The sequence below is a fragment of the Oscillospiraceae bacterium genome, assembly GCA_015068645.1.
Lineage (GTDB): Bacteria > Bacillota > Clostridia > UMGS1840 > UMGS1840 > SIG452.
Genome location: SVKD01000001.1, coordinates 57,672 through 115,342, shown reverse-complemented (window position 1 = coordinate 115,342; position 57,671 = coordinate 57,672). Strand labels below are relative to the sequence as shown.

Sequence of the window (57,671 nt, the reverse complement as noted above, 5' to 3'; positions counted from 1 at the left end):
AAAAAGTACATTTAGGAGGACCGAAAAAGAATTATGAATATCACCTTACCGCATTTGACCGTGCGATGGAAGCAGGGATTGACGATGTTGGTGGCGGTGTATTATTTGGCTTATCCGACGATTGGCGTTATGAAATTTTAGGTTTGATGCTTCATAATAAACATTTAGAAGATACGTTTGGTGTTGGTTTCCATACGATTTCTGTTCCCAGAATGTGTCCGGCAGAAGGAAACGATTTATCAGGATTTTATCCCATAGATGATGAAACTTTCTTGCGGATTGTTTCCATTATTCGTTTGGCGGTTCCGTTCACGGGAATTATTATTTCTACCCGTGAAAACTCCAAAATGAGAAAAGAACTCATTCGCCTTGGTGTATCTCAGATGAGTGGAGGTTCTTCTGTGGATGTTGGCGGTTACAGTAAAGGAAATCACAGCAAAGGCTCTCAATTTGTGACCTCTGATGACAGAAGTGCTCAGGATATTATTCGCTGGATTATGGAAGAAGGCATGGTTCCAAGCTTTTGTACCGCTTGTTACCGAAAAGGACGAACAGGGGATCGTTTTATGGAGCTTGCCAAAACAGGGAATATCAAAAATGTATGTTTACCCAATGGGTTGATGACCTTAAAAGAATACGCTCTGGATTACGGTGACAAAAGCTTTCAAAAGCTTGCGAATGAAGTTATCCAAAAACATATTCCGACAATTGAAAATGATAAAGTGAGAGTGCTGGTAATTGAAAACCTCAAGAAATTAGAACAAGGCAAACGAGATTTATTCCTCTAAAAAGGAGTGATTGTATGTTAAAACAGGAAACACCTTTGGCAAACCGTAAGCATATCGGTATTTTTGGCAATACCAATGCAGGAAAATCCACGCTGTTTAATCAGATCATCGGTCAGGAACTTGCAATCGTGTCAGAAGAGCAGGGAACAACCACAGATCCTGTCATAAAAGGGATGGAATTAATTTCTTATGGTCCTATTGCATTAATTGACACGGCTGGACTTGGCGATGTTTCTGTGCTCGGTGATAAACGAATAGAGAAAACCAAGCAGATGCTTGACAGATGTGATTACATCATTTATGCAGTGGATAGTCAGAATGCATTGGGAAAAGATATTATAATTCCTACAAATTTATTCGGTAAAATCCCTTATACTATTGTGTTTACCAAAACAGATTTATTGAGTGGATTCGAGGTGGAGTCTTTAAAAAACAAGTTTCCGAATGCTCAATTTGCAAATTACAAAGATGAAAAATCTATCCAGAGGTTAAAACATTTTTTAACCGAAGAACTGCGAAAAATCGGTGATGAAGATGATAATCAATTAATCGGTTTAGTATCATCAGGTGATTTTGTTGTAATGGTTGTACCGATTGATTCGGCGGCGCCGAAAGGAAGATTGATTCTTCCTCAGGTTGCTTTTTTGAGAAATTGCCTTGATTTAGGCGTTACTTGTACCGTTACGAAAGAAGAAACATTAAAAGAAACAATTTCTAATTTACCTAGGGTAGATTTGGTTGTAACTGATTCTCAAGTTTTTAAATCTGTGGCTGAAATGGTTCCGAAAACAATTCCGTTAACTTCTTTTTCGATGTTGTTAGCACGTCAGAAGGGTGATTTGAAGATAATGCTTTCTGCTTGTGATATTATCCCCAATTTACAAGACGGTGATAAGATTTTAATGCTGGAAGCATGTACTCATAACCATACCCATGAAGATATTGGTCGGGTGAAAATTCCTGCTTTGTTGCAAAAGTTTACAGGTGTTTCATTGGAATTTGAATACTATGTGGGATACGATTTTCCGTCAGATTTATCACCATACAAATTGGCAATTCATTGCGGCGGATGTATGATTACGAAAAAAACAGTTTTAACTCGTTTGGAAAAATGTAAGAATGCAGGACTTCCTATTACCAATTACGGCGTTGTTTTAGCTTATTTAAGCGGAATTTCCGACCGTTGCAGCGAGGTGTTTTTTAGTGAATAAAACATTGATTGATAAACTTTATCGGGAACAGTCACTTTCCAAAGAAGAACTTCTCATCTTAATTCAAATGACTGACGAGGATGATTTTTCTTATCTTTGCCAAAAATCAAATCAAAAGAAAGAAGAAATTTTTGGAAAATCTGTATATATCCGAGGGTTAATCGAATTCACCAATTATTGTAAAAATGATTGTTACTACTGCGGAATTCGTTGTTCCAATAAAAAAGCAGAACGATACCGCTTATCTGTGGATGATATTTTGTTGTCGTGTGAAGCAGGGGATAAACTTGGGATTCAGACCTATGTGTTGCAGGGTGGGGAAGACCCATGTTATACCGATGAGAAACTGATAGGAATTGTCACAAAAATTAAAGAAAAATATCCCAAAAAAGCAATTACATTATCCGTGGGAGAACGTTCGTTGGAAAGTTATCAAAAATTAAAAAATGCGGGTGTTGATCGGTATTTGCTTCGTCATGAGACTGCAAGCGACGAACATTACAAAAAACTGCATCCCAAAAACCTAACATTGATAAATCGCATAAACTGTTTAAAAACATTAAAGAAACTAAATTTTCAAACCGGTGCAGGATTTATGGTTGGCTCTCCGTATCAAACTGATGAACATCTTGTTAACGATTTGCTTTTTCTAAAAGGATTGCAACCAGAAATGGTTGGAATTGGTCCATTTATTCATCATAATGATACACCGTTTGCCGATTATTCGGATGGGACAGTACGAAAAACCATTCAGCTGGTTGCTCTGACACGTCTTCTTTTGCCTAAAGCTTTGTTGCCGTCTACAACTGCGTTAGCTTCCTTAGATCAAGAAGGTCGGAAAACAGCTCTTCTTTCCGGCGCAAATGTGGTTATGCCCAATTTGACGCCTATTGGGAAACGTAAAAATTATTTGCTATATCAAAATAAAATCGCCATTGGAGAAGAAACTGCGGAAAGTTTCGATCAACTCAAAACGGAAATTGAATCGATAGGTTTGATTGTTGATTTGTCCCGTGGTGATTATCCTATGATTTTGTAATATTTATAAAAATAACGATGTACATTTTAAAAGAATGCATCGTTATTTTTTTATGGTTATGTTTAGAGAGCTACTCTCATAAAATAATTATTGAATTCCATGACAGGAGAAATATTATGTTCATTTGTATTACAAAAGGGAAACAGTTACTCATCTGTTTTTTAATTCTGACTGTATTGATAACCGGAATTTGTACTTACGCTTCAGTAAAAGCAAGTACCGAATCTAAAGAGATATCAGTTCCGATTTTGATGTATCACAGTGTTCTGAAAGATCCTGACAGAAGCGGAGAATATGTTGTAACGCCGTCTACATTGGAATATGATATGATATATCTTCGTAATAATGGGTACGAAACGGTTTTGGTAAAAGATTTAATAGCATATGTTTATGAAGATGCACCATTACCGGAAAAACCGATTGTGTTAACATTTGATGATGGACACTATAACAATATGGTTTATTTGTTACCACTTTTAGAAAAATATCAGATGAAGGCAGTCATTTCTGTTGTAGGAAGTTATACGGAACAATTTTCCAAAGCTGACGGACATAATCCGAATTATTCTTATCTTACTTGGGGTGATATCAAAAATTTGGAAGATAGCGGACGGATTGAAATTGCTAATCACACTTATGATCTTCACGAAAAAGAGGGACGAAAGGGCTGCAATATTTTAGAAGGAGAAGCGATAGCGGAATACAGAAATAATTTAAAAAGTGATTTGGTGAAGTTGCAATCTGCATTAAAGGAGAAATCCGGTATTCAACCGTCGGTTACCTTTACTTATCCGTTTGGATATATTTGTCCCGAATCTCAAAAGACATTAGAAGAAACAGGTTTTTTTGCAAGTTTATCCTGTTATGAAAGGATCAATCAAATTTCAAAGAATAAAGGGTGCTTGTATATGTTAGGGCGTTATAACCGTCCGGAAGGGATTTCGACTGAAGAATTTATGAAAAAAATTAAACTTCCATAGAAAGGATGACAAAAATGGCTGAGAAAGGATCTCTTATTGTGTTTGTGTACACAGCGAGGATGGCAATTCCCATCAAAAATGCCCGCGTATCCTTATTAGAAAGCGGAACACAAAATCTTATCGGTTTTCGTTCCACAAATGAGGAAGGACTTACCACAGCATTCGAACTGGAAACTCCTGACGTTGATTTGTCATTATCACCGGGAAAGGTAGGGGACAGTGCTCCGTTTTCTGTTGTGGATATTTTAATCACACATCCAATGTATCAAAAAATTCTGATAAAAAACGTGCAGATTTTTCCTAATCGAGAATCCATTCAAAATGTGAATATGATTCCGCTGGACGAATTTCAAAATCCTAAAACAGCAGAAACCATTTATCCTATCCCGCCACAGAATTTATAAAGGAGGAATCTTTTATGGCAATTACTGTTACACCTTTTATTCCGCAGTATATTACGGTTCATTTGGGACCGCCGGATTCCAACGCGGAAAATGTGACTGTCACCTTTCCTGATTATATCAAAAATGTTGCTTCCTCTGAAATTTATCCCACATGGGATGAATCGGCAATCCGAGCAAACATTTATGCTCAGATATCTTTTGCTTTAAACCGTGTTTATACCGAGTATTACCGTAGTCGTGGCTATAATTTTGATATTACAAATTCCACGGCAATTGACCAAAAATTTATCAAAGGAAGAAATATCTTTGATAATATAGATCGTATTGTGAATGAAATTTTTAATGATTATATCCGTGAAATCGGAGTTGCCGAACCTTTGGCTGCAAAATATTGCAACGGTACCACAGTTACTTGCGAAGGACTTTCCCAGTGGGGAAGCGAAAATTTAGCACAGCAAGGTTATTCCACATTAGATATTTTATATTATTACTACGGATACAATATTGAGTTGGTGAATGATGCACCAATTCGAGAATTCCGAGAATCTTATCCTGGTACACCAATCAGAAGAGGCGATAGCGGTCCATATGTAAAGGTTATTCAAAGAGAATTAAATCAAATATCCCAAAACTATCCTCTGATTCCGAAAATCAATCCTGTGGATGGAATTTTCGGGGAAAATACGGAAGAGGCTGTTCGCACCTTTCAGCAAATTTTTAATTTAACTGCTGATGGGGTTGTAGGAAAAGCAACTTGGTATCGACTGGTTTACCTATATACAGGAATTTTAAGATTAAATGAATTGGATTCTGAAGGACAGAGGTTGTTTGGATTGAACTTGCAGTATCCCGATGCCATTTCTGAAGGGAACACTGGAGAAAAGGTAACAATATTACAATATTTTTTATCTATTTTTGCGGGATTTGATCCCAATATTCCTTTTGTGGAAATTGACGGAAATTTCGGCCCTGAAACAAAAAATGCAGTTATTGCTTTTCAAAAGGAATACGGGTTAGAGCAAGATGGAATTGTGGGAGAAAAAACCTGGGATAAAATGTATGCAGTGTTCAAGGGAATTGTAGACACTGTTTTCCTGGACGAAGAAGTTTTCGGAATTAAAACTGAACCATACGATGGAACTGTTTTGGAATTTGGATCTACGGGATCAGCAGTCACCACGTTGCAACAGTATTTGAATATTATTTCGTTATCGTATCCTGAGATTAATTCTGTAACACCGACAGGAAATTTCGGGCCTCAGACACGTCAAGCTGTTATCAGTTATCAGAGAGAATTTGGTCTTCCCACTACCGGAAGAGTGGATGAAGAAACCTGGAATTCTATTGCAGGAACTTACCGAACAGAGGTATCAGCTTTAACATCACGTCCAACTCAGTACCCTGGAAAAGAACTGCGTTTAAATGATCGTGATCCCAATTAGAAAGGAGTTTTATTATTTGAATACATCCGTGAACGATTTTTCTCCGTTTTTAGGGCAACCCATACGAAGTGCACAAACCTTTTTAAGAGAAATCGGAAACAAATATGAAGAAATGCCAACCGTGATTCCTGATGGAATTTTTGGAGAGCAAACCGAAGCTTCCGTAAAATGGTTTCAGAATTTCAGAGGACTTCCCGTCACGGGCGTTATCGATAAACAAACATGGGATACTCTGTTGGAGGATTATCTGATTCTGCTTGCTGAACGAGAACCGCCTGTTTGTGTGAATATCTTACCAAAAGATTTTGATGTTATTTTGCCAAACGAAGAAAACCGCTATCTTCATTCCATTCAGTCAATTATGAAAAATTTATCAAAAGAATTTGATACCGTCCCTGATTTGGATGTTACAGGAATCCATGACGAAGCTTCAGTGAATTCTGTTAGATCATTGCAAAAAATATTAGGAAAAGAAGAAACCGGTAATATTGATAAAAACTTCTGGAATGATTTGGTATCGATTTATGAAGCACATTTATTGGAATCAGAATCATTACCGATAATAACGGAAGCCGTTTCCTAAAATTTCCTCTGAATCTGTGACAATGATAAAAGCATTTGGTTCAGAAGCTCGAATCATTGTTTTAAATTGTGCCGCCTGTTTTGGCTTTGTAACACACATTAAAACTTTTTTTGTTTCTCCTGAATACGCTCCGACAGCTGATATCACTGTTACACCACGATTGACAGATGTTAGCAGTTCTTGTTCAATTTTTGAAGACTCTGTTACTACCGCTAAAATTAATTTAGCGCAGTTTAACTTGCTGATAATTGTGTCAATTACTGTAGTTGAAATTACTAACGAAAGAATTCCGTAAAATGCTAAATTCAAGTTACCGATTGTAATCATGGAGAAGCCAATAATCATTAAATCCAGAATCGTCATCAGTATCCCGATCGAAAGATGGGGATACTTTTTTTGTGACATTCTGGATAAAATGTCCACGCCACCCGTTGTCCCCCCTTGAGAAAAAGCCAGTCCGATTCCAATGCCAAGCAGTACTCCGCCAAACACCGATGCAATAAAAATATCATTGGTGAGAGGTGGGAGTTTCTCTGTAAAACTTAAAAACAGAGGGATTAGAAGAATGGCAACCATAGAATCCATTACAAAAGCTTTTCCTAAAGATTTTAATGCAAAGAATAGTATCACCAGATCTAAAATACCAACGGTTATTCCGGTTGAAATGCCAAATAAATAATAAAAAATAGTTGCAATTCCGCTAAGACCGCCAGAAACAATTTTAAATGGTAACATAAATAAATTAATTGATATTGCGAAAATCAAAGATCCTAATGCAATGATAGAATATTTCTTTAAAATTTTCAAAAAATCACCGTTTATATTGTTTGACGAAAATAAAAAAATATGCATTTTCCGTAAGTTTAGGAAAATGCATATTTAAAATTATTTCATCAATTTGCAAATTTCATTAGAAAAGGCTACAGGGTCTTCAATCGGTAAGCCTTCAATAAGCAATGCTTGTTGATACAGCAGATTGGTATAACTTTTTAATTTATCCTCATCTTCTGCATAGGAAGTTTTTAAGACATCAAAGATAGGATGATTGGGATTTAATTCCAGAATTTTATTTGCTTTCATTCCTTCGCCGTTTGGCATCTGTCGTAACACTTTTTCCATTTCGATAGAAAGCCCACCGTCCGAAGACAAGCAAACTGGATGGGATTTTAAACGGTTAGAAATCTTTACTTCTTGAATTGATTCTCCTAAAATTTCTTTCATTTTTTGGAATAAATCTTTATGTTCCTCGTTCGTTTCGTTGGAAGATTCTTCGGTTTGTTCGTCCAGTCCTAAATCACCAGAAGAAACAGATTTGAATTCTTTTTCCTGGTAATTCATCAACATCTGAAGAGCAAATTCATCCACTTCGTCGGTACAGTAAAGAATTTCATAACCTTTGTCTTTTACTAATTCGGTTTGCGGTAATTTGGAAACTCGGTCAATGGATTCACCGCAAACATAATAAATATATTTCTGGTCAGAAGCCATTTTGGATACATACTCCTCTAATGTAACCAATTTTTCCTCTTTGGACGAATAGAATAATAATAAATCTTTTAAAATATCTTTATGTGCCCCAAAATCACTGTATACTCCGAATTTTAATGTTTTCCCGAATTGTGCAAAAAATTCTTCATAGGTTTCTCTGTTGTTTTTTAATAAAGACAGCAGTTCGGATTTAATTTTATCTCTGATTTTTTTCGCAATAAACTGAAGTTGTCTGTCCTGCTGCAAAAGTTCTCTGGAAATATTTAGCGAAAGGTCAGGGGAATCTACTAATCCTTGTACGAAGCTAAAATAATCCGGTAATAAATCGGCGCATTTATTCATAATTAAAACGCCGTTGGAGTATAGTTCTAACCCTTTTTCAAATTCTTTGGTGTAAAAATCATAGGGTACTCGTTTGGGGATATATAAAATCGTGTTATAGCTTGCCACGCCGTCTACGGATGCATGAATATATTTCAGCGGTTTTTCAAATCCATAATGCTTGTCTAAATAAAAACGTTCATAATCCTCTTGGGTTAATTCGTTTTTATTTTTTCTCCAGATGGGAACCATACTGTTCACGGTTTCTTCTTCGGTATATTCTTCGTATTCATTTTCGGTTCCGTCTTTTAATTTGCTTTTATTTACATCCATTTTGATGGGATATTTAATAAAGTCGGAATATTTTTTCACCAGGTGTTGCAAACTGTATGCATCAAGATATTCATCATAGTTTACATCCTCCGTGTTTTCCTTCACAGTCAGAATAATTTCGGTGCCTTGTGTTGTTTTATCGCAAATGTCAATGGTATAACCGTCAGCGCCGGAAGATTCCCAACAGTATGCTTCTTCTGCACCAAAAGCTTTGCTTCTTACAGTAACACGGTCGGCTACCATAAATGCAGAATAAAAACCAACACCAAATTGACCAATGATATCCACACCGTCTTTGGCTTCGTTTTCTCTTTTAAAAGCCAAAGAACCGGATTTTGCGATAGTTCCGAGATTATTTTCCAATTCTTCTTTACTCATACCAATACCTGTATCGGTGATGGTAAGGGTTCGTGTTTCTTTATTGGTATCAATGCGAATGTAGTAATCCTCTTTTTGGAAAAGGAGAGAATCATCCGAAAGGGTTTTGTAATACATTTTGTCAATTGCGTCGCTGGCGTTGGAAATAAGTTCCCGTAAAAAGATTTCCTGATTGGTATAAATAGAATGAATCATTAAATCTAACAAACGCTTAGATTCTGCTTTAAACTGTTTTTTTGCCATGGTAATCCTTCTTTCTGAAAGTATCTTGCTGATTTTAGCACTCTTATTGCAAGAGTGCTAAAATATTATAACAAAGGCTTTGTTTTTTGTCAAGTCCACATCTGAAAAATTCATAAAAAATTCATAAAAAGTTAGGGAAAACAATTGATTTTTTACTGATACTATGGTATAATTAACAAATATATGATGGGTTTTTGTTTTCTCGAATTAAATTTGAGTCAGGAGCCTGGTTTATGAAATCATATGATAAGAATCCCACAAAGGAACAAATATCTCAAAAATATAAAAAAAGAAAACTGTTGATATTTTTCATTTTTAGTTTGATAACTTTATTTTTACTTTCATTTTCAACCACAACATTTATTTTGATGAACTCTTATCGCTTGACTTTTGCCGGAGACTCTCTTTCAGCTTTACAACAAAAAATCGGAACCTTAAGAGAAGAAATTTCCCGTAAAGATAACGAAATTGAACAACTGAAACTTCAGATTGCCAATATTGAGGGAGAAGCTTCTTTTGTCAATCAGATGCAAAATCATCCATTGAATTAAAAGAGCAAATGATTTTCACCTTACGGAGAACTGGATATGAAACGTATTATTCCAATTTTACTGTGTATTTTCCTTCTTACAGGATGCAAAACTCAAGAAACTGTGATTCAAGGATTTTCCATGGATGCATCTTACCGGATTAAAGCAGAAGGCATTTCTGAAAATCAGGAAAATAAAATAAAAGATTATCTTCATCAGATTGATTCTATTATGAATGCATATCGGGAAGATTCTTTGATTTCAAAATTAAACAGTACAAAAACATTTACTGTATCCAATGCTAAGGATACTATACTTTTTGATTTGCTCCAAAAAATTTTACCACATTGTAATGATACATTTGATATTTCTATTCGTCCGGTTTCTAAATTATGGGATTTTAAATCTGAAAATCCAATGTTACCCGATGAAGCACAATTATCAGAAAATTTGAAGTCTGTGGGTTATCAGAATATTGTGATATCTGATGACGATATCCAATTAAAAAACAATGCTGAGATAGAGTTTGGTGCTGTTGCGAAAGGATATGTTTGTGATCAGGTTGCTAAAATGCTCTCTGATAAGAATGCATTGATTGATATAGGCGGAACCGTAAAAACCGTCGGGAAAGAGATTACTGCAGGAGTAAAATCTCCTGATTATGACGGATTGTTATGTTCTTTTGCCTTACCCAACGGAAGCGCAGTTTCTACTTCCGGTTCTTATGAAAGAAATTTTATATTAAATGACCAATTATACCATCATATTTTAGATCCTAAAACAGGGTATCCGGTAGAAACCAATTTGGTAAGCGTGACTGTAATTTGTGATTCTGCACTGGAAGCGGATATTTTATCCACAACCTTGTTTTTAGAAAATTCATTCAGGATTCCGGAATCCGCAGAAGTAATTTATGTTACAAAAGATCATTCGGTTTATGTATCATCCGGAATTTCTGATTTTAAACTTTTAAATGATACTTATCAGAAAGCGGAATTTATCAAGGAGTGATTTTATGATATACGATATCGCGATTATTGGCGCAGGTCCTGCCGGAATGACTGCTGCACTCTACGGAATGCGTGCAGGCATGAATGTTTTGCTTTTGGAAAAAGCTTTCCCTGGTGGACAGATGGTTTCTTCGAATTACGTTGAAAACTATCCCGGCTTTGTTGGGATTTCCGGCGCGGAGCTTGCAATGAATATGAAAAAGCAACTGGTTGACATCACTTATAAAACCACAGAAATTCTTTCTATCGATCTTTCAGAAGATATTAAAATAATCCGTTCCAAAAAAGAAGAATTTTCTGCAAAAAACATTGTAATTGCAACAGGTGCAAATCCTAAAAAATTAGGATTTCCCAATGAAGAACGGTTGACGGGTAGGGGAGTATCCTATTGTGCAACCTGTGATGGTGCTTTTTACCGTGGTAAAACCGCAACGGTTATTGGTGGCGGTAACACCGCATTAGATGACGCTCTGTATCTTGCTAATTTCTGTGAACGGGTAAATTTAGTGCATAGAAGAAGTGAATTCCGTGGGGACGCAACCACGGTGGAAAAGGTCAAAGCTAATGAAAAAATTCATTTATATACCGAATATATCCCCACAGAATTTGTGGGAGAAGATGCATTGGCCGAAATCATTCTTCAGAAAACAAATACCAATGAAAATATTTCATTATCCACAGACGGTGTATTTATTGCAATCGGTTATCAGCCGAATGTATCATTTTTACCGGAAGGTATTTTAAAAAGTGACACCAATGAAATTATTACCGATAAAGATTTAATGACAAATATTGAAAATGTGTATGCGATTGGTGATGTCAGAAGAAAAGAACTCCGACAAATTGTTACGGCTTGCAGTGACGGTGCCGAAGTAATTTCTGCCATCCGCAGAAAGGCAAATGTATGATTATAATAAACGCTAAAATATACACCATGGAATCCGAGTCACCGATTGAAAATGGATATATCCGTTTTGATAATACCATTTTGGAAATTGGTTCTATGGCAGATTATAAACAAACCAATGAAGAAATATACGATGTTGCCGGAAAATATGTGTTTCCCGGTTTCATTGATGCTCACACCCATCTTGGAATGTTCGAAGATTCTATGGGATTTGAAGGGGATGACGGTAACGAAGAATCTGATCCGATTACCCCTCATTTAAGAGCAATCGACGCAATAAATCCCAATGACCGATACTTTACAGAGGCAAAACTTGCCGGTATCACCACTGTTGCCAGTGGTCCCGGAAGTGCCAATCCCATTAGCGGTCAGTTTTGTGCGATGAAAACCCACGGCACTGTCATTGACGATATGATTATCAAAGCACCGGTCGCTATGAAGTTTTCCTTTGGTGAAAATCCAAAGACGGTGTATCATGGAAAAAACCAGCAACCCATTACTCGTATGGCAACTGCTGCATTGATTCGTGAAACCCTAAAAAAGGCGCAGGAATATGCAGAAAATATAAATCTTGCCAAAGAAAATCCCGATGATTACGACAAGCCTGATTATGATGCAAAACTGGAAAGTCTGCTGCCGGTCTTAACCGGCGAATTACCGGTTAAAGCACATGCACATCGAGCAGATGATATTGCAACCGCACTTCGTATTGCAAAAGAATTCAATCTGAATATGACAATTGAGCACGCCACCGAAGGGCATTTACTTCCCGAAAAATTACAAGATGTATCTTGTCAGCTCGGTCCCACTTTATCGGATAGATCCAAACCGGAACTGAAAAATATGACCTTCGATACATACCATATCTTAGCAGAGCAGGGAACCCCGGTTTCGGTGATTACCGACCATCCCGTGATTCCTATCAATTATTTGCCTTTATGTGCTGCTCTGGCAGTAAAACACGGAATGAATGAAACGGATGCATTAAAAGCAATTACCATAAATCCTGCAAAAGCATTAGGAATCGATGGTAAAGTTGGTTCCTTAAAAATCGGAAAAGATGCCGATATCGTAATTTTTGATCAATTCCCGTTAGATTTGATGGCGAAAGCAGAAGCCGTGTTCATTAACGGTAACAGAATATCTCAGTAAGAAATAAAAAAAGGAGAATAAACCATGAACGAAAACAAAGAAAAATTTTATGTAACAACAGCTATTGCATATACTTCCAGAAAGCCTCACATCGGGAATACTTACGAAATTGTATTGACCGATGCCATTGCACGTTATAAACGTCAGATGGGTTATGACGTATTCTTTTTAACCGGTACTGATGAACACGGTCAAAAAATTGAAGACTGTGCCAAAGAAGCAGGTATTACCCCAAAGGAATATGTAGATAATGTGGCAGGGGAAATCAAAGAAATTTGGAATCTGATGAATTCAAGCTATGATAAATTCATCCGAACTACTGATGATTTTCACGAAAAAACTGTTCAGAAAATTTTCAAACAGTTGTATGACCAAGGAGATATCTATAAAGGGGAATACGAAGGTTTATATTGCGTGCCCTGTGAATCTTTCTTTACCGAAAGTCAGTTGGTAGACGGCAAATGTCCTGATTGCGGCAGAGAAGTAAAACCTACCAAAGAAGAAGCCTATTTCTTTAAAATGTCTAAATATCAGGACAAATTAATGGAATATATTGAAACTCATCCTGATTTCATTCAGCCTGAATCCCGTAAAAAAGAAATGGTAAACAATTTCTTGAAACCCGGTCTGCAGGATTTATGTGTATCCAGAACTTCTTTCAAGTGGGGTATCCCTGTTGAATTCGATCCCAATCACGTTATTTATGTTTGGATTGATGCTTTAACTAACTACATTACCGCATTAGGTTACGATCAGGAAGATGATACGCTGTATCAGAAATACTGGCCAGCTGATGTTCACGTTATTGGAAAAGATATTCTTCGTTTCCATACCATTTACTGGCCCATTATGTTAATGGCGTTAGGACAGCCCTTGCCGAAACAAATTTTCGGTCATCCCTGGCTGTTATCCGGTAATGATAAAATGTCCAAATCCAAAGGTAACGTAATGTATGCAGACGATTTGGTTCGTCATTTTACTGTTGACGGTATGAGATATTATCTCTTATCTGAAATGCCCTACGGAAACGACGGTACCATTACTTACGAAAATATTATCACCAAATTCAATTCCGATTTGGCAAATACTTTAGGAAATTTGGTAAACCGCAGTATTGCTATGGTGAATAAGTATTTTGGTTCTGTACCCACTCCCAGCGAAGAAACTGACTTGGATAAAGATTTAAAATCCTGCATTGAAAACACCATCACTGCGTACCGCAAAAAAATGGATGAATATAAAACCGCAGATGCATTGGATGCTATTTTCGAACTCATTCGCAGATGCAATAAATACATTGATGAAACTACTCCCTGGGTATTGGCAAAAGATGATGAGGGTAAAGAACGCCTAAAAACTGTATTGTATAATCTTCTGGAAAGCATCCGTATCATTTCAGTGATTTTAACTCCCTTCATGCCCGATACCGCAAAGGAAATTCAGCGTCAGATTGCTTGTACCGATGAATCCGTAGAATTTGGTAAAACTGTTTCCGAAATTACTTTAGAAAATCCCACTCCCATCTTTATGCGAATCGACGAAGAAAAGAAATTAAAGGAAATCGAAGAAGAAATTGCAGCTACCATTCCCGATGATACCATTCCCATGGCTCCTGAAATCGAATTTGACGATTTTACCAAATTGGATTTAAGAATCGCAACTGTATTAGAATGCGAAGAAGTAAAAAAATCCGATAAATTATTGCTGTTCAAATTAAAGGTTGGTTCCCAGGTAAAAACCGTGGTTTCCGGTATCAAAAAGCACTATAAACCCGAAGATTTAATCGGCAAACAGGTTGTGATGGTATATAATTTAAAACCTGTAAAATTAAAAGGCATTCTTTCTGAAGGTATGATTCTTTGTGCAGAAGACGGAGATATTCTGCAGTTATTAAAACCCTTTGAAGAAATCAAAGACGGCTCCAAAATTTATTAAAAACGATCATCTGGATATTGAAGGAGAATAATCATGAGAACAAAAAGTTTAAGTTTCCTCCTTGCAATTTGTATGATACTAGCTTTATTTGCAGGATGTACCGCTCCTAATACCAGTCCCACCGGAACCGTAGAAGAAAGCATTCCTGAGTTTTCCAAAGAAGAAATTTATAATGAGTTTTTAGAAGCGGATAAAATGTATTACAACTGGTTTGAACAACCCATATATTATGATGTGCCTGAAGATTATGATCATTATAATTGGCCGCCTTGTCCTATTAAGCATGATACTATCAAAACTCCGGAAGATCTGGAGCAGGAAATGCGAAAACATTTTAATGACAGAATGGTTTCCGTTTTTATGCAACGGCTGAATCCGAAAATGAAAGATGAAAAAATGTACGTGAATTTCGGATACAATATGGGGGATAGTGGAGAAATAATATCTCATAAATTTATACAAAATTCTCCAGCGGAATTTATATTGACTATAACGGTAGATTATTCAGCAAGCTCTGGTGAGAATGTAGATTATCAGATTCTTTGCGAATACCATGACAGAAACTGGGTGTTTTCAAATTACATAGAGGATATTGACGAATATAATGAAATTGTGAATTCCGAATATGCTGACGACTATGGAATTTACTATTTTTCTGAATGTGTAGGACCATACGCTAATGCACCATATCCCACAAAGGAAGAAGCAATGGAAATCGCGAAAGAGTTTTGGGATTGGGAACCATATAGGGAAAATGGTGAACTGGTAACACAGAAATCTACAACGATTACGCCTGGTCAGGATAAAAATGAATCTTTTTACACAATGTATTTACGGTGGTGGGTCGATGATCATTGGTCTACTATTGATTACCTCTATATCAATAAAATCACCGGTAAATGTACCCAGGAAAATGTAGATACTCTGGATTGGTCTGACGATGTCTATTCTGTAGATGATAAGAGCGACACCGAAACGCCGGATATCCCATTCAATGAAACTCACGACGTAGAGAAAACAGATAAACCGAACGATATTACAATTCCGGAAGAATCAAAAAAAGAATTGGACGAAATTCCTGTAGTAGAGTATTATGAAGTTACACGAAAAGATTCTGAAGTTGGAACAGTCGATACTTCTGAAGGTTTTGATGGTTCTGAAACGACTGTATTTCTTCCTGTTTCTGCTGAAATGGAACCTTATCAGGAAAACATCACTGCTTATTATCTGGAAGAGGATGGTACTTTAACAGACTTAGAATCACAGTTAGTAAGTATTGATGATACAAGTTATCTGGAAGTGAAAACAAACCGTGAAGGGATTCATCTGATTGCAGGGAATCACAACCGTGACAAGGCACTTGTCAAAATATTGCTGGTGGTTGTAGTCATTCTTCTGTTGGCGATTCTGGCAATTATCCTTTGGATCATGAATGCACAGAAAAAGCAAAAGAAAAGAGTGATGCAGATGTTAAATGACCACCCAAATCAGTTAAGAGATTTTCAAGGATAATTACACTGCTAAATTGAAAAAATTAGCTGTATACTAAAAAGTACAGAGGAGCACCTCTGTACTTTTTTACTTCTTGTCTTTTTTATTTCTCACCTTCGGAGGTCCGAAATTAAAAACTTCCTGATAGGATTCATATTCACCTTCATTTAACGGCGGTCGTGGTGTAATGCCAGTACATTCGGTAGAGGTAGAAGCGTCCATCAAATCGAAATCAAAAGATGCCTTTTGTTTGTTCTTTTTTCCCATTTTTTAAATTCCTTTTTTCTTTTTAGTATGAATCAAAGCTACATATTTTATGAATTTTTTAATCAAAAACTTGCTTTTTTTAATAGAATATTATATAATAAATTTGTATGAAAAATCTACACCATACTAAATAGAAAAAAAGGAGAATGATAACATGGCCCGATTTACTTTGCCTCGTGATTTATATCACGGTAAAGGTGCTTTGGAAGCACTGAAAAACCTGAAAGGTACCCGTGCGATGGTTTGTGTTGGCGGCGGTTCTATGAAACGTTTCGGTTTTCTGGATAAGGTATGTGACTACCTGAAAGAAGCGGGAATGGAAGTGGAAGTATTTGAAGGAATTGAACCTGATCCGTCTGTTGACACTGTAATGCGCGGTGCCGAAGCTATGGCTAAATTCCAGCCTGACTGGATCGTTGCAATTGGTGGAGGTTCTCCCATCGATGCTGCAAAAGCAATGTGGATTAAATACGAATATCCCGAAATTACTTTTGAACAAATGTGTGTAGTATTCGGTATTCCCGAACTGCGTAAAAAAGCACGTTTCTGCGCAATTCCGTCCACCTCCGGTACTGCAACTGAAGTGACTGCATTCTCTGTAATTACTGACTATGAGAAGGGTATCAAATATCCTTTAGCAGACTTTGAAATTACCCCGGATATCGCAATTGTGGATCCAGACCTGGCAGAAACAATGCCTCAGAAACTGACTGCTCATACCGGTATGGATGCAATGACTCACGCAATTGAAGCTTATGTTTCCACCGCAAACAGCGAATTTACCGATCCCCTGGCTATTTTTGCAATTAAAATGATTCAGGATGATCTGGTTGATTCCTACAACGGAGATATGACCAAACGTGCATCTATGCATAACGCCCAGTGTTTGGCGGGGATGGCGTTTTCCAACGCACTTTTAGGTATTGTGCATTCTATGGCACATAAAACAGGTGCAATCTTTGAGGATTTAGGCGCACATATTATTCACGGTGCTGCCAATGCAATGTATCTGCCCAAAGTAATTGCTTTTAACGCAAAAGATGAAACTGCAAAAAAACGTTATGGCGTAATTGCTGATTTTATGGGATTAGAAGGTGCAACCGATGATGAAAAAGTTGCAAACCTGATTAAATATCTGCGTGGCATGAATGATGCTTTGAACATTCCCCAGTGTATTAAAAACTATGGTGCAGACAGCTATCCCTGTGAACATGGATTCGTGTCGGAAGAAGTGTTCTTGGAAAGACTTCCCAGTATCGCAAAAAATGCAGTTGCAGACGCTTGCACCGGCTCAAATCCCAGAAAAATTTCTGTGGAAGAAATGGAAAAGCTGCTGAAATGTTGTTACTACGATACAGAAGTGGATTTCTAATGTAACAATCTTAAGAAGAAAGTTGTCTTTTTGTGACAACTTTCTTCTTTTTACACAAATAGAAATATTTTTTGAATTCTCAAAGTAACTTTTGTTCTATCTTATCGTATCATTTATAATGTAAGGTTCATATTCCATCAATATGATTCTTTAGTAGAATGGAAACTTAGACAAAAAATCACAAATACGCAGATGATTTAATAGTTAAAAAAATACAACTGTCGATTTGAACAGCAGTTGTATTTTTTTATATTTTTATATTGAAAATAATAGACTTCACACTGTTATCACGGATAAAATACACAAAAATGACGTTTTCTTTTTTTAGCATAGAACAGTATATATATTTTACAATAAAAAGACATTTTTTATCTTGAATTGACTGTTTGGGTCATTTATGATATAATAAGAATATCTGAATGCAAAGGAGAATTTATTATGAAAAAAGTATTTTCTTTGATTCTTTCAATAACACTGATTTTCTCTTCATTGGTAGTTTATGCAAATACCGGCAGTCAGTATCACTGTAGTGACTGGGCTACAAAATTCCTCAGAAAAGCAAATGTTTTAAATATTTTACGTGATGAAATTCCTGAAAATTTCTCAGAAGAAATTTCTCGGCAGGATGTTTGCGAATTGGTTGTAAAAACTTATCTTTCTGTTGGAAAATCAATGCCAAGCGAAATGGAGGAGCCATTTACCGATACTGATGATTTCTATGTGAAAAAAGCATTTGTGCTCGGTTTTGTAAACGGTGTTTCTGAAACGACCTTTGCTCCCGATATGCCATTAACCAGAGAACAAATGGCAACCATCATAGACCGTTTATTATTGGAACTTTCTGTAGTGGGAAGTGTCAATGAGGAAGTACATATTCAAGATGTTGATGATTTTTATCAAATTTCTGATTGGGCATTACCCGGCATGGAATATATGTACGGTGCAGGAATTATCCAAGGGGATAACAACAATCTGTTCCCAAAAGAAAATTTAACTGAAGAAGAAGCAATTACAATGCTTGTTCGCGCGTGTCATTTTATTGGTCATTATGTAAAACTGTACGAAGATACCACTGTTGATATTTTAGCTGAACTTGATATTGTTGACAAAGAAAAGATTACCAGTAATGACAGCTTATCAGTTTTTGATTTCTTTGTTATGATAGAGAAAATGAGAGGAAAATATTCTGATAATGCAACTGACATTTCTGATTGGTATGTGGGTGATACGCTAGCTTCTTTAGATGATCTTGAAGACAATACAAAGATGCTGTTACTCAGTCTATGTTATAACGGAAGAAATCAGATATTAGATTATAACGCAATTCCCAATTTACAATTAGATAAAAAAATAACAAATGCGGAAGCGTTGTTTTATATTTTACGGATGGTAGGGGATACCTATAGCTGTACAGACAGCACTTTTAATGGTTATGAAAATGATATATCAATTGAAAAAATATATGATGGTGCATATCAGAAAGGGTTAATTTCCTCTGATAGCACAGAAAATGCAGATTATCCGATTACCTATCAGCAATTATGCAAAATTCTACATAAAGCCTTATTTACAGAATTTTCTTCCGGTGGCTATGCCGGTGATTATATTGTTCGTTTATATGATGAATTGGTAAAAGAAAGTACATCCGAAGAAGAAAACGAATCCGAAATCAAAATCCAACAAGTTGAAATTCCTATTGCGGTAAAGATTCACGATGACTTATCTGTAAGCTGGACTTTACCGGAAGAATATCAGTTTATTTTAGAAAGTAAATATAATACCCGAATTGGAAATACTGTTTACGGTTCTTTTAAAACAGAACTTTCCTCAACTGATATGATTGAGTTTCTAAGCAGTGAGGAATTTTTTGGAAAATCAGCAATCCGTTGCACCTATACCAAATATGGAGCTGATACCGAATACTATTCCGATATTGATATATCAAATATCAAGTTTGTAGTAGAAGGGGAAGCCTTAATCCCAGATAAATATATCAGAGCAAATAGCAATACATGGATTGCGAAAGAACTGACTCTTTCTGATTCTCAGTTTTTTGAGGAAGGCTGTTATTATTTGATGACAGGCTACGAAAAAACTTATCGGAAAGAGGAGTATAATTGTGTTGATTACAAGTGCTTCGAAGCAGAAACCACATCTTCTGTGTATGTTGCTCCTAATAATTATAACTTTGGCGTATCCTACTTAGATGAAATTCATATTCAAAGAATCAAAGTAACAGGAAACAGTAAAGACGGATTTGTGCTGTATGTCACTCCCGAAGCAAATAAGGTGTTTGAAATCTGGCCATCAGAATAAATAACAAGTGTTTCTATATTAAATTAACTTTGTATAAATTTTATTTAATACAAAAAAACATTGGAGGATGATACAAATGGAAAAACTTTTTAAGCTCAAAGAGCATGGCACTGATATCAAAACTGAAATTATTGCCGGAATTACCACCTTTTTAGCAATGTCTTACATTTTAGCAGTGAATCCCGGTATGTTGGGAATTATTCCGGACGGTCCCGGTCCCGCTGCTATCTTTATGGCAACAGCAATTTCTGCAGCAATTGCAACTATTTGTATGGCTTTTTTTGCAAATTACCCCGTGGCTTTGGCATCCGGGATGGGATTGAACGCATTTTTCACATACACAGTTTGTCTTGGAATGGGATATTCCTACAAAGTGGCATTAACGGCCATTTTAATTGAAGGTTTCGTCTTTATGATTCTTTCCGTATTCAAATTCAGAGAAACCTTGGTAAACAAAATTCCGAAAAATTTAAAACTTGGCATCACAGCCGGTATTGGCTTATTTATCACAATTATTGCTTTAATCAATGCAGGTATTGTTGTAAACAATGATTCTACATTAGTAGGTTTAGGAAATTTAGGTTCCCCTCAGGTTGTTTTAGCAGTTGTAGGATTAATCATCATTGGAGCATTGCACCACTATAAATTAAAAGGCGATATTTTAATTGGTATCTTGGCAACATGGGTATTGGGAATCATTGCAGAATTAATCGGTTGGTATGTGGTTGATATTGAAGCAGGGGTATACTCTCTGATACCTTCGCTTTCTTGGGAATCCATCAAATCCAATTTTGCTGCTCCTGCGTTGTTCCAATTTGATTTTGCTTTTATTGCGCAGAACTTTATGTCCTTTGCTGTAGTAATGTTTACCTTTCTTTATACTGATATTTTTGATACCGTTGGTACTTTAATTGGTGTGGCACAAAAAGGGGACTTATTAGCACAAGATGGTTCACTTCCGAAAGCAGGTGGTGCTTTAATGGCGGATGCTGTTGGTACTGTTGCAGGGGCATGTCTTGGTACATCAACTGTTACCAGTTATGTGGAATCTTCTGCCGGTGTTGCTGCAGGCGGCAGAACCGGATTAACTGCGTTAACCACCGGGATCTTATTCTTAATCGCAATTCCTTTTGCTCCTATTTTCTTAGCAATTCCCGGATTCGCTACTGCTCCTGCTATGATTTTCGTTGGCCTTTTGATGCTCTCAAGTGTGACACAAATGGATTTTGAAAGTGATGTTGCAGATGCGATTGGCGGATTTCTGGCAATTGTAATGATGCCTTTTGCATATTCTATTGCAACCGGTATTATGTTCGCTGTTGTATCCTGGGTTATTTTAAAAATCTTAACCGGAAAAGCGAAAGATATTTCACCGATTATGTGGATTTCACTTGTTTTGTTTGCAATTTACATTTACACAACAATTGCATAAATCTGATTATAAAAAAATCCTGTAATTGTTAAATTACAGGATTTTTTATATTAATGTGTTTTTTGTGATATTTTGTTGATTTTTTTTTGAAAGAATGTTATAATCATAAAATGAAAACAAATTCTATAGGAGATATCATGATGATATATGATTTTATCAACCTAAAAAATAATCTGGAAAAAAAGGGGTATTTTGTTTCTGTATTTGATACAAAAGAAGATGCCAAAAAATACTTAAATGCTAACATTGACGGAAAAACCGTTGGAGTTGGCGGTTCTGTGACACTTCGTGAAATGGATCTGCTGGAAGCATTATCTACACACAACACAGTATATTGTCACGATAAAAAGCCGGAAAACCTGTCAGTTATGGAAACCAGAACCTTGGCAAGTCGGGCAGAAGTTTATATTAGTTCAGCCAACGCAATTTCCGAGCAGGGAGATATCATCAATATTGACGGAACAGGAAACCGTGTGGCTGCAACAACATATGGTCCCAATAAAGTTTATTTGGTAATCGGTTCCAATAAAGTTGCTCCTAATTTTGAAGCAGCGTTATTTCGAGCAAGAAACATATCAGCACCCTTAAACGCAAAACGGTTAAACCGTAACACACCATGTGCCAAAAATGCCGATAAGTGCTACAATTGTAATAGCCCTGAACGAATTTGCAGAGCTCTTTCTGTTTTTTGGACAAAACCAAGCGGTGCTGAATACGAAGTTGTTTTAGTGAAAGAATCATTGGGGTATTAACATGAAACTTGGAAAATACAGACATTTTAAAGGCAACGAATACGAAGCGCTCTATATTGCGAAACATAGTGAAACCTTAGAAGAAATGGTAGTTTACCGTGCTTTATACGGTGAATTTGGCATTTGGGTACGTCCGTTATCCATGTGGGAAGAAACTGTTATCCACGAGGGCAGGGAAGTAAAGCGTTTTACCTATATCGGAGAAGAGTAAGGAGTAAAAATGAATATTCAAAGAATCAATGAACTTGCAAAAAAATCCCGCGAAGTCGGTTTAACCGAAGAAGAAAAACTGGAACAGAAAAAACTGCGTGACGAATATATCGCAGCATTTCGCGGCAATTTAAAACAAACCTTAGACCAGACTTATATTATGGATGAACAAGGTAATAAAGTAAAACTGGGGAAAAAACAATAATTCCAGAAAGGCATTGTAACTGTTATGACCAAAAAAACTTTTATTATCCTTCTTAGTATTTTATACAGTTTTTTGATATGCGGAAGTGTTTCAGCTTCTTCTGCATCTGTTTGTAATACCGTATCCTATTGCTTTGATTATGCGGAAGAACCGAAAAATGCAGTAATGAAAATCCGATTGATATTACAGGGAGAAAAAGGTTCTCAAAATTCCTATGAACTGGATGCATATAAAGCGATTTATGAATTTGGGACAAACAAACTGTTGGATGTACAATATGAAACGCTTTTATTAGATAAACCCTTTCAATCTTCTCAGGAACATCGGCTTTCTGTGATTTTAGATCTTAATGATGTGGATGAAAAATTAGTGAAAACCAAAGTGATGTTATTTGATCGAAATAATGAGTTGAAGCCTATGGCTGTAACATCCGGTCGTACTAACGCATGGTCTTCACTTATAAATATTCCTGACTATTATTACGAAGAAGCACAAAGAGTTACCCAAAATATTTATAATTTATACGAAGAAAAAAGTGATCATAAGTTTTTGGGATTGGGGGTAATGTCCGATTCACATATCGGATTTGGGATTTCTGAAGAAGCAATGCTAAAAGAAAGTTTGTCACATGGGATTTATGCGTTAAATTCAGTGGGTCATGATATTGGTTGTGATTTTATAGTGCATTTAGGTGACACGACTTGGAAAAATAACATTGATTCTTACGATAGTTACTCCGGAAGTGTCTATACCACTGAGGCTTTTCAATTTGTTGCAAACTATCACAATTTCGGTATGCAACTGATTGGTAATCACGATCAAACCAATGATCATATCAGACAATGGACTGCAATCGGACAGTATAATCAATTTGATGAAACGGGTTTGAATCCAAAACGTTCCTATGGTTATACTGATCTTCCTGATAAAAAGGTAAGAGTGATTGCTTTAAATACTTGTGATTATCTGAATGGAACTGGTAGCTATGGAATTTCCTACGAACAACGTGACTTTTTAATGAAATCTCTTGATTTGTCTCAGAAAGAAGATGCTTCGGAATGGAAAATTCTGATTTTATCCCATATTCCTTTGGATTTTTACTATAAAAGTGCTAAATTTAACGATTATGACGTTACTAAAGATATTATAGGTATCTTAAAAGCATATGAAGAAGGTGGTTCTTATACCATTCAAGTTAATCCCCAATGGAAAACTATTCATGATGATACCATTTCCCAAAAGACGCTCACTTACAATTACGCTGGCCAAAATCAAGCGAAAATTATCGGAAATATTCATGGGCACTTACATAACGATTGCTATGGCACATTAGCTTATACCAATATGGAAGGGGAGCGATTTACTACCGATATTGTAAGAGTGTCTACTCCTAATACTGCTTTTTACGGAGCAAAAGCTACAGCATATCCAAATAACGGTGATTATGTTGCCAAAGAAATCAAAAAAGTAGCAAATACAGCAAAAGATACGTCGGTTACATTTTATATAATTGATTTAACTGATAATATTATTTATTCGTTTGCGTATGGTGCCGGTAACGATAGAGTTATTTCATATTAGAATCATTATTTATAAAAAAACTACCCTTAATCTGGGTAGTTTTTTTATATTGATGCTGGGGAAGTATTCGTGTTTTCTAAAAAGCTTTCTAAATACCTATCCAAAGAATTCAATAATTTACTCAACAAAATAAAAATTTTGTTTAAATTAGGGCGGTGTTTTACAGAAAAATTAAAAAGAAATCTCATATAAAGCTATTTTATTGTATTTACAATGGTTTTGATAGCTTTTATAATAACCTTTTGTTTGTCATTTACAAGCAAACAATTCTATTAAATCATTTTCATCAATTTTAGTTGTATCACCATTTCTCGAAAATTTTCAATATAATCCTATATCATACAAATATTTTCTGTGCGTGAGAATCGAATAGAAAAATTTTATATGATACCGAATAGACGCTTTGTATTTTCATTGGTTTCTCTGATAACCTGTTCTACAGGAATATTTCGAAGTTCTGCAATATGTTGTGCAGTATAGTTTAAATTGGACGAATCATTTCGGGTTCCTCGCACAGGCTCCGGCGACAGATACGGACAATCCGTTTCAATTAAATATTTATCTGCAGGAATCCATTTGGCAACTTCTTTTACATTTTTTGCATTCTTATAGGTTACAGTTCCTGAAAACGAAATATAATATCCAATCTTTACCAATTCCTTAGCAATTTCCAGACTTCCTGAATAACAATGAAACACACCATTGGTTTGGCATTTTTTTACAATTTCCAATGTATCAGCCATAGCATCTCTGGTATGAATTGCCACTGGGATTTGTAAATTTCTGGCAATTTCCATTTGTCGAATGAATACTTCTTTTTGTTGCTCTTTATCAATGTTATCATAATGATAGTCCAGTCCGATTTCACCCCAACATACCACCTTAGGGTCTTTGGTCAGTTCAATCAGCTCGGTTAGAGCATCTTCAGAACAATCTGCAGCATCACTGGGATGAAAACCAACTGCAGCATAACAAAAATCGTAAGTATTTGAAAATTGTACAGCACGTTTACTAGATTCTAAATTGTATCCTACATTGATAATTTTTTCCACGTTTTTCTGTTTTAAACCTAGTAATAATTCTTCACGGTCAATATCAAAACGTTCATCATCATAGTGACTGTGGCTATCAATAATCATGCAGTCTCCCCTGCCCTTTCTTATAAAATTTTAATGATTATGGCAAATTACAGCCAAAATCGGCGGATCATTTGGTTTGTTGGAATAATGATGAATAATTACATTATAATTGTGCTTATCTAACGTCTCCAAATAAGAAAGTACACTGTCCCGTTCTTCGTATCCGCTGTCACCGCCATGATAGATACTGACTGCAATAATCCCCTCTTTATTCAGGTGTTTCAAAGCTGTTTGAATGGCAATAATTGTTGTATCAGGCTTGGTATGAAGTGCATGGTCTCCTTTTGGCAGATATCCTAAATTAAATACAAATGCATCAGCCATTTTGCAACCAAGGTATTTTTCCATATTTTCATGTCCGTCTTGAAATAATTGAACTCGGTTGGATAGGGATACATTTTCTAATCGAATTTTTGTGTTTTCGATTGCATCCTTTTGGATATCAAAGCCATAAACAAGACCGTTTTCTCCGACAATTTCTGCCAAAAAAAGAGTATCGCCGCCATTTCCGCAGGTAGCATCCACAACAAATGAACCTTCTTTTAAAAATTGTTTTAAATAAAAATGTGATAGTTCAACAGCGTTTTTTAGCATATTCATTTACAATCCTTACACAAAATCAAATAAGCTCATCTGAGGAGAATCGGGTAATCCTTTGGTGCAACCCATCTGGTCCATTTGTTCCAAAATAGTTTTGGATATTTTAGTACGATCCAACAAATCTTCTTTTGTAAAGAAATCTCCTTGTTTTCTCGCTTCTACAATAGTTTCTGCTGCCGTTTCTCCCAGTCCTTTAATTGCGGTAAACGGTAAACGCAATGCATTTTCTTCAATTAAAAATTTCGAAGAATCTGAACGGTATAAATCAACAGGCAAAAACTTAAAACCACGTTTCTGCATTTCATTACACATTTCCAAAATAGTCAGGATATTCTTTTCTTTGGCATTGGCATCCGGACCAATTGCTTCATATTCTTTGATTTTTGGAATTACTTTATCGCCAACCATAATGTCAGCATCAAAATCATCAGCCCTTACGGTAAAATAAGTAGCATAATAAGCTAATGGATGATGAACTTTATAATATGCAATTCTGAAAGCCATGGTTACATAAGCAACTGCATGAGCCTTCGGGAACATATACTTAATTTTCTTACAACTGTCAATATACCATTCAGGAACATCATGTTCACGCATAATTGCTTCCCATTCATCATTCAACCCTTTTCCTTTACGAACGCTTTCCATAATGGTAAATGCCGTTTTGGGCGGTAAATTTTTATAAATCAGATAGGTCATAATATCGTCACGGGTACAAATTGCTTCTTTTAAGGTTGTAGTGCCTGAATTAATTAAATCCTGAGCATTATTCAGCCATACATCTGTACCGTGAGAAAGCCCTGATATTCGAACCAGTTCTGAAAATGTGGTAGGTTTGGTATCCACTAACATCTGTCGGACAAATTTTGTACCAAATTCAGGTACACCAAAAGTACCAACCGTGGAGTTGATATCTTCGGCAGTTACACCTAAGGCGTCGGTTCCGGTAAACAACGACATGGTATCCTTGTCTTCCAGCGGAATGCTCTGTGGATCTAATCCTGTTAAATCTTTTAACATACGAATCATTGTCGGATCATCGTGTCCTAACAAGTCAAGCTTCAGCAGACAATCGTGTAAGTAGGTGTAAGCAAAGTGTGTGGTGACAATATCGCTGTTTGCATCATCTGCAGGATGTGCAATAGGACAGAATTCAAACACTTCATTTTCTTTTGGTACAATCATAACCCCACCGGGATGTTGTCCAGTTGTTTTCTTAACACCTTCACATCCTTTGGCAAGACGTCTCATTTCTGCAGAATGAACAGAAAGATTCTTTTCTTCTACATATTTTCTTACATATCCCATCGCATTTTTCTCTGCAATGGTAGAAATAGTTCCGGCACGGAACACATGGCCTTCGCCAAAAATTTCTTCGCAATATTTATGGATAATGGGCTGATAATCTCCTGAAAAATTCAAGTCAATATCAGGTTCTTTATCACCGTTAAAACCTAAGAAGGTTTCAAAAGGAATATCGTGACCGTCCTGTTTTAAGCGTCTTCCGCAATGAGGACAGTTTTTTTCCGGCATATCGTAACCTGAATTGTATTCGCCGTTCGTAAAAAATTCAGAGTATTTACAATCAGGATTTTCGCAGATATAATGTGCACAAAGTGCATTTACCTCAGTTATTCCTGATAAAAATGCAACAAACGATGAACCGACAGATCCTCGGGAACCGACCAAATATCCGTCCTGTAAAGATTTTTTTACCAATTTCTGCGCAATAATATACATTACTGAGAAACCATTTGTGATAATGGAATTTAATTCCTTATCCATTCGCTCACGTACCAACTGCGGTAAATCATCTCCGTAAATTTCTTTGGCTCTATCATAAGTCATTTGACGAAGTTCATCTTCGGATCCGGGAATGACGGGCGGGTGCTTTTCTTTGGGAATCGGAATAATCTCATCATCGCACCAATCAGCAATTAAATTGGGATTGTTAATTACAATCTCCTTTTTTGTTTCTTCATCCAGATACCAAAATTCCTCCAGCATTTCTTCGGTGGTTCTTAGGTATAAGGGAGCCTGTTTATCTGCATCCTTAAAACCGTGGCCATACATTAAAATTTTTCGATAAGCACTGTCTTCGGGATTTAAGAAATGAACGTCTCCGGTTGCCACAACAGGCTTCTCAAATTTTTTACCAAGTTCAATAATTTCTTTATTAAAACGAATTAAATCGGCTTGGGTGTGTTGGCCGTTGTCAACCATGAATTCATTATTTCCCAATGGTTGTACTTCCAAAAAATCATAAAAATTAGCAATTTTTTCAATATTTGCTTTTGAAGCACCACCACGGATTGCCTGATACAATTCTCCTGCTTCACATGCACTGCCGTAAATTAATCCTTCGTGCATAATTTGCAGTTCACTTTTTAACATACGCGGTCTTTTCTTATAATGAAGTAAGTTGGAATTTGTTACCAATTTATAAAGATTTAATAATCCTGTTTTATTTTTCACCAAAATGATACCGTGATACGGACGTAAATTTTCGGTGTTTTTTGTGAGCTTTGTATTCATTCCCCAAAGAGTTTCAATCCCTGCTTCTTTTACTTTTTCTAACAGAACAAGGAATATGCCATAAAGCGCTTCTGCATCATTTACAGCTCGGTGATGCCCTTCTAATCTGACATTGGTTTCCTTTGCTAAAGTATCTAGCTTATGGTTTCTTAAATCAGGAAATACTCTTCGAGCCAGATCCAAAGTATCTAAGTAACCGTTTTTCACAGGGATGCTTAACCGTTCACAAACAGCATAAATAAAGCTCATATCAAAATTTGCGTTATGAGCTACTAATACTGCATCCCCAACAAATTCCATAAATTTTGGAATTATTACCGTCTCATCCGGTTTATCAATCAGCATATCATCGGTAATTCCGGTTAATTGAGAAATTTCAGGAGTTAATTGTTTTCTCGGGTTTACAAATTCGGAGAAACGATCTACCACTTCCCCGTTTTTCATTTTCACCGCACCGATTTCGGTAATTCGTTCGGTTTCAGGAGAAAGTCCTGTAGTTTCTAAATCGAAAATAACATATTCGGTATCCAGGGACTTTTCATCTCCCTGATAAATTTCTGCTAAATCATCCAGTAAATAACATTCCACACCGAATAATAATTTAATATCTAATTTTTTCTTTTTAACATGCAAATAAGCTTCCGGATAAGCCTGAAGAACGCCGTGGTCTGTAATTGCGATGGCTTTATGTCCCCATTTTGCTGCAGCATCAATTAGTGCTTCCACATCTGAAACACCATCAACAGCAGACATTTTCGTGTGAAGATGAAGTTCTACACGTTTTTCTTCGGCATAATCCATACGAACTTCTTTCTCTTCCAGCATAATATCATAAGGATTAATCACAAAATCCCGCAAATACTTATCATACATTGTTTCACCGCGGATTTTTAAATATGATCCAACTTTTACCCTATCTGTAAATCCTGCATATTCTTCTTTGGTAAACAATTTTTTTATGGTAACAGATGATGTCCCGTCGGTTACATCCATATTGAGAGCCATAAAGCCATTTCTGGTTTCCCTGTCTTCCATATGAAAAACTTCTGCCATAATAATAACCCGACCGGTTTCAGAATTGAGCGAGGCTATTGATACAACATTCCCTTTAATTTCTTTCCCCATTACAATAGGGCTTTTTTTCTTTTCAGAAAGTTCTTTCAGCGTTTCTTCCATTTCGGTAGCAATCGTTTCACGAATACTTTCTGCACGCTTTTCAATGTACTCCTCAGGTTGCGCAAGAGAAACTTCAATGCCGTCGCGAAAAATGACGTCAATTTCTATCGAAAATTCTTCCAAAATCATTTTTTTGATTTCTTCTCCCACGCCGTTATGCAAAAGCAATTCAGCTCCGGTCCCCGCTAATTGAATTTCAAGAACTCCGTTGTGAAAAGTTGCAGACGAATTCTCTATGAACTGTTTGACACCGGGTATTTTCAAAGAAATGTAGGTTAAAATTTCCGAATAGTAGGCAGACGAAAACAAATCTTCCGGATAACGGACAAATAATTTGATAACAGATAACCCATAAGCTTCTCGAATACTTTTAGCAATATTAAAAATCAATTGTTTTGAAATAATCTGAGGGAAAAATACGATGGTTTCAATTTTCTTTTGTTCCTGATAAACTGTAAAATCCTGAAGTTTTCCTTCGGATAATAACTCTTTATATTTGATTACTTCCGGTGCTTGACCAAAAATTTCTACTAAATTCATAATTCCTCTCCAACCACATTTCGTTACCTTTTCAGTATAACACATTTCTTAGTAAAGTGCAATATTTTTTGAGGAAATTCATAAAAGAATGTATCGTACTTCGAACATAAAAAAACAGAGTAAATCGTTTTCATCGATTTACTCTGTTTCATTGATTATTTTATGTTTTCAAAGTGTTCTATTTCGTTTAATTTATAAGCTAATGTCATTAAACTATCAGATAGATGTACATTTACTAAAGCAACATTTGACGGAACCTCTACATCTAAATAGGAAAAATTCCAGATTCCTTTGACTCCCGCTTCTACGATATCATCAATCAGTTCTTTAACTGATGTTGCAGGAAGAGTCAGCATGGCAATTTTAATTTCATATTCCTGAATAAATGATGTTAAGCGATGAACAGGTTGAACGACTAAGCCGTTAATTTCGGTTCCGATTACATCGGGATTATTATCAAAAATGGCTTTGATTTTAAAACCTCGACGTTCAAAATTAGTGTAATTTGCAACAGCATGACCTAAGTTCCCTGCTCCGACTAAAACACAGGAAAGTTCTTGCCCCAAACCCAGTATATTACCAATTTCGGCATGAAGCACTTCAACATTATATCCGTATCCTTGCTGACCAAAACCGCCAAAATTATTCAAATCCTGACGAACCTGAGATGCGGTAATATGCATTCTTTGGGCTAACTCATTAGAGGAAATACGGTCAATATTACCTTCTAAAAGCTGAGATAAATGCCTGTAATATCTTGGAAGTCGTTTGATAACGGCTTCAGAAACTTTTTTTCTCTGTGTCATGTATTCATTCTACTTTCTATGTAAAAATCACATTTTTGCCACAGTATCCATAACATACTGAGAGAATTCAGCGCTAGTTGCACCGTCAGAACGACCGGTGATTACCACTTTCTTTTCAGTATACATACAGATATCTAATGCCTTTTCCAATTTGTTTGCTGCATCGGTGTAGCCGATATGAGACAAAAGCATTACACAAGCACGGAAAATAGAACAGGGATCTGCATAAATATCCCTGCCTTCTTTCACCATACGAGGTGCAGAACCATGGATAGCTTCAAACATTGCATACTGTTTCCCTAAATTGGAAGAACCAGCGGTTCCAACCCCGCCTTGGAATTCGGCAGCTTCATCTGTGATAATATCACCATATAAGTTGGGAAGAATCATAACCTGAAAGTCTTTTCTTCTCTTTTCGTCAACAAGCTTTGCTGTCATAATATCAATATACCAGTCATCCACTTCAATTCCCGGATAATCTTTTGCAATCTCGTTGCAGATTCTTAAGAATTTACCGTCGGTTGTTTTGATAACATTTGCTTTTGTAACGATAGAAACTCTAGTTTTCCCATTAGCTTTTGCATAGTCAAAAGCTGCTTTTGCAATTCTTCTTGTTCCTTCTGTTGTTGTCACACAAAAATCAATTGCCAAATCCTCATCAATCTCAATGCCGTCAGATCCAACTGCATAAGAACCTTCTGTGTTTTCTCTGAAGAAAGTCCAATCAATTCCCTGTTCCGGAACTTTTACAGGACGAACGTTAGCAAATAAATCCAGTTCTTTTCTCATTGCAACGTTTGCACTTTCTACATTCGGCCACGGATCACCTTTTCTGGGAGTGGTGGTAGGTCCTTTTAAGATAACATCACAGGATTTTAATTCTGCTAAAGTGTCATCAGGAATTGCTTTATTTAATTCTGCACGGCGTTCAATTGTTAAACCGTCAATTACTTTAAATTGAACCTTTCCTTTTTCAACTTCATCTTTTAATAAAAATTCTAAGATTTTATGACCTTCTCCGGTAATTCTGGGGCCAATACCGTCACCACCACAAACACCGATTATAATTTTATCAAGCTTGGTAAAATCTTTAAAATCTCCTGCATTATTAATTCTTTCAACTCTTGCTAACTGTTTTTCTAAAATCTTTTCGAATTTTTCTTTTGCAATCTGAATTTTATCCATTTTGTTTACTCCTTTTTTTATTTTAAGTTATGCATGATTTTTGGTGAAATTCAACAATCCACCGTCAATCAACATTTCGCGGTCTCTTTCGGAAAATTCCTGAATCAACGGAATTTCTTTGTTTTTTGTTTTGTTAAATAATACAATCGCAGTATCGTTTGCAATTGCAGATTTGATATCTTTTAATTCTAATTCATCATTTAAATCAATGCAATCGTAATCAGCTTCATTTTGGAATGTGAGCGGAACAATCCCTGCATTGATTAAGTTTGCTTTATGAATTCTTGCAAAGGATTTGGTGATAACCGCTTTTACTCCTAAGTACAACGGTGCTAATGCAGCATGTTCTCTGGAAGAACCCTGACCGTAATTCGCACCACCGATAATGATGGATTTTTTCATTTCTAATGCTCTGTCGTGAAATCCTTCATCACATACTGCAAAACAGAATTTGGAAATCGCAGGAATATTAGAACGTAAAGGCAAAATTTTTGCACCTGCAGGCATAATATGGTCAGTGGTGATATTGTCTCCCACTTTTAAACTTACTCCTGCAATAATACTGTCTTCCAACGGTTCAGATGTGGGGAAGGGTTTAATGTTAGGCCCTCTTAATACTTCCACGGAATCCATGTCTGCTTCTGCTACAGGAGGAACAATCATATTATCATTGATAGTAAATACTTCAGGCAATTTGAAATCAGGCATGTCGCCGATTTCTCTGGGGTCAGTCAGGTAACCGTTGATTGCAGAAATCGCAGCCATTTCGGGAGAAACCAAATAAATCTGACCGTCTTTTGTACCGGATCTTCCTTCAAAGTTACGGTTAAAGGTTCTTAAAGAAATTCCTTTGGAGTTGGGAGACTGTCCCATACCAATACAAGGACCGCAAGCACTTTCTAAAATTCTTGCACCTGCATCAATTAAAATGGATAACGCACCATTTTCTGCCAGCATATTTAATACCTGTTTGGAACCGGGTGCAATTGCTAAGGAAACATCAGGATGCACGGTTTTTCCTTTTAAGATATGAGCAACTTTCATCATATCCAGTAAGGAGGAATTCGTGCAAGAGCCGATGCAAACCTGGTCAATTTTCATATTACCGATTTCTTCCACGGATTTAATATTATCAGGAGAATGCGGACAAGCAGCCAGCGGTTTTAATTCAGATAAATTGATAGTGATCACTTTATCGTAAACCGCATCTTCGTCTGCTGCTAACGGAGTGTAATCTTCTTCTCTTTTTTGAGCTTTCAAGAATGCCTTGGTGATTTCATCAGACGGAAAAATAGAAGTGGTTGCACCTAGTTCTGCTCCCATATTGGTGATGGTAGCACGTTCCGGAACGGAAAGTGTTTTCACACCTTCTCCGGCATATTCAATAATTTTACCGACGCCGCCTTTTACGGAAAGAATTCTTAATACTTCTAAAATAACGTCTTTTGCACTTACCCAAGGGCTTAATTTTCCGGTTAATTCCACTTTCACAATTTCAGGACAAACAATATGATATGCACCACCGCCCATGGCAACAGCAACGTCCATACCGCCTGCACCAATTGCAATCATACCGATACCGCCACCGGTGGGTGTGTGAGAGTCGGAACCAATTAAGGTTTTACCGGGAATGCCAAAGCGTTCCAAATGAACCTGATGACAAATACCGTTACCGGGACGGGAGAAATAAATGCCGTGTTTTTTACAGATACTTCCGATGAAACGGTGGTCGTCGGCGTTTTCAAAACCTGATTGCAGTGTATTATGATCAATGTATGCAACTGATTTCTCAGTCTTTACACGTTTTACGCCCATAGCTTCAAATTCTAAGTAAGCCATAGTACCAGTTGCATCCTGAGTTAAGGTCTGGTCAATACGAATGGCAATTGCGCTTCCTCGTTTCAATTCACCTTCAACCAGATGCTCTTTTAATATTTTTTCTGCAAGTGTGTAACCCATAATAATCACCGCACCTACCTGTAAAAAAACAGATAGCCTTTCTATTAAATTCTAAAAATACACATAATGGTATATTTTATCATAAAAAGAAATGAAATGCAAGGCTTTAGTTAAAAAAATAACAATTTTTTAGTGCTTTTTTTAAAAATAAGAATCACGAAGAAATATAAACGTTAATCATTTCAAAAAACACAAAAAAAGGCTTACTATTTATTCATAGTAAGCCTTAAAATACAAGAAAGAGGTTTTATTTCACAATATATTTTTTAGTCAGGTCCTGAGCTTCAGCTTCTTCACCACTAATCATAATTGTGAATTTAATGTTAAACTGATTAGACAGTTTTTCTAAGTAAGGAATCACTAAATCAGCGTCTTTTACAGAAGATTTCATAATGGTTGTTAAGCTATCAATAAAGATGTGAGTTACATCAAAGTTCATAGAAATCAAACCACATAAGAAACCATATAATTCCCCTGCTCCGTTAATTTCAAAATCAGATGCATTGATTAATCTTGCATCACGGGAAATGCTTAAATTATAGCGATCGTCTTTTACGATACAAACCACGTTACCGTGCTCGTTTTCAACCGCTTCAGCTACCCAAGAGATTAAGGTTTTGGATTTGCCGGTTCCTTTGGGGCCAATTAACACTTTAATCATAATGAAAATCCTCATCGTTTTAAGGTTTCCCTTAAAAACCCTTTCTTCAGTTATTTATGCCGGATACAGCTGATTATTTATTCTATCAGCAATATCTGAAGGAAAAACAATATAAAATTATTTTTCCTAAAATAAGTATATCATAATCAATAAAAAAATGCAAGTGTTTTTTCGCAATATTTTTCGTTACTTTTTTGTTACATTTACAAAGAATTTATTCTGGCTTCCAGTTCCGCTTTCATATCCTGATAACCATCTTTGCCCAAAAGCGCAAACATATTTTTCTTATACACTTCTACACCGGGCTGATCAAACGGATTTACACCGAGCATATAACCGGAAATTGCGCAGGCTTTTTCGAAGAAATAGAATAAATAACCAAGGTTGTATTCGTCTTTTTTCTCCATGGAAATTACGATGTTGGGAACACCGCCGTCATAATGTGCCATCAAGGTTCCCAAGAACGCTTTTTTATTGACATAATCAACAGTTTTACCTGCTAAGAAGTTGAGTCCGTCCACATTGTCGGGGTCTTCAGAAATCGTAATGTCAGTGGTGGGATTTTTTACTGTAATAATCGTTTCAAACAGATTTCTTAAGCCTTCCTGCACATACTGACCTAAAGAATGTAAGTCGGTAGAGAAATTCATAGAAGTGGGTAAAATGCCCTTCTGTTCTTTTCCTTCGCTTTCCCCAAATAATTGTTTGTACCACTCGGAGAACATCACCATAGCAGGTTCATATGAGACTAAAGTTTCCACATTTTTTCCTTTGCGGTATAACAAATTACGGGTAACTGCGTATTTTAAACAATCGTTTTCGCTGATATTGGTGCACTTATAATCGTTCATTGCATCATAAGCACCTTGCATCAAAGCATCCAAGTCAGCACCTGCGCAAGCGATAGGAAGAAGACCAACAGCAGTTAATACAGAAAATCTTCCGCCTACTACGTCAGGCACAACAAAAGTTTCGTACCCTTCTTCTCTTGCTAAATTGAGAAGAGTTCCCTTATTGGCGTCAGTAGTAACGTAAATTCGTTCTTTTGCTCCTTCTTTGCCATATTTTTTCTCCATCAGGTCTTTAAACAGACGGAATGCCAAAGCAGGTTCGGTGGTAGTACCGGATTTGGAAATGACGTTAATGGAGAAATCTTTTTCTTCCATCAACTGTAACAAATCGCTGTGATACTCGGAACTAATAGTATTTCCTGCAAAGAAAATCTGCGGAAACTCTTTGGTTTTTACATTATATAAAGGACCGTTTAAAAACTCAATTGCTGCTCTTGCGCCAAGATAAGACCCGCCGATGCCGATGGTAATCAACGCATCAGACTGTTCTTTGATTTTTTTTGCAGCTGCTTTAATGCGGGAAAATTCTTCTTTATCGTAAGTTGCGGGTAAATCCAGCCATCCCAAAAAATCATTTCCAGGACCGGTTTTTGCATGCAATAAATCAATTGCTGCTTTCGCCTGATAAGAAATTTTATCAAACTCGGTGGCATCCACAAAACCTTTTGTTTTGGAAAAATCAACTGTTAATTTGCTCATGGTAGTAAAATCCTTTTCATTTGTTTTATGTATTCAAGTTAAAAACTTAATAAGAACTGCATCCTAACGTATCGTCATTATAAATCCAGTCACGAACGTGAACCGTGGTAAATTCATCTTTAGTGTTTCTGACAATCACCCACTCAATCCCGGCATTGATAATAAGACGCTTGCACATCGCACAGGGGTTGGCGTTTTTCACATAACTACCGTCAGCCATTTCTTTACCTACCAGATAAAGCGTGGCACCAATCATATCGGAACGTTTTGCACTGATGATACAGTTAGCTTCAGCGTGAACAGAACGGCAAAGTTCATACCGTTCCCCTCTGGGAACATTTAGGTTTTCTCTGACACAGCTTCCTAAATCTGCACAGTTTTTTCTGCCTCTGGGAGCACCGGTATATCCTGTGGAAATAATTTCGTCATTCTTCACAATAATGGCACCAAAATTACGTCTTAAACATGTACCTCTTGTTACAACTGCTTCCGCAATATCAAGATAATAATTCTGTTTGTCTTTACGCTCCATAGATATACCTCCTTAAAATTTTATTTGACACATATTATACTATAAAAAAATTCCTTTGGCAAGATAATTTTTAAATTTATTTCAATTTTTTGTATTCTTTTTCGGCGTGGAATAACAAGCATTCTTTTTCGTTAGAAATTTCACCATCTATCACCAAATCAAGGATCTTTTTTAAAATTTCTCCAATTTGTTTTCCACTGGGAATACCCAGAGCAATCAAATCATTTCCCGATATGGCTAAATCTTTTAATAAAAAACAAGCATCTGCTTCCAAAACCTTGAAAAACACCATTTTAATTTCCTGAATTTTTGTCAGTTTTTCATCAGAATGAATGGTAGATTTTGCATCTGCTTCTTTTACAAAAAGCAAACGTTTAAACTGTTCCTGTCCGATTTTATTGAGCCACCGTTTTACTGATTTTTCTGTAGGTTCTATTTGTGCATCATGATATTTTACCAATTCTGTTACCACCTCAACGGTGTTCCCATCAAATCTCATTTGTTTTAAGATGTTGCAGGTAATCTCTGCACCCACCGAGGAGTGAGAATAAAAGTGCCCTGCCCCATTTTCGTCTTGAAAGAATGTTTTTGGCTTTCCGATATCGTGAAACAACACTGCCAGACGAACCAAGATATCTTTTTCTGATAAAGCAACACTCTTTATCGTGTGCGTATATACATCATACATATGATGAGGACTTTTTTGATGAAAATCAAACATCGGTGAAAGTTCGGGAATTATTTGCCCGAAAATATCACGATAATCTAAAAGAATATTTTCTGCATATTCCCCCAACAGTAATTTTTTTAATTCCACAATAATACGTTCGGGTGCAATTTTTAAAAGGAATTCTTTCGTTTGAAACATTGCTTTTTTGGTTTCGGGAGCAATTGAAAAGCCGTAGGTTGCAGCAAATCGAAGTCCTCTCATAATCCGAAGAGCATCCTCTGTAAACCGTATTTTGCTATTGCCTACACATCGCAGTTTCTTGTTTTGTAAATCCTCCTGTCCTCCGAATAAATCAACAAGACCTTCTTTCGGATGATATGCCATCGCATTGACCGTAAAATCGCGGCGGGCAAGGTCCTCTTTGATATCTGATACAAATGTTACTAGTTCAGGATGACGACAATCTATGTAGTTTCCGTCTGTGCGGAATGTGGTAGTTTCATAGGATTGATGATTGAGACGAACCGTTAAAGTTCCATGTTTTAATCCGGTTTCAATGATGTGATACCCCGAAAAGCATTCTTTCATCTGTTCAGGTAAAGCAGATGTGCAAATATCCCAATCTCCGGGTTTTAGTCCTAAAAGGCAATCACGAACACAACCGCCTACCACGTAGGCGGAATGTCCGGCATTTTTTAATTGTTCTAATAAAGATAAAACCTCTGTTGGAATATTTATCATATCATAAACTCCTAAGGCAAAATTAAAAAAGAGAAATTTGCTTGATAAAAATTACGGAAGGGTATGCCCTGCTGCACGGTAAATCTGATACCATTGGTCACGGGATAATACAACATCCGCACCTTTGCAGATTTCTTCCAAACGAGACGGATTCATAGTACCCGCAATTAACTGCATATTAGCAGGATGACGAAGAATCCAGGAAGCTGCAACACCGGTTTTGGTGATACCGTATTCTTCTGCGATTTCAGCTAACTTTTTATTTAATTCAGGAAAATCTTCGTTATCAATATAACTTCCACCGAAAAATCCGTGCTGAAAGGGCGACCACGCCTGAATGGTAATGTTTTTGATGCGACTATATTCTAAAAATGAACCATCGTGCATCACGGATTCTGCGTTTTTCATATTCACATTCATGCCCGAAGTTACCAAACCTGCTTCGGTGACCGAAAACTGAAGCTGATTGATGATAAGTGGTTGTTTGACGGCAGTTTTTAGCAGTTCCATCTGCATCATATTTTGATTGGAAACACCAAAATATTTTACCTTTCCGGAAGTTTCCAGCTGATTGAAAGCCTCTGCCACTTCTTCAGGCTCCATTAAGGTATCGGGACGGTGTAACAGTAATACATCTAAGCAATCCACACCAAGACGGGAAAGAATTCCATCTACCGACTTTAAGATATGTTCTTTGGAAAAATCAAACTGACCGTCGTGAATGGAACATTTGCTCTGAATCCAGATTTTTTCACGAACACCGGGGTTTCTTTTTAAATATTCTCCGAAAAAGCGTTCCGACTTCCCCACACCATAAATATCCGCATGGTCAAAGAAATTAACGCCATATTCTAATGCAGTATCCATAATTGCATCCACACGCTTTTCATCTAAGTCACTCATTCTCATGCACCCAAGCGATACCGCCGATGCATTGATTTGATTTCCAATAGTAATATTTTTCATATTTGTACTCCTTTTATAGTTGTTTTATTTAGACTCGTATCACGTCAAGACAAAAAATTATTTCTATTGTTCATTACAATTTTTTCGTTCAATTCTGATACATAATATTTTGTTTTTTCATTAAAGGATAGCTGATAAGTTCGTATCCCTCCAAATTCTCTTTATACATATCTACGGCACAAATCTGAGCGTTATCATAAGTGGTATAGTAATAAATACCGCGGTCAATGTTGCAACAAGAACTGTAATGAGTAATTTCATATACATCTTTTGCCAGCTCCACGCATCCACGTGGCATTTCCACCGATTTTAAAATATGAAAAAACTGACTGACACTTTCTTCTTCGGAATCGCTTGATACAGAATTTAATTTCACAAAAGAAGCTTTCACAAATCGGGACATAGAAGATGCATCACCCGGCAATCCTATCGCTCCCATTCCGCGGGAATATTTTTCCAGTTCTAAGTTTTCGTCATTTGTAAAGGAATTTTTTGGTGTTCCTTTGGTAAGCTGCATATAATTATTTAAGTTAAATAACTGATAATCAAATGTGGGATTATTGGTGAGTATTCCAACGGGATTCTCATAAATTTTGATACCTGATTTTACGGATTCCAAAGTGATGGAACGTTCTTTGTCAGAAATTAACCAATGAAGCGGTGATAATGGAAGTTCATCGCTAAAATTTTCATCGAGAAGATTGATTGTTCGGATAAGCTTTTCAGCGTCGACCACAGTTGCACATTGTCCTAACAACCAGGGGATCAGTTCGAAAGGAGTCACATTGTCTTTACCGTCACAATATGGTTTATAACCTGCATTTTCAGGAAAATTCAATCCTGCAATACAGAGACCTTTCTCATTGATGGCATCATAGTACAACGGATAATTTTTGGAAACATACGCCATACCGATAATAGCATAATGACTTAGTATTTTTCCCATTTTCCGAAAATGGAACGCGTAATTTCTAGGGGTAACGGTAACTGTTTCCTGATAAGAATATTCCAAATCTAAATTCCTGCCAAAATAATGGTCTTTTGTTTTGTAGGTAACAGCGGTACACATATCCGATACGCTCCTCATTACAGAATTAGTTTTAGTATCGACAGACAACTATAATTCTATTATTATTTTATCATAATAACTCCCTAATGTCAAACAATGAAACAAAAAAGCAGATTCTTCTTTTTTCGGGAAAAATCTGCTTTTTTGATCACGGTTTACGGATAAACAAGTTTAAAACAAGTGCCACAAATGTCAGAGCAAGAAGCATAATAAAAGGCATAATGTATGCACCGGATGCTTCCAAAACAGTGTTGGATGCCGTGGCGATAAAAGAACCAACCATAACGGTAAAAGTCATAATTGCCATATTGTTTGGAAAATGCTTCATACCATAAAAGGAAGAAGTGCACGCGGCAGTAATGGTGGGACAGGCACCGTATGAAATCCCTGTCAGACAAAGACCAATGATACAAAGCCACAGATTACCGGAAGACACCGCAAACAAAGTAACTGCGGCAGCGCCAATCGTTAAAATATTTGCGCAAAGCATTGTTTTTCTGCGACCAATCACATCAAAGATTGCACCTGTAAGGATTCGTCCGATTCCGTTGCATACAGACAACACTCCTACCAAGGAAACTGCTAAGGATTCAGGAGCTTGAACGGAAAGTGCTAAGTCTTTTGCAAAACTAATTACAGAACTACCCACTGCAGCCAAGAAAGAAATGGTAATAAATGCCATCCAAAAAGACGGTCTTTTTAGCATCTGCAAAGAGGTGTATTCCTGTTTTTCAAATGTTTCGGCTTGTGTGTTTTTATTAGCTTTTGGTGTGGGTAAAATGGTATCGGCAGAAGGTTTTTTCAGTAACAGTCCCGCCAAAGTTAAAATAATAAAAATGGAAACCCCTAATGCCACATAAGTCATACGCCAACCAACGGTACTTTTAAACATTGCATCTGCCACATTCCCTAATACCAATGCAGATGCTCCAAATCCCATCATCAGACAACCGGAGCAAAGTCCCTTTTTGTCAGGAAACCAGACGCTCACTGTGGCAATCGAAACGTTATAGGCAATTCCGATGCCAAGACCTGCCAACACACCATAGGTAAGATATAACATCACAACTGACACGTTCTGCAAAGCAGCAGTCAGGAAAAATCCTGCAGCAGACAAAACTCCTGCCGTAATCAGGGCAACTCTGTGTCCCGCCCGTTCTGAAAGTCGTGCACCAAGCAAACCGCCAACGCAGAAAAAGGTCATTGCCAGAGTAAAGCAAAGAGCAAGATCGGATGGACCCCATCCGAATTCTGTGGATAAGGGCGATTTTAAAATAGACCAGGCGTATAGCACTCCTGCAAACAGCATAGCAACCACACCAACAATCATATAAAACCAGCGAAGGTAGAGATTTTGTTCTTTTTTCATTGTTTTGTTCATAAAATTTTCCTTTTCATAAAATTTTGTACTTAGATATTATAGTATATATTTTTTTAAAAATCAAGTGTGTTGGAAGAAATATCAAAAAGATTTAAAAAGCCATCGTATTCTGATTTGTCATCTGATTTTTTGATTTATAAGTTCTTTTTCCCAAGTTTTGTTATGGAACCTAATAACATTCCTACCGATGATACTACTAAATACCAGACAGAATGTACCAGTGCTGATTCGTTATAATAAAGAAAAACTGAAGGAATAAATATTATTGCCGTTACGAAGGGATAGAAAAATCGAATCTGATGGGTGGAAACACAACCAATCACCAAAGAAAGCAAAAATGTGGCTGAAATAATAAAAAGTACCATTTCGATTGCATTGGTGGGACCTAAAAATAACGGGAAAATATAAAATAAAAATAATTGAAATCCTAATATAATCATTTCAAATATAAATTTTTTCAATTTGATTTTAGCCTCCTTCCGCATATTCTTGACATCCCCTCATATTAAATCAGAATCAAAATTGATCTGTTACTGTCTAAGATATGATTATTTTACCACAGTGCAGTTTCAAAGTCAAATATTGTGATAAAAAACGCAGATTTTATGAAAAAATCTGCGTTTTTTTGTTTTTATTAGTCACCGAAACAAGTACCGATAGCTTTCGCAGCTTGTACCAGTTCCCCGTTGGGGTCTACGGCTTTATTAGCACCGATAACATCTTCTAAGGAAGCGTAAGTCATCTGGTTGTCTTTTAAACAAACCATATTGCCGAATTTTCCTGCCATTGCAAGTTCCACGGCAGCCACACCGTAACGGGTGGACAGAATTCTATCTGCAGAGGATGGTGTTCCGCCTCTCTGAATATGTCCCAAAATGGTAGCACGAGCTTCCAAACCAACCATCTGTTCCAAGTCTTCTGCAACTTTTTGTGCAACACCGCCCAGACGAACCGGGTCAGGACTGTTTTCAATTACTTTTTGAATCACCACTTCACCGGTAATGGATTTTGCTCCTTCTGCAACTGCCACAACGGAAAATTCTTTTCCTTGGGCAATACGTTTTTTGATATGTTCTGCCACTTTATTGATATCGTAGGGAATTTCGGGGATTAAGATAACGTCTGCACCCCCTGCAACCCCTGAGGATAATCCTAAGAAACCTGCGTATCTTCCCATAATTTCTACAGTGATAATTCTGTGGTGAGATTCTGCAGTGGTATGAATTCTGTCAATCGCATCGGTTGCAACGCCCACAGCGGTATCAAAACCAAAAGTGGTATCAGTGGAAGATAAATCGTTATCAATGGTTTTTGGAACACCGATTACAGGAACGCCTAATCTTGCGAAATCACGTCCGCTGGTTAGTGTGCCGTCGCCACCGATAATAATCATGGCATCAATGTTATTCTTTTTGATATTTTCAACACCCACAGAAGAAACGTCTTTTTTCACCATGTTTCCGTTTTCATCGGGTACTAAGTAATCAAATAAATTATCTTTATTGGAGCTGAATAAAATAGTACCTCCACGGTGCAAAATCCCCGAGGTGTTTTCCAATGTCAGTTCCAAAGTCTGATTTTCATACAAACCTTTATAACCGTTCTTAAAGCCGACAACGCTCATACCGTACTTCTCAATAGCTGTCTTTACTACTGCGCGAATGACCGGATTTAAGCCGGGACAGTCTCCGCCGCCCGTTAAAATTCCAATACGTTTCATAGGAACTCCTTTTAGTGCCGTATCAGTTTAAGATACATATTTTATTTTTTAACCTCTTTATTTTACATTATTTTTCGGAAAAAATCAATAGTTTTTGATAAAATATTAAAGGATGTCCTGTTTGATGACTTTTCTATCAATATTCTGTCTGTATTTTCTTGACAATAAAGTGAAAATCGGATAAAATAAAAGGTAAGATTATTGTAAGGAGCCCGAGATTATGAACATCATCCAAATGTTATCCCAAGAATTTTCCATTCAGGAAAAATACATACAGAATATTGTTAATTTGATTGACGAAAAAAATACCATTCCTTTTATTGCCCGTTACCGAAAAGAATTAACTAATTCCTGCGATGACCAGGTATTGCGTGACATTTTTGACAGACTTACTTATCTTCGAAATTTAGAAGAAAGAAAGCAGGAAATTATCAATTCCATCACCGAGCAGGAAAAAATGACCGACGAAATCTTAAAAGATATCGAAGCGGCTACAACTCTGGCAAGACTGGAGGATATTTACCGTCCGTTCAAACAGAAAAAGAAAACACGTGCTTCTATGGCGAAAGAAAAAGGACTTACTCCGCTGTATGAACGTATGATTGCGCAAGAAGATAAAACCGGAGACGTTTTGGAAATTGCCAAAGAATTTGTAACAGAATCGGTAGAAACTCCGGAAGATGCTTTGCAGGGTGCTATGGATATTTTAGCAGAGGACGTGAGTGATAATCCTGCTTGCCGTGATAAAATTCGTAAAATTTACAATAAATCCGGACTTATCAGCACTGTTGCAAAAGAAGAAGATGCAGAATCGGTTTATCAGATGTACTATGAATATTCCGAACCCGTGCATAAAATTCCCTCTCACCGCATTCTTGCCATTAACCGCGGTGAAAAAGAAGATATGCTGAAAGTATCTGTAGTAATTGATGAAGAAAGCTGTCTGAAAGTATTGGAAGACGAATATTTAAAATATGAATGCATTTGGACAAGCTATGTAAAAGATGCCATTGCAGATGCTTATAAACGTCTGATACACCCCTCTTTAGAACGTGAAGTGCGTTCTCTGTTAACCGATATGGCATCCGAGCAGGCAATTAAGATTTTCGGTCTCAATTTAAAAGCACTGCTCATGCAACCGCCAATTAAAGGAAAAGTGGTGTTAGCGGTGGACCCTGCATACCGTACCGGCTGCAAAATTGCTGTCTGTGACCAAACAGGAAAAGTGCTGGATACCACGGTGATCTATCCCACTCCACCCCAAAATAAAATTGCAGAAGCAAAAATCACATTAAAGAAACTGATTGAAAAACATCAAGTTGAAATTATTTCTATCGGAAATGGTACTGCTTCCAAAGAATCCGAATTATTTATTGCAGAACTGATTTCTGAAATTGAGCGTCCTCTATCCTATATGGTGGTATCCGAAGCAGGAGCTTCCGTGTACTCTGCATCCAAATTAGGTGCTCAGGAATTCCCTGAATTTGATGTTTCCTTAAGAAGTGCGGTATCTATCGGCAGACGTCTGCAGGATCCGTTATCCGAACTGGTAAAAATTGACCCCAAAGCAATCGGCGTAGGGCAGTATCAGCATGATATGCCGCAAAAACGACTATCTGAGGCGTTGCTTGGCGTCGTAGAGGACTGCGTAAATAAAGTTGGTGTAGACTTAAATACTGCTTCCCCGTCCTTATTGGAATATGTGGCAGGACTTAGTGCATCCGTCGCAGGAAACATTGTAAAATACCGTGAGGAAAACGGAGCTTTCAATTCCCGCTCTCAGCTTTTGAAGGTTCCCAAACTCGGTCCGAAAGCATACACCCAGTGTGCAGGTTTCTTACGAATCCCTGACGGCAAAAATGTGCTGGATAATACAGGCGTGCATCCCGAAACCTACGATGCCTGCAAAGAAATTTTAAGCCGTTTTTCTTACGACTTAACCGATGTGGCAAAAGGAAATATGGGAGAGCTCTCCGTTAAGATTGATGGCTATGTTGCAAAAACATTGGCAGAAGAATTAAACATTGGTCTTCCGACCCTAAAGGATATTGTAAAAGAACTGGCAAAACCCGGACGCGATATCCGTGACGAATTACCGCCTCCCCTTCTTCGTAAAGATATCCTGGATATCAAGGATTTGAAGGAAGGAATGGAAGTAACCGGTACCGTTCGTAACGTGGTTGACTTCGGTGCATTTATTGATTTAGGTGTGCATCACGACGGATTGGTACATATTTCTCAGATTTCCGATAAATTTATTCGTCATCCTTCGGAAATGTTATCAGTCGGTCAGGTAGTTACCGCAACAGTACTCTCGGTAGATTTATCCAAAAACAGAATTGCGCTTACTTTAAAAAAGAAACCCCAATAACGGAAAGGAAATTTATTTTATATGAATCCTTATCAGTCTTATTCTTCTTTAACTCTTGCCTATGTAGGAGATGCAATTTATGAAGTGTTTATCCGCACTAAATTAACCGAAAATGGTGACAAAAAAGTAAATCGTTTACATAAAGAGGCGAAAAACTTTGTCAGCGCAAAGGCACAAAGTCAGATTGTAGAAGTGTTACTAAATAGCCTTACTGATGATGAAACCGATATTTTTAAACGAGGCCGAAATACCAAAGTAAACACCAAAGCGAAAAATGCCGATTTTAAAGAATATCATAATGCGACGGGCTTAGAAGCATTATTCGGTTATTTATATCTTTCTAAAGATCAGACGCGTTTAAACGAGCTGATGGAACAATCTTATCAAATTGCAAGAGAACTAATAGGAGAAGCATAATGGAAAAGGAATACACACTGCTTGTTTTTAATAACGGCACTCTGGTTTATGCACAAAGTCCTACCCGTTGCTTATTTGATACTGCTCTCCCTGCCTTGTCGGGAAAACGGATGGAAGAAATCTTGATCAAAGAATCGATTGAGCAACTCTCAAAATTGGAACCTAATAAAAAATCTACAGTCAATCTATGCTGTAAATCCACAGGTTCCTTATTCTCTGCAAGAGTGTCCAGAATAAAATTCCAGAAAACAGAAACCATTTTAATCTATACCAATGAAAACCTTAATCATACCAATTCAGATGTGTTGCCCCTTCGCAAAGAATCAATAATGGAAACCATATTACAAGAAGACAATCAGGCGATTTACGAGCTGATTGATGAAATGAAAACCACCAGAAATTTAACACAAATTAAACGATTAAAAAAAGCTTTTTCAGAGTTGTACCGAAAAATTGACGATTGTGTGGCACAAATTGTGCAAAGTGACCCCAAAGAAAAATATCATCATGAATCATTTAATTTTTCTTTGGTAGTACGAAGCTATTTAGAAGAATATGAAGCGAAATATCCTGATAATATCTGGATTACTTATCACGAATTCAAATCAGCTTTTGTACTGGGTAGCCGTGAAAAGTTGATTGATTTACTGGATATATTCTTCCAACCCTTTCAAGCAAACAACAATACCAAAATTATTGTCCGATTGATACAAGCAAATGATACAGCCACCGCAGAGTTTACAGTGCTTTCCACCGATGACAAAGCAGAATTCTCCCGAGAGCTGACCGATTTTTCCAAAGACCGAAAGAAATTACTTGCCAAACACGCAGGTTGTGAAGTGAAAACCTATTATCTGCCAAATTATGGTTATAAAATGACTATATCTTATGATAGCTATTCCGGTTATAAATTATATGAACCGGATGAATACACAGAAAGGATTGCACCTTATGAGAAAGATGCTCAGTTACTTGCGACGAGCGATTGACGATTATCATATGATCGCAGAAAACGACGTAATTGCCGTTGGAATATCAGGTGGAAAAGACTCTATTGTTTTATTTCAGGCGATGATTCAGTTAAAACGGTTTTATCCCGTACCCTTTCAGCTGATGGGAATCACTGTGGATTTAGGTTTTGATATTCCCTTAGAAACTGCTGAAATCCAAAAGCTAGCAGAAAAACACGGTATCCACTATCACGTCATCAAAACACAAATCAAAGAAATTGTGTTTGATATCAGAAAAGAAGAAAATCCATGTTCCTTATGCGCCAAGCTTCGAAAAGGAGCACTTATGGATTATGCAAAACAGTTAGGATGCAACAAAGTGGCATTAGGGCATCACTATGACGATGTGGTGGAAACCTTTTTTATGAAGCTCTTTTATGAAGGGAATATCGGTTGCTTCTCCCCTGTTACCTACTTAAGCAGACGGGATATCACTCAGATAAGACCGTTAATTTTTGCTCCCGAAGCAGAAATCAAATCCACCGCAGAACGACTGGAATTGCCTGTGTTTAAAAATCCCTGCCCCAATGACGGGGAAAGCAAACGTCAGGAAATTAAGGATTTGATTTATGATTTGCGAAAAGATTATCCTGATTTAAAAGAGAAAGTATTTGGTGGTTTATGCCGTGCAAAACTATCCGGTTTTACGGATGAAAGAACGCCCCGAAAAAAATCGAAATAATCTAAAAAAAGAGAACAAAAAACCCTCTCACGATTCTTATTAGAAAACATAGAATGGTAAGGGGGATTTTTTATATTGAAAAAAAGAAGGAATCAAAATGAAAACTTCTCAATATCTTGCAGTATTTAAGTCCTTATCTTATGCAGGACAAATTCGAAACCGATTCTGGTCAGCAAACAAACCCGAAATAATCAAAACACCAAAAAATCTCTTAGGCGGCTGTTCTTACGCCCTTTCATTTTCTGAAGAACAGTTAAAAGAAATTCTGCATTTAACAAAAAACAGAAAACAAGGTTTTTTGGGGATTTACCGTCTGAAACCAAACGGTCGATATGAGGAATTAACCGATGATTTACCTGGATAATGCAGCAACCAGCCATCCGAAGCCCTTTGCTGTGAAAAAAGCAGTGTGGAATGCCCTGTCTCATTCGGTGAATGTGGGCAGAAATTCTTCCCGGCTTTCCTTTTATTATGCCGATAAAATTTTATCTGTCCGCGAAAACATCGGAAAATTACTTGGGATTTTCAATGTTGAAAATATTGTGTTTACCATGAATGCCAGTTACGGACTGAATTTTGCTCTAAAAGGCTTTTTGCCGGATGGTGGAGAGGTTGTAACCACTGCAACAGAACACAATTCAGTGTTACGGCAATTATGTTCCAACTCAAAATATCGGCTCACACTTTTACCGAGCCAAAAAGACAACACACCGGATTTTAGGAAATTACCGAAATGCGAAATTCCCTATCAGGGATTGCTGATTGTAAATGTGGCATCCAATGTAACAGGACGAATACTTCCCTATCGGGAAATTTATCAGAAAGCCAACCAATCGGGTTGGACGCTGCTATTTGATTTTTCTCAGGCAATCGGAAATATTGATGTGAATTTAAGCAAAATGAATCACACAATGGCGGTCTTCAGCGGACATAAATCATTGCTCGGACCTCAAGGAACAGGAGTTCTGTATGTTTCGGAGGATATTTCCCTTTCTCCTGTGTTAGAAGGCGGAACAGGAAGTCTGTCAAACGATTTTCATCAGCCTGATTTTTTACCCGACCAATTTGAGGTGGGAACTTTGAACACTCCCGGTATTTTAGGATTGGGAGAAGGAATTCAGTTTGTTTTACAAGAAACTCCTGCCAAACTTCTTTCTCATAAACGGGAATTATGCAAGCTTGTCTATGAAAAGTTACGGCAAATTCCTACCATAAAATTGTATCACGGCGGCAATTTTTCAGATTATGTAGGAATTTTGTCTTTTAATATCGGTTCTCTTTATTCAGAAGAAGTGGCTTCCCTGCTTTCCAAAGAATATGGTATCAGCACCAGAGGCGGTTTTCACTGTGCTCCTCTAATGCATCGAGAACTTGGAACAAATGCCCAAGGCACCGTCAGAATCAGTCCCGGATATTGCACCACTAAAAAAGAAATCAGAAAATTTATCGATGCAATTTATCGAATCTCTAAAAATTACGCTCTTTGATTTTAGATACAAAAAAATACTCTCACGAAAGTGAGAGTATTTTTTTGAAAAAGGAATTTTTTATCTCTACAATAACGAATTTATGATTCTAAAATGTTAAAAAATTAAATCCTTTTCATTTATCATTCCAAAGTAATTTCCCCAAAAAATTCAGGACGATGAAAATCAGGTTTTTCGGTACCAATTAAATTCCAACATCCTAAATGCGGAACATCGGTATCTTCACATAATTTTTGAAAATTTCCACTCCAGACAGACGAAATTTCAGGATAATATTCTTTTAATAGAGAAAATGGAATGTAGAACTTTGCTTCCCAACCTTTATTTTCCTCTAATATACGGGTTTCAATTTTAAGCATTGAAAAATCAATATACTGAAGTTCGCGGTCAAAACGACCCGAACCTAATCCTAAATGCATATATCCGGTTACACTTAATTCAAAATTCAAATATTTATCGGTTGCTTTTGGATTTGCATTTAAAAAGATTTCCACACAACTGTCAGTATACACATCCGTATTCATCCCAACGGCATTTCCCACGGGATTTGTTTCGTTTGTGAAAAATTTCATACCGATACCGTTTTCATCATATAACATATAAAAATTGGTAACAGGCGCATTTTGCTGATACCCTTCCCATGGATACAAATCAATAGAACCTTTATTGGCAGCTTGCCATACTTCGCTTTCAATGGGTAAATCAGCCAACTTGGCTTTTTTTATCTGATATGTTTTCATAAATAGCTCCTGAATTTTCATTCTTAATTTTTCTTCAGTATAGCATAAACATCTATCACAGTCAATACAATCAACTTTTAAAATTTTATGTTTTTTTCATAAAAAAGCTTGACATTTTTTTACAGTTATGGTAGACTAACTAACGGTTAGTTGAGACTAACCAGAAAAATCAGTAGAATAGGAGGGCAACAACGTGAATTTAAAAGAAGCGTTAGAATCAAAAGAATATACCATTTTGGAAATTTGCACGGATGATGAAGAATTAGATGCGTTTTTATTTTCCCTTGGTTGTTATGCAGGTGAAAAAATCACGGTAATCTCTCAGAAGAAAAAAGGATGTACTGTTGCCATTAAAGATAGCCGATACCATCTGGATGAGCAGTTGGCTCAGGCAATTTTAATTTTATAAATTTTTTATTGAATATATTTTTACCGGTTGGTTAGTTGCAACTAACCAATACATAAAACTGATTAAAATTATCATATATATAAGGAGTATTCTAATGAAAATTGCATTTGCCGGAAATCCGAATTCCGGAAAAACAACAATGTATAATGCACTGACCGGTCAAAACGAAAAGGTAGGAAACTGGGCAGGCGTTACAGTGGACAAAAAGGAACATCGTATCAAAAAAACATATTGTCCGAACGGAATGGATCTTGTTGCCGTAGATTTACCCGGCGCATATTCCATGTCCCCTTTTACATCCGAAGAATCTATTACAAGAGACTATGTGCAAAAAGAAAATCCGGATGTTTTAATTAATATTGTGGATGCAACCAATCTGAGTCGTAGTTTATTTTTCACAACCCAGTTGCTTGAACTGGGAATTCCGACAGTAATCGCACTAAACAAAAGTGATATCAATGAGAAAAAACAGACTGTTATCAATGTGGAAGAGTTATCCAAACAATTAAACTGCCCTGTGGTGGAAACAACCTCAACCACATCAGAAGGTCTGGATCAACTGATTTTGGCTGCGGTTAATCAGGTTGGACAACCCCAGAAAGCTCCCTACTCACAGGAACGCATTGATTTTTCTGATAAAAAGGCAGTGAGAGATGCTGATAAAAAGCGTTTTCGGTTTGTCAATTTAATTGTGTCCGCTGTGGAAAGCAGAAAAATCCGGAGTATGGATTCCACCATCAGCGATAAGATTGACGATATTATCACAAATAAATGGGTTGGTCTCCCTATTTTTGCCGTTGTGATGTGGTTTGTATTCTTTGTATCTCAGGCGTGGCTTGGTCCCTGGCTGGCAGACGAAATTTTATGTCCTGCTATTGACAGTTTCGGGGAGCTTGTTGCAGGCTGGATGGAAGGCACTGCGCCGATTCTGCAAACAGTTGTTGTGGACGGAATCGTTGGCGGTTTTAGTGCAGTTGTTGGATTTTTACCTTTAGTTATGGTGATGTATTTCTTAATTGCGCTATTAGAAGATTGCGGTTATATGGCAAGAGCAACAGTTGTGCTGGATCCCATCTTTAAAAAAGTGGGACTTTCCGGAAAATCCGTCATTCCCTTTGTCATCGGAACCGGTTGTGCGATTCCGGGAATTATGGCTTGCCGTACCATCCGTAATGAAAGAGAAAGACGGGCAACTGCAATGCTCGCCCCCTTTATGCCCTGCGGTGCAAAACTTCCCGTTATCGCATTATTTGCAGGCGTATTTTTTGGAGATAACCCCTGGATTGGGACAATTATGTACTTTGTTGGAATTCTGTTAATCTTCCTGGGTGCACTTCTGGTGAATAAAATTGTTGGTTACCGGGTGAAAAAATCATTTTTCATGATTGAGTTACCGGAATATAAGGCACCTTCTGTGAAACGTGCATTTCTTTCCATGTGTTCACGTGGTTGGGCATATATTGTGAAAGCAGGAACCATTATTTTAGTATGTAATGCTCTGGTTACCATTATGCAAGGATACGGATGGAATTTACAACCCACTGATGATGTGAATTCCTCTATATTGGCATCTATTTCTTCTCCCATTGCCTTTTTGTTAATTCCCCTGGGATTTGGTGTATGGCAAATGGCAGCTGCGTCTGTGACCGGCTTTATCGCAAAAGAAAACGTGGTAGGAACCTTAGCATCCGTATATGGCATTTCCAATTTTATCAATACCGAAGAATTGACAATGGTAGAAGGGTCCGCAGCAAATATTGCAGGTGTGTTAGGAATTACTGCTGCTGCAGGACTCGCCTGCTTAGTATTCAACTTATTCACGCCTCCCTGTTTTGCTGCAATCGGTGCGATGAATGCAGAACTAAAAAGCAAAAAATGGTTGTTCGGTGGTTTGGCATTGCAACTTGGTACCGGATACACTATGGCATTTTTAGTATATCAGCTGGGAACTTTATTTACTACCGGACATATGGGCGAAGCTTTTATTCCCGGATTGCTGGCAGTGTTGGTAATGGTGCTTATTGTGATTGGACTTATTGTACGTACCAACCATAAACTTCAGGAAGAAAAACGTGTGAAACAAACCGTTTAGAAAGGATAAAGATTGCTATGAAAAATGTAATTACAATCGGAATTATCGTGATTGTGCTTGGAAATGCAATCTGGTATCTTATAAGAAACCGTAAAAAAGGCACAAAATGTATTGGTTGTCCTAGTGGTGGATGTGAACACTGTCAGGAAAACCAGCGTTGTAAGAATCCATTTTAAAAAGCAAATAAGAACCCGACCCGATGACGCAATCAAAGATTGCGGTCGGATGCCCCGGAACCTTGTTGTATTCACAATAAAAAAAAATACCGAGACTTTTGCCAGTCTCGGTATTTTTTATGAAAAAGGTTTATTACTTAATAATAACGATAGTTTGTGCTTCAAACACACCGTTAGTCAGAACACCGATACAGGTAATATCGTCACCTGCTTTAATGTCTTTAATGGATTTAGAGAGTGTGCTGGTAGAACCGTTATCAATAATTTTAGTTTTGCTGGGACTTACATAAATTACGGAAGTAGAACCATCCAAATTGATAACAGTTACTAAGTTTGCAGTTGTGTTAACAGACTGAACGATACCGGTTGCATTTGCATTCTGAGTCTGAGTGGAAACCTCAATCTTAGATACGGTTACGCCGTCTAAAGTAACTTTTGCATATTGAGCAAGTCTTAAATCATAAATGGTTTTTAATTCGCCAAATACATAGAATTTAGTATCTTTACTGATTTTAAAGGTACTGGGAACATTACCATTCATCAAGGTAACGCTGGAATCTGCAGAAATTACAATTTCAGAAATAGTTCCGGTAGTGGATTTGATTTCAGAAAATGCTTCGATTTCGGTGATTCTGTTGTATTTTAAATTTACGGTAGAAATTTTATCACCAATGCCGAGTGCAGAGAAATCAGTTTTTACGCCGTTCTTTTTGATAGAAATATTATCTGCATTAATGGTATGCTGAGAGGTTTTACCGGAAGCGTTTTCCAACTCTAAAATAACGTGAGTATCTTCGATAATAATATCAGCGATGGTTACATCAGAAATTTTAGAAACAGAATCAGAAATAGTCAAGTTCACAATTTTATTGTATTGATTTAAATCTAAAACAGCGTAATCTCCGTTTCTTACGTTGGATAAAGTTCCGTTTGCACCATTTACAATGATTTTAGATCTGCCGGAAAGTTCGTAAGTAGTCAGCACGCCGGTGTCAGGATTTTTCAGCTGTAAGGAGCTCCGTGCAGCATTTACAAATTTCACTTCGCCATCAACAGTATCGGTGATTTCAGGAACTTCAAAAAAGGTATCAATGGTAACAATTTTGTCGTCCACCATAGATACTACAGCGGCAACGTCAGCATATAAATCCATGGGAGAGATTTCAATACCGCGATTTCTGATTATGACATCGGATTCGATGTCATAAGTTTTGGATGCTACATAGATTTTAGCAGTATCTTCCGCAACGTTTACACTATCAATGGTACCTTTTACCAAAGTAACATCAATGCTATCCATCATACGGTATAATAAAGTTGCCATCTGTGCGCGGGTAACATTAGATTTAGGAGAAAATTTATTTTCTCCGGTACCATTCATTAATGCGGTGCTACGTACAAAGTATACTGCTTTTTTATATTTGTTGGCAATTTCCGCGTCGTCTGCATACAGGTCTTCCACTACGTCGATATTATTCATATCTTCTACGCCGTCTGCAGCTTTTGTAATATAAAGAGCAGCTTCTTCACGGCTTAAAGGTGCGTCTAAATCCGTGTCAATGATTTCATCAATGGTGAATACACCGCGGAATACTAAAAACGCCAATTCTTTTCCGTAAATGGTATCCAGTTCAGCCAAGTCTTCTTCATATACAGAATAGATGCTATTGATATTGTCTTTTACAGCAGTTGTATTGAATCCTAAAATTCTTGCAATCAACAGCATCGATTGCACTTTTGTAACATCAACATCGGGAGCAAACTCTGTTTCGGAAATACCGTTGATAATTCCCTTCTGTGCCATATCGTAAATCGCTGCATATGCCCAGCCATGGCTTTCCTCGGTAACATCTGTGAAAGATGCTCCCATAACCATCGTGCTCGCCAGCATCATGAAGCAGAGAACGAAAGATAAAATTTTCTTGATCATGGTAAAAACCCTCCAAAAAATTTATTTTTGATTTTTTAACAAATAAATTTAGCCTTCAAATCCATTGGGATTTTGCTTTTGCCAATTCCACGCATCTCGACACATATCCACAATGTCTTTGGTTGCTTCCCAACCTAATTCTTCTCTTGCTTTTGTGGGATCAGCATAACATTCTGCAATGTCACCGGGTCGACGGTCAACAATTTTATGCGCAATTTTAATACCATTTGCTTCTTCAAAAGCTTTAATAATATCCAGGACACTATATCCGGTACCGGTGCCCAAATTATGTACAAAAACACCTTTTTTATTCTGAATATATTCAATTGCTTTTAAATGTCCCATAGACAAATCCATAACGTGGATAAAGTCTCTCACGCCTGTACCGTCGTGAGTATTATAGTCGCCGCCAAACACGCTCAGTTCTTTTAATTTGCCGGAAGCAACCTGAGTAATATACGGCATTAAGTTGTTAGGGATTCCTTTGGGATTTTCTCCGATTCTACCACTGTGATGTGCACCAACGGGATTAAAATAACGAAGCAAAGAAATAGAAAATTCAGGATCCGATACATAAACATCGGATAAAATCTGCTCTAAGAATAATTTTGTTCTGCCATACGGATTGGTTGCAGAATTAGGCATATCTTCAGTAATCGGAACTTTAGCGGGATCACCGTAAACAGTTGCCGAAGACGAGAATACCATTTTCTTCACGTTGTGTTTTATCATAACTTCCAGCAATGTGAATGTGCCGGTTAAATTGTTTTCGTAATAGCGAAGCGGAATGGAAACTGATTCCCCTACCGCTTTTAAGCCTGCAAAATGAATGACAGAAGAAATTTCGTGTTTGGAAAAAATATCATCCAACTGATCGTAATCATTAATATCACATTCATAAAAGTCTAAGGATTTTCCGGTTAATTCCATAACCCTTTTCAAAGATTCAAAACTACTGTTGCATAAGTTATCCACCACCACAACATCGTAGCCATTTTCCAGTAGAAGTAAAACAGTGTGGCTTCCAATATATCCGGCTCCGCCGGTTACTAAGATTTTCATAGGTACCTCCCTAATATGTGTGTAGCTTTTTACAAATCCATTATATCACTAACTTTACCAAATGTAAATAAAAATCGGAAAAAAACTTTACTTTTTAATCAAATTGTTATATAATTGCAATATAAGAGAATTAAGATAAAATCTTTGTGCATAGATTTCATAAAAAGCATCCCTGCTTTTTATGAAAAAATCAGAAAGGACAGTGTTACTGTGAAAAAAATTATTGCGATTAATGCAAGCCCGAATATGAATGGAAACACCGCGCATCTTCTATCTTTGCTGGGTGAAGAAATCAAAAAACAGAACGTTTCTTATGAAATAATACATATTGGGGAAGAATTAGGAAAACTAAACCTTCCCTACTGTATTTGTTGTTCTTCTCCTTGCAATCGCTCCTGCTATTTAGGAACCTCTTTTGAAGAAGCAATGAACAAAACAATGGATGCTGATGGTGTTATTTTTGCAAGTCCCGTTTATTTCGGCACAATGAGCGCTCAGCTGAAATGTTTTTTTGATAAGACCAGAGATGCTCGCGCAAAAAAAGCATTTATGGGAAAACCTGCCTGTGCAGTAAGTGTTGGTGCCACAAAATACGGGGGACAACAATCAACCATACGAGCTATTCAGGATTGTTGTATGGTTTTAGGGTTTTCCATTGTTACTGACGCAGATGAAACCGGCTGCGGACATTTTGGATTAAGTGCCCAACGTCCTTCCTGCGAAGATCAGTATGCATTGGCAAGAATTCCTGTTTTGGCAAAAAGAATGTGTCGGGAAGTTTTAAAGTAAATTTTTTAAAACGGAGTATGTTATGAAGCTTTTGATTTTATCCATCACTACCGGTCAAGGACACCATCAAACCGGAAATGCTATTACAACTTATATGGAGCAAGCAGGTCATCAGGTGGAACAACTGGATTGTTATGAATATTTAAGTCCGGCTATGAAAGAAACCTTGGCTCACGGATATCTGTTATCTACAAAGTATTCCCCAAAATTATACGGAAAATTTTATCGTCTTGCAGAAAAAATGGAAAGTAAAACATCCAGCACTGCCCTTTTGCAATTTACAAATTCAATTTTTTACAAAAAAATGAGCAGTTTCCTGGATGAGTGTAAACCGGATGTGGTTGTCTGCACCCATGTATATGCGGCACTGATGATGACCTATCTGAAAGAACATGATAAAGCATATCATACCATTGGAGTTGTTACCGATTTTAAAGTACATCCTCACTGGGAACTGACAGATTTAGATTTTTATGTCCTGCCCAACGAATATCTGATTCCGTCTATGCTAAAAAAAGGATTCCGCAAGGAACAACTTCTTCCCTACGGTATTCCCATTTATGAAAAATTTCGAATCAAAAATAATAAAAAAGAAATCAGAGCACAATTAAAATTTGATAATATTTCCACAATCTTGGTGATGAGCGGCAGTATGGGGTACGGAAATATATCCAAAATGATTAAAAATATTGATTCCGTTGAACAAGATTTTCAAATAATCACTGTTTGCGGCAATAATAAAAAGCTCAAGAAAAAAATTGATAAAGCAAAATATAAACATAAAGTTTACAATTTTGGCTTTGTTGATAATGTGGACTGTTTGATGGATGCATCGGATTGCATCATCACAAAACCGGGCGGTCTTACAGTTTCAGAAGCCTTGGCAAAAGAACTTCCTATGGCAAT

At 36.9% G+C, this 57,671-nt stretch carries 52 protein-coding genes (2 of these 52 cut by a window edge); 31 read left to right on the top strand and 21 right to left on the bottom strand.

Going from position 1 to position 57,671, the window contains the following annotated elements; translation table 11 throughout:
- The 7 genes from hydG to E7413_00510 all read left to right on the top strand — a co-directional run.
- Nucleotides 1-788, top strand: the 3' portion of a protein-coding gene (gene hydG, locus E7413_00540; protein ID MBE7018355.1) for a [FeFe] hydrogenase H-cluster radical SAM maturase HydG. It extends 601 nt beyond the left edge of the window; the window shows 788 of its 1,389 coding nt (coding positions 602-1,389); the start codon falls outside the window, past its left edge; its stop codon occupies nucleotides 786-788.
- A gap of 14 nt (nucleotides 789-802) precedes the next feature.
- Nucleotides 803-1,999: a [FeFe] hydrogenase H-cluster maturation GTPase HydF gene (gene hydF, locus E7413_00535; GenBank protein ID MBE7018354.1), complete on the top strand. Its 1,197-nt coding sequence runs from the start codon at nucleotides 803-805 to the stop codon at nucleotides 1,997-1,999.
- Entirely contained in the window at nucleotides 1,992-3,038 is a 1,047-nt protein-coding gene (hydE, locus tag E7413_00530) for a [FeFe] hydrogenase H-cluster radical SAM maturase HydE (GenBank protein MBE7018353.1), read from the top strand. The genes hydF and hydE overlap by 8 nt, the downstream gene beginning before the upstream one ends.
- A gap of 116 nt (nucleotides 3,039-3,154) precedes the next feature.
- On the top strand, nucleotides 3,155-4,018 hold the full coding sequence (locus E7413_00525) for a polysaccharide deacetylase family protein (protein ID MBE7018352.1): 864 nt from the start codon (nucleotides 3,155-3,157) through the stop codon (nucleotides 4,016-4,018).
- A gap of 14 nt (nucleotides 4,019-4,032) precedes the next feature.
- Nucleotides 4,033-4,422, top strand: a complete 390-nt coding sequence (locus E7413_00520) for a hypothetical protein (GenBank protein ID MBE7018351.1) — start codon at nucleotides 4,033-4,035, stop codon at nucleotides 4,420-4,422.
- Between the two features lie 14 nt (nucleotides 4,423-4,436).
- Complete coding sequence (locus E7413_00515) at nucleotides 4,437-5,864, top strand: spore cortex-lytic protein (GenBank protein ID MBE7018350.1); 1,428 nt, start codon at nucleotides 4,437-4,439, stop codon at nucleotides 5,862-5,864.
- Nucleotides 5,845-6,447 (top strand): hypothetical protein, encoded by a 603-nt coding sequence (locus E7413_00510; GenBank protein MBE7018349.1) that lies wholly within the window; start codon nucleotides 5,845-5,847, stop codon nucleotides 6,445-6,447. The genes E7413_00515 and E7413_00510 overlap by 20 nt, the downstream gene beginning before the upstream one ends.
- Here the strand turns inward: E7413_00510 and E7413_00505 are convergent.
- Nucleotides 6,418-7,299, bottom strand: coding sequence for a YitT family protein (locus E7413_00505; protein ID MBE7018348.1), 882 nt, complete (start codon nucleotides 7,297-7,299; stop codon nucleotides 6,418-6,420). The two genes, E7413_00510 and E7413_00505, sit on opposite strands and share 30 nt — an antisense overlap.
- A 33-nt stretch (nucleotides 7,300-7,332) precedes the next feature.
- Complete coding sequence (htpG, locus tag E7413_00500) at nucleotides 7,333-9,210, bottom strand: molecular chaperone HtpG (protein ID MBE7018347.1); 1,878 nt, start codon at nucleotides 9,208-9,210, stop codon at nucleotides 7,333-7,335.
- 233 nt (nucleotides 9,211-9,443) lie between these two features.
- On the opposite strand from htpG, the gene E7413_00495 reads away from it, so the two are divergent.
- The 6 genes from E7413_00495 to E7413_00470 are packed head-to-tail and all read left to right on the top strand — an operon-like array spanning nucleotide 9,444 to nucleotide 16,256.
- On the top strand, nucleotides 9,444-9,761 hold the full coding sequence (locus E7413_00495) for a hypothetical protein (protein MBE7018346.1): 318 nt from the start codon (nucleotides 9,444-9,446) through the stop codon (nucleotides 9,759-9,761).
- A gap of 36 nt (nucleotides 9,762-9,797) precedes the next feature.
- Nucleotides 9,798-10,751 (top strand): FAD:protein FMN transferase, encoded by a 954-nt coding sequence (locus tag E7413_00490; GenBank protein ID MBE7018345.1) that lies wholly within the window; start codon nucleotides 9,798-9,800, stop codon nucleotides 10,749-10,751.
- Nucleotides 10,714-11,658 (top strand): FAD-binding protein, encoded by a 945-nt coding sequence (locus tag E7413_00485; protein MBE7018344.1) that lies wholly within the window; start codon nucleotides 10,714-10,716, stop codon nucleotides 11,656-11,658. The genes E7413_00490 and E7413_00485 overlap by 38 nt, the downstream gene beginning before the upstream one ends.
- A complete protein-coding gene (locus E7413_00480; GenBank protein ID MBE7018343.1) occupies nucleotides 11,655-12,809 on the top strand; it encodes an amidohydrolase in 1,155 nt (384 codons plus the stop codon). The genes E7413_00485 and E7413_00480 overlap by 4 nt, the downstream gene beginning before the upstream one ends.
- A 24-nt stretch (nucleotides 12,810-12,833) precedes the next feature.
- Nucleotides 12,834-14,744: a methionine--tRNA ligase gene (metG, locus tag E7413_00475; GenBank protein ID MBE7018342.1), complete on the top strand. Its 1,911-nt coding sequence runs from the start codon at nucleotides 12,834-12,836 to the stop codon at nucleotides 14,742-14,744.
- Nucleotides 14,745-14,777: 33 nt separating this feature from the next.
- Nucleotides 14,778-16,256, top strand: a complete 1,479-nt coding sequence (locus E7413_00470; GenBank protein ID MBE7018341.1) for a hypothetical protein — start codon at nucleotides 14,778-14,780, stop codon at nucleotides 16,254-16,256.
- Nucleotides 16,257-16,322: 66 nt separating this feature from the next.
- Here the strand turns inward: E7413_00470 and E7413_00465 are convergent, their stop codons facing one another.
- A complete protein-coding gene (locus tag E7413_00465) occupies nucleotides 16,323-16,502 on the bottom strand; it encodes a hypothetical protein (GenBank protein ID MBE7018340.1) in 180 nt (59 codons plus the stop codon).
- 154 nt (nucleotides 16,503-16,656) lie between these two features.
- Here E7413_00465 and E7413_00460 point away from each other — a divergent pair, with 154 nt between their 5' ends.
- The 7 genes from E7413_00460 (at nucleotide 16,657) to E7413_00430 (ending at nucleotide 24,370) form a co-directional block, all read left to right on the top strand.
- Entirely contained in the window at nucleotides 16,657-17,874 is a 1,218-nt protein-coding gene (locus E7413_00460; GenBank protein ID MBE7018339.1) for an iron-containing alcohol dehydrogenase, read from the top strand.
- Nucleotides 17,875-18,312: 438 nt separating this feature from the next.
- Nucleotides 18,313-20,190 carry an S-layer homology domain-containing protein gene (locus E7413_00455; protein ID MBE7018338.1) on the top strand — a complete coding sequence of 626 codons (1,878 nt, stop codon included), beginning with the start codon at nucleotides 18,313-18,315 and terminating at the stop codon, nucleotides 20,188-20,190.
- Nucleotides 20,191-20,266: 76 nt separating this feature from the next.
- Nucleotides 20,267-21,622, top strand: coding sequence for an NCS2 family permease (locus tag E7413_00450; GenBank protein MBE7018337.1), 1,356 nt, complete (start codon nucleotides 20,267-20,269; stop codon nucleotides 21,620-21,622).
- A 140-nt stretch (nucleotides 21,623-21,762) separates the two neighbouring features.
- Nucleotides 21,763-22,374 (top strand): lactate utilization protein, encoded by a 612-nt coding sequence (locus E7413_00445; GenBank protein ID MBE7018336.1) that lies wholly within the window; start codon nucleotides 21,763-21,765, stop codon nucleotides 22,372-22,374.
- Nucleotides 22,370-22,585 carry a DUF1653 domain-containing protein gene (locus E7413_00440; protein ID MBE7018335.1) on the top strand — a complete coding sequence of 72 codons (216 nt, stop codon included), beginning with the start codon at nucleotides 22,370-22,372 and terminating at the stop codon, nucleotides 22,583-22,585. Before E7413_00445 ends, E7413_00440 begins: the two co-directional genes overlap by 5 nt.
- A gap of 9 nt (nucleotides 22,586-22,594) precedes the next feature.
- The gene (locus E7413_00435) at nucleotides 22,595-22,789 is read left to right on the top strand and encodes a DUF896 domain-containing protein (GenBank protein MBE7018334.1); all 195 of its coding nucleotides are present in this window, start codon (nucleotides 22,595-22,597) and stop codon (nucleotides 22,787-22,789) included.
- Nucleotides 22,790-22,813: 24 nt separating this feature from the next.
- Nucleotides 22,814-24,370 carry a hypothetical protein gene (locus E7413_00430; GenBank protein MBE7018333.1) on the top strand — a complete coding sequence of 519 codons (1,557 nt, stop codon included), beginning with the start codon at nucleotides 22,814-22,816 and terminating at the stop codon, nucleotides 24,368-24,370.
- Nucleotides 24,371-24,750: 380 nt separating this feature from the next.
- On the opposite strand, the gene E7413_00425 is transcribed toward E7413_00430, so the two are convergent.
- From E7413_00425 to E7413_00355, 15 genes are all read right to left on the bottom strand, one after another.
- Nucleotides 24,751-25,509: a TatD family deoxyribonuclease gene (locus E7413_00425; protein ID MBE7018332.1), complete on the bottom strand. Its 759-nt coding sequence runs from the start codon at nucleotides 25,507-25,509 to the stop codon at nucleotides 24,751-24,753.
- Between the two features lie 30 nt (nucleotides 25,510-25,539).
- Entirely contained in the window at nucleotides 25,540-26,109 is a 570-nt protein-coding gene (locus E7413_00420; GenBank protein MBE7018331.1) for a methyltransferase domain-containing protein, read from the bottom strand.
- 9 nt (nucleotides 26,110-26,118) lie between these two features.
- A complete protein-coding gene (locus tag E7413_00415) occupies nucleotides 26,119-30,405 on the bottom strand; it encodes a PolC-type DNA polymerase III (GenBank protein ID MBE7018330.1) in 4,287 nt (1,428 codons plus the stop codon).
- Nucleotides 30,406-30,515: 110 nt separating this feature from the next.
- The gene (locus E7413_00410; GenBank protein MBE7018329.1) at nucleotides 30,516-31,166 is read right to left on the bottom strand and encodes a redox-sensing transcriptional repressor Rex; all 651 of its coding nucleotides are present in this window, start codon (nucleotides 31,164-31,166) and stop codon (nucleotides 30,516-30,518) included.
- A 27-nt stretch (nucleotides 31,167-31,193) separates the two neighbouring features.
- Nucleotides 31,194-32,351, bottom strand: coding sequence for an isocitrate/isopropylmalate dehydrogenase family protein (locus E7413_00405; GenBank protein MBE7018328.1), 1,158 nt, complete (start codon nucleotides 32,349-32,351; stop codon nucleotides 31,194-31,196).
- 27 nt (nucleotides 32,352-32,378) lie between these two features.
- The gene (locus E7413_00400) at nucleotides 32,379-34,310 is read right to left on the bottom strand and encodes an aconitate hydratase (protein MBE7018327.1); all 1,932 of its coding nucleotides are present in this window, start codon (nucleotides 34,308-34,310) and stop codon (nucleotides 32,379-32,381) included.
- Between the two features lie 247 nt (nucleotides 34,311-34,557).
- Nucleotides 34,558-34,971, bottom strand: coding sequence for a hypothetical protein (locus E7413_00395; protein MBE7018326.1), 414 nt, complete (start codon nucleotides 34,969-34,971; stop codon nucleotides 34,558-34,560).
- 203 nt (nucleotides 34,972-35,174) lie between these two features.
- Complete coding sequence (locus tag E7413_00390) at nucleotides 35,175-36,521, bottom strand: glucose-6-phosphate isomerase (protein MBE7018325.1); 1,347 nt, start codon at nucleotides 36,519-36,521, stop codon at nucleotides 35,175-35,177.
- Between the two features lie 46 nt (nucleotides 36,522-36,567).
- A complete protein-coding gene (locus tag E7413_00385) occupies nucleotides 36,568-37,053 on the bottom strand; it encodes a cytidine deaminase (protein ID MBE7018324.1) in 486 nt (161 codons plus the stop codon).
- A 76-nt stretch (nucleotides 37,054-37,129) separates the two neighbouring features.
- Nucleotides 37,130-38,464 carry an HD domain-containing protein gene (locus E7413_00380; protein ID MBE7018323.1) on the bottom strand — a complete coding sequence of 445 codons (1,335 nt, stop codon included), beginning with the start codon at nucleotides 38,462-38,464 and terminating at the stop codon, nucleotides 37,130-37,132.
- Nucleotides 38,465-38,515: 51 nt separating this feature from the next.
- A complete protein-coding gene (locus tag E7413_00375) occupies nucleotides 38,516-39,430 on the bottom strand; it encodes an aldo/keto reductase family oxidoreductase (protein MBE7018322.1) in 915 nt (304 codons plus the stop codon).
- Between the two features lie 88 nt (nucleotides 39,431-39,518).
- Entirely contained in the window at nucleotides 39,519-40,499 is a 981-nt protein-coding gene (locus tag E7413_00370) for a choloylglycine hydrolase family protein (GenBank protein ID MBE7018321.1), read from the bottom strand.
- Nucleotides 40,500-40,647: 148 nt separating this feature from the next.
- Entirely contained in the window at nucleotides 40,648-41,868 is a 1,221-nt protein-coding gene (locus E7413_00365; protein MBE7018320.1) for an OFA family MFS transporter, read from the bottom strand.
- 146 nt (nucleotides 41,869-42,014) lie between these two features.
- Entirely contained in the window at nucleotides 42,015-42,341 is a 327-nt protein-coding gene (locus E7413_00360; protein MBE7018319.1) for a hypothetical protein, read from the bottom strand.
- Between the two features lie 173 nt (nucleotides 42,342-42,514).
- On the bottom strand, nucleotides 42,515-43,600 hold the full coding sequence (locus tag E7413_00355) for an ATP-dependent 6-phosphofructokinase (protein ID MBE7018318.1): 1,086 nt from the start codon (nucleotides 43,598-43,600) through the stop codon (nucleotides 42,515-42,517).
- 220 nt (nucleotides 43,601-43,820) lie between these two features.
- Here E7413_00355 and E7413_00350 point away from each other — a divergent pair, with 220 nt between their 5' ends.
- The 6 genes from E7413_00350 to E7413_00325 all read left to right on the top strand — a co-directional run bounded on the left by E7413_00350 (nucleotide 43,821) and on the right by E7413_00325 (nucleotide 49,567).
- Nucleotides 43,821-45,971 carry an RNA-binding transcriptional accessory protein gene (locus tag E7413_00350; GenBank protein ID MBE7018317.1) on the top strand — a complete coding sequence of 717 codons (2,151 nt, stop codon included), beginning with the start codon at nucleotides 43,821-43,823 and terminating at the stop codon, nucleotides 45,969-45,971.
- A 21-nt stretch (nucleotides 45,972-45,992) separates the two neighbouring features.
- Nucleotides 45,993-46,388 carry a Mini-ribonuclease 3 gene (locus E7413_00345; protein ID MBE7018316.1) on the top strand — a complete coding sequence of 132 codons (396 nt, stop codon included), beginning with the start codon at nucleotides 45,993-45,995 and terminating at the stop codon, nucleotides 46,386-46,388.
- Nucleotides 46,388-47,377, top strand: coding sequence for a hypothetical protein (locus E7413_00340; protein MBE7018315.1), 990 nt, complete (start codon nucleotides 46,388-46,390; stop codon nucleotides 47,375-47,377). The genes E7413_00345 and E7413_00340 overlap by 1 nt, the downstream gene beginning before the upstream one ends.
- Nucleotides 47,340-48,080, top strand: a complete 741-nt coding sequence (locus E7413_00335; protein MBE7018314.1) for a tRNA 2-thiocytidine biosynthesis protein TtcA — start codon at nucleotides 47,340-47,342, stop codon at nucleotides 48,078-48,080. Before E7413_00340 ends, E7413_00335 begins: the two co-directional genes overlap by 38 nt.
- A 97-nt stretch (nucleotides 48,081-48,177) precedes the next feature.
- Nucleotides 48,178-48,444, top strand: coding sequence for a DUF3343 domain-containing protein (locus E7413_00330; protein MBE7018313.1), 267 nt, complete (start codon nucleotides 48,178-48,180; stop codon nucleotides 48,442-48,444).
- Entirely contained in the window at nucleotides 48,428-49,567 is a 1,140-nt protein-coding gene (locus E7413_00325; GenBank protein ID MBE7018312.1) for an aminotransferase class V-fold PLP-dependent enzyme, read from the top strand. Before E7413_00330 ends, E7413_00325 begins: the two co-directional genes overlap by 17 nt.
- A gap of 122 nt (nucleotides 49,568-49,689) precedes the next feature.
- On the opposite strand, the gene E7413_00320 is transcribed toward E7413_00325, so the two are convergent.
- Nucleotides 49,690-50,328 carry a hypothetical protein gene (locus tag E7413_00320; protein MBE7018311.1) on the bottom strand — a complete coding sequence of 213 codons (639 nt, stop codon included), beginning with the start codon at nucleotides 50,326-50,328 and terminating at the stop codon, nucleotides 49,690-49,692.
- Between the two features lie 172 nt (nucleotides 50,329-50,500).
- Between E7413_00320 and E7413_00315 the strand changes: the two genes are divergently transcribed.
- From E7413_00315 to E7413_00305, 3 genes are all read left to right on the top strand, one after another.
- On the top strand, nucleotides 50,501-50,716 hold the full coding sequence (locus tag E7413_00315; protein ID MBE7018310.1) for a ferrous iron transport protein A: 216 nt from the start codon (nucleotides 50,501-50,503) through the stop codon (nucleotides 50,714-50,716).
- 94 nt (nucleotides 50,717-50,810) lie between these two features.
- Complete coding sequence (locus tag E7413_00310) at nucleotides 50,811-52,808, top strand: ferrous iron transporter B (protein ID MBE7018309.1); 1,998 nt, start codon at nucleotides 50,811-50,813, stop codon at nucleotides 52,806-52,808.
- A gap of 17 nt (nucleotides 52,809-52,825) precedes the next feature.
- On the top strand, nucleotides 52,826-52,984 hold the full coding sequence (locus tag E7413_00305; protein ID MBE7018308.1) for a FeoB-associated Cys-rich membrane protein: 159 nt from the start codon (nucleotides 52,826-52,828) through the stop codon (nucleotides 52,982-52,984).
- Between the two features lie 133 nt (nucleotides 52,985-53,117).
- Here E7413_00305 and E7413_00300 read toward each other — a convergent pair whose 3' ends face one another.
- The gene (locus E7413_00300) at nucleotides 53,118-54,914 is read right to left on the bottom strand and encodes an S-layer homology domain-containing protein (GenBank protein ID MBE7018307.1); all 1,797 of its coding nucleotides are present in this window, start codon (nucleotides 54,912-54,914) and stop codon (nucleotides 53,118-53,120) included.
- 48 nt (nucleotides 54,915-54,962) lie between these two features.
- A complete protein-coding gene (galE, locus tag E7413_00295) occupies nucleotides 54,963-55,976 on the bottom strand; it encodes a UDP-glucose 4-epimerase GalE (GenBank protein MBE7018306.1) in 1,014 nt (337 codons plus the stop codon).
- A 210-nt stretch (nucleotides 55,977-56,186) separates the two neighbouring features.
- Here galE and E7413_00290 point away from each other — a divergent pair, with 210 nt between their 5' ends.
- Together E7413_00290 and E7413_00285 are read left to right on the top strand one after the other, a co-directional pair.
- Complete coding sequence (locus tag E7413_00290) at nucleotides 56,187-56,765, top strand: flavodoxin family protein (protein MBE7018305.1); 579 nt, start codon at nucleotides 56,187-56,189, stop codon at nucleotides 56,763-56,765.
- Nucleotides 56,766-56,787: 22 nt separating this feature from the next.
- A protein-coding gene (locus E7413_00285; protein ID MBE7018304.1) for a glycosyltransferase crosses the window boundary here: on the top strand, nucleotides 56,788-57,671 show its 5' portion. Its footprint extends 238 nt past the window's final position; 884 of the gene's 1,122 nt are visible here — the first part of the coding sequence; it begins with the start codon at nucleotides 56,788-56,790; its stop codon lies off the right edge, out of view.

What these genes read in the sequence shown, in the direction of transcription:
- E7413_00395 (MBE7018326.1), bottom strand. Translation starts at nt 34,971, where the DNA reads ATGATTAAAGTGTTAATTGGCCCCAAAGGAACCGGCAAATCCAAAACC.
- E7413_00465 (MBE7018340.1), bottom strand. Translation starts at nt 16,502, where the DNA reads ATGGGAAAAAAGAACAAACAAAAGGCATCTTTTGATTTCGATTTGATG.
- E7413_00525 (MBE7018352.1), top strand. Translation starts at nt 3,155, where the DNA reads ATGTTCATTTGTATTACAAAAGGGAAACAGTTACTCATCTGTTTTTTA.
- E7413_00425 (MBE7018332.1), bottom strand. Translation starts at nt 25,509, where the DNA reads ATGATTATTGATAGCCACAGTCACTATGATGATGAACGTTTTGATATT.
- metG (MBE7018342.1), top strand. Translation starts at nt 12,834, where the DNA reads ATGAACGAAAACAAAGAAAAATTTTATGTAACAACAGCTATTGCATAT.
- E7413_00430 (MBE7018333.1), top strand. Translation starts at nt 22,814, where the DNA reads ATGACCAAAAAAACTTTTATTATCCTTCTTAGTATTTTATACAGTTTT.
- E7413_00510 (MBE7018349.1), top strand. Translation starts at nt 5,845, where the DNA reads ATGATCGTGATCCCAATTAGAAAGGAGTTTTATTATTTGAATACATCC.
- E7413_00455 (MBE7018338.1), top strand. Translation starts at nt 18,313, where the DNA reads ATGAAAAAAGTATTTTCTTTGATTCTTTCAATAACACTGATTTTCTCT.
- E7413_00385 (MBE7018324.1), bottom strand. Translation starts at nt 37,053, where the DNA reads ATGGAGCGTAAAGACAAACAGAATTATTATCTTGATATTGCGGAAGCA.
- E7413_00520 (MBE7018351.1), top strand. Translation starts at nt 4,033, where the DNA reads ATGGCTGAGAAAGGATCTCTTATTGTGTTTGTGTACACAGCGAGGATG.
- E7413_00370 (MBE7018321.1), bottom strand. Translation starts at nt 40,499, where the DNA reads ATGTGTACCGCTGTTACCTACAAAACAAAAGACCATTATTTTGGCAGG.
- galE (MBE7018306.1), bottom strand. Translation starts at nt 55,976, where the DNA reads ATGAAAATCTTAGTAACCGGCGGAGCCGGATATATTGGAAGCCACACT.
- E7413_00470 (MBE7018341.1), top strand. Translation starts at nt 14,778, where the DNA reads ATGAGAACAAAAAGTTTAAGTTTCCTCCTTGCAATTTGTATGATACTA.
- E7413_00330 (MBE7018313.1), top strand. Translation starts at nt 48,178, where the DNA reads ATGAAAACTTCTCAATATCTTGCAGTATTTAAGTCCTTATCTTATGCA.
- E7413_00410 (MBE7018329.1), bottom strand. Translation starts at nt 31,166, where the DNA reads ATGACACAGAGAAAAAAAGTTTCTGAAGCCGTTATCAAACGACTTCCA.
- E7413_00355 (MBE7018318.1), bottom strand. Translation starts at nt 43,600, where the DNA reads ATGAAACGTATTGGAATTTTAACGGGCGGCGGAGACTGTCCCGGCTTA.
- E7413_00345 (MBE7018316.1), top strand. Translation starts at nt 45,993, where the DNA reads ATGAATCCTTATCAGTCTTATTCTTCTTTAACTCTTGCCTATGTAGGA.
- E7413_00340 (MBE7018315.1), top strand. Translation starts at nt 46,388, where the DNA reads ATGGAAAAGGAATACACACTGCTTGTTTTTAATAACGGCACTCTGGTT.
- E7413_00325 (MBE7018312.1), top strand. Translation starts at nt 48,428, where the DNA reads ATGATTTACCTGGATAATGCAGCAACCAGCCATCCGAAGCCCTTTGCT.
- E7413_00460 (MBE7018339.1), top strand. Translation starts at nt 16,657, where the DNA reads ATGGCCCGATTTACTTTGCCTCGTGATTTATATCACGGTAAAGGTGCT.
- E7413_00490 (MBE7018345.1), top strand. Translation starts at nt 9,798, where the DNA reads ATGAAACGTATTATTCCAATTTTACTGTGTATTTTCCTTCTTACAGGA.
- E7413_00350 (MBE7018317.1), top strand. Translation starts at nt 43,821, where the DNA reads ATGAACATCATCCAAATGTTATCCCAAGAATTTTCCATTCAGGAAAAA.
- E7413_00310 (MBE7018309.1), top strand. Translation starts at nt 50,811, where the DNA reads ATGAAAATTGCATTTGCCGGAAATCCGAATTCCGGAAAAACAACAATG.
- E7413_00390 (MBE7018325.1), bottom strand. Translation starts at nt 36,521, where the DNA reads ATGAGCAAATTAACAGTTGATTTTTCCAAAACAAAAGGTTTTGTGGAT.
- E7413_00450 (MBE7018337.1), top strand. Translation starts at nt 20,267, where the DNA reads ATGGAAAAACTTTTTAAGCTCAAAGAGCATGGCACTGATATCAAAACT.
- E7413_00405 (MBE7018328.1), bottom strand. Translation starts at nt 32,351, where the DNA reads ATGGATAAAATTCAGATTGCAAAAGAAAAATTCGAAAAGATTTTAGAA.
- E7413_00480 (MBE7018343.1), top strand. Translation starts at nt 11,655, where the DNA reads ATGATTATAATAAACGCTAAAATATACACCATGGAATCCGAGTCACCG.
- E7413_00300 (MBE7018307.1), bottom strand. Translation starts at nt 54,914, where the DNA reads ATGATCAAGAAAATTTTATCTTTCGTTCTCTGCTTCATGATGCTGGCG.
- E7413_00505 (MBE7018348.1), bottom strand. Translation starts at nt 7,299, where the DNA reads ATGCATATTTTTTTATTTTCGTCAAACAATATAAACGGTGATTTTTTG.
- E7413_00515 (MBE7018350.1), top strand. Translation starts at nt 4,437, where the DNA reads ATGGCAATTACTGTTACACCTTTTATTCCGCAGTATATTACGGTTCAT.
- htpG (MBE7018347.1), bottom strand. Translation starts at nt 9,210, where the DNA reads ATGGCAAAAAAACAGTTTAAAGCAGAATCTAAGCGTTTGTTAGATTTA.
- E7413_00415 (MBE7018330.1), bottom strand. Translation starts at nt 30,405, where the DNA reads ATGTGTTATACTGAAAAGGTAACGAAATGTGGTTGGAGAGGAATTATG.
- E7413_00320 (MBE7018311.1), bottom strand. Translation starts at nt 50,328, where the DNA reads ATGAAAATTCAGGAGCTATTTATGAAAACATATCAGATAAAAAAAGCC.
- E7413_00485 (MBE7018344.1), top strand. Translation starts at nt 10,714, where the DNA reads ATGATACTTATCAGAAAGCGGAATTTATCAAGGAGTGATTTTATGATA.
- hydF (MBE7018354.1), top strand. Translation starts at nt 803, where the DNA reads ATGTTAAAACAGGAAACACCTTTGGCAAACCGTAAGCATATCGGTATT.
- E7413_00495 (MBE7018346.1), top strand. Translation starts at nt 9,444, where the DNA reads ATGAAATCATATGATAAGAATCCCACAAAGGAACAAATATCTCAAAAA.
- E7413_00400 (MBE7018327.1), bottom strand. Translation starts at nt 34,310, where the DNA reads ATGGGTTACACACTTGCAGAAAAAATATTAAAAGAGCATCTGGTTGAA.
- E7413_00365 (MBE7018320.1), bottom strand. Translation starts at nt 41,868, where the DNA reads ATGAAAAAAGAACAAAATCTCTACCTTCGCTGGTTTTATATGATTGTT.
- E7413_00420 (MBE7018331.1), bottom strand. Translation starts at nt 26,109, where the DNA reads ATGAATATGCTAAAAAACGCTGTTGAACTATCACATTTTTATTTAAAA.
- E7413_00445 (MBE7018336.1), top strand. Translation starts at nt 21,763, where the DNA reads ATGATATATGATTTTATCAACCTAAAAAATAATCTGGAAAAAAAGGGG.
- E7413_00380 (MBE7018323.1), bottom strand. Translation starts at nt 38,464, where the DNA reads ATGATAAATATTCCAACAGAGGTTTTATCTTTATTAGAACAATTAAAA.
- E7413_00335 (MBE7018314.1), top strand. Translation starts at nt 47,340, where the DNA reads ATGAGAAAGATGCTCAGTTACTTGCGACGAGCGATTGACGATTATCAT.
- E7413_00375 (MBE7018322.1), bottom strand. Translation starts at nt 39,430, where the DNA reads ATGAAAAATATTACTATTGGAAATCAAATCAATGCATCGGCGGTATCG.
- E7413_00305 (MBE7018308.1), top strand. Translation starts at nt 52,826, where the DNA reads ATGAAAAATGTAATTACAATCGGAATTATCGTGATTGTGCTTGGAAAT.
- E7413_00435 (MBE7018334.1), top strand. Translation starts at nt 22,595, where the DNA reads ATGAATATTCAAAGAATCAATGAACTTGCAAAAAAATCCCGCGAAGTC.